At 62.4% G+C, this 54,882-nt stretch carries 58 protein-coding genes (2 of these 58 running past the window's edge); 30 read left to right on the top strand and 28 right to left on the bottom strand.

All coding sequences use genetic code 11. The annotated features are described in order from the left end of the window. Positions 1-1,053, bottom strand: the 5' portion of a protein-coding gene (gene prlC, locus Q8O96_RS18185) for an oligopeptidase A (RefSeq protein ID WP_180988544.1). It extends 1,026 nt beyond the left edge of the window; the window shows 1,053 of its 2,079 coding nt (coding positions 1-1,053); it begins with the start codon at positions 1,051-1,053; its stop codon lies off the left edge, out of view. A gap of 87 nt (positions 1,054-1,140) precedes the next feature. On the opposite strand from prlC, the gene Q8O96_RS18180 reads away from it, so the two are divergent. Continuing rightward, positions 1,141-1,686, top strand: a complete 546-nt coding sequence (locus Q8O96_RS18180; protein WP_047306753.1) for a gamma carbonic anhydrase family protein — start codon at positions 1,141-1,143, stop codon at positions 1,684-1,686. A gap of 27 nt (positions 1,687-1,713) precedes the next feature. Further along, the gene (locus Q8O96_RS18175; protein ID WP_102862466.1) at positions 1,714-2,364 is read left to right on the top strand and encodes an HAD family hydrolase; all 651 of its coding nucleotides are present in this window, start codon (positions 1,714-1,716) and stop codon (positions 2,362-2,364) included. 27 nt (positions 2,365-2,391) lie between these two features. Here Q8O96_RS18175 and Q8O96_RS18170 read toward each other — a convergent pair whose 3' ends face one another. After that, on the bottom strand, positions 2,392-3,501 hold the full coding sequence (locus Q8O96_RS18170; RefSeq protein WP_207814916.1) for an aminopeptidase: 1,110 nt from the start codon (positions 3,499-3,501) through the stop codon (positions 2,392-2,394). Positions 3,502-3,560: 59 nt separating this feature from the next. Between Q8O96_RS18170 and Q8O96_RS18165 the strand changes: the two genes are divergently transcribed. After that, positions 3,561-3,704 carry a hypothetical protein gene (locus tag Q8O96_RS18165; RefSeq protein ID WP_305949197.1) on the top strand — a complete coding sequence of 48 codons (144 nt, stop codon included), beginning with the start codon at positions 3,561-3,563 and terminating at the stop codon, positions 3,702-3,704. Positions 3,705-3,769: 65 nt separating this feature from the next. Further along, entirely contained in the window at positions 3,770-4,189 is a 420-nt protein-coding gene (locus Q8O96_RS18160; RefSeq protein ID WP_250329679.1) for a hypothetical protein, read from the top strand. 6 nt (positions 4,190-4,195) lie between these two features. Here the strand turns inward: Q8O96_RS18160 and Q8O96_RS18155 are convergent, their stop codons facing one another. After that, the gene (locus tag Q8O96_RS18155; protein ID WP_102862463.1) at positions 4,196-4,429 is read right to left on the bottom strand and encodes a DUF1161 domain-containing protein; all 234 of its coding nucleotides are present in this window, start codon (positions 4,427-4,429) and stop codon (positions 4,196-4,198) included. Positions 4,430-4,580: 151 nt separating this feature from the next. Continuing rightward, positions 4,581-5,012: an OsmC family protein gene (locus tag Q8O96_RS18150; protein WP_102862462.1), complete on the bottom strand. Its 432-nt coding sequence runs from the start codon at positions 5,010-5,012 to the stop codon at positions 4,581-4,583. Between the two features lie 240 nt (positions 5,013-5,252). On the opposite strand from Q8O96_RS18150, the gene Q8O96_RS18145 reads away from it, so the two are divergent. Further along, complete coding sequence (locus tag Q8O96_RS18145; RefSeq protein WP_102862461.1) at positions 5,253-6,254, top strand: LLM class flavin-dependent oxidoreductase; 1,002 nt, start codon at positions 5,253-5,255, stop codon at positions 6,252-6,254. A gap of 66 nt (positions 6,255-6,320) precedes the next feature. Here Q8O96_RS18145 and Q8O96_RS18140 read toward each other — a convergent pair whose 3' ends face one another. Together Q8O96_RS18140 and Q8O96_RS18135 are read right to left on the bottom strand one after the other, a co-directional pair. After that, the gene (locus tag Q8O96_RS18140; RefSeq protein ID WP_102862460.1) at positions 6,321-6,545 is read right to left on the bottom strand and encodes a DUF1161 domain-containing protein; all 225 of its coding nucleotides are present in this window, start codon (positions 6,543-6,545) and stop codon (positions 6,321-6,323) included. A gap of 134 nt (positions 6,546-6,679) precedes the next feature. Next, a complete protein-coding gene (locus tag Q8O96_RS18135) occupies positions 6,680-6,895 on the bottom strand; it encodes a dodecin (RefSeq protein ID WP_016965134.1) in 216 nt (71 codons plus the stop codon). A gap of 158 nt (positions 6,896-7,053) precedes the next feature. Here Q8O96_RS18135 and Q8O96_RS18130 point away from each other — a divergent pair, with 158 nt between their 5' ends. Next, positions 7,054-7,380: a YqjD family protein gene (locus tag Q8O96_RS18130; protein WP_102862459.1), complete on the top strand. Its 327-nt coding sequence runs from the start codon at positions 7,054-7,056 to the stop codon at positions 7,378-7,380. Here the strand turns inward: Q8O96_RS18130 and Q8O96_RS18125 are convergent. Beyond that, positions 7,377-8,270 (bottom strand): LysR family transcriptional regulator, encoded by an 894-nt coding sequence (locus Q8O96_RS18125; protein ID WP_102881425.1) that lies wholly within the window; start codon positions 8,268-8,270, stop codon positions 7,377-7,379. The genes Q8O96_RS18130 and Q8O96_RS18125 overlap by 4 nt on opposite strands. A gap of 130 nt (positions 8,271-8,400) precedes the next feature. Between Q8O96_RS18125 and trpB the strand changes: the two genes are divergently transcribed. Beyond that, positions 8,401-9,621 carry a tryptophan synthase subunit beta gene (gene trpB / locus Q8O96_RS18120; protein WP_102862457.1) on the top strand — a complete coding sequence of 407 codons (1,221 nt, stop codon included), beginning with the start codon at positions 8,401-8,403 and terminating at the stop codon, positions 9,619-9,621. After that, the gene (trpA, locus tag Q8O96_RS18115) at positions 9,621-10,433 is read left to right on the top strand and encodes a tryptophan synthase subunit alpha (RefSeq protein WP_102862456.1); all 813 of its coding nucleotides are present in this window, start codon (positions 9,621-9,623) and stop codon (positions 10,431-10,433) included. The genes trpB and trpA overlap by 1 nt, the downstream gene beginning before the upstream one ends. Positions 10,434-10,522: 89 nt before the next feature. Here trpA and Q8O96_RS18110 read toward each other — a convergent pair whose 3' ends face one another. Beyond that, positions 10,523-10,849, bottom strand: coding sequence for a DOPA 4,5-dioxygenase family protein (locus Q8O96_RS18110; protein WP_102862455.1), 327 nt, complete (start codon positions 10,847-10,849; stop codon positions 10,523-10,525). Between the two features lie 105 nt (positions 10,850-10,954). Beyond that, positions 10,955-11,953 (bottom strand): LysR family transcriptional regulator, encoded by a 999-nt coding sequence (locus Q8O96_RS18105; RefSeq protein WP_305949181.1) that lies wholly within the window; start codon positions 11,951-11,953, stop codon positions 10,955-10,957. A gap of 232 nt (positions 11,954-12,185) precedes the next feature. Between Q8O96_RS18105 and ubiA the strand changes: the two genes are divergently transcribed. Together ubiA and Q8O96_RS18095 are read left to right on the top strand one after the other, a co-directional pair. Next, positions 12,186-13,094 carry a 4-hydroxybenzoate octaprenyltransferase gene (ubiA, locus tag Q8O96_RS18100; RefSeq protein WP_305949180.1) on the top strand — a complete coding sequence of 303 codons (909 nt, stop codon included), beginning with the start codon at positions 12,186-12,188 and terminating at the stop codon, positions 13,092-13,094. A 53-nt stretch (positions 13,095-13,147) separates the two neighbouring features. Continuing rightward, on the top strand, positions 13,148-13,609 hold the full coding sequence (locus Q8O96_RS18095; RefSeq protein ID WP_102862452.1) for a DoxX family protein: 462 nt from the start codon (positions 13,148-13,150) through the stop codon (positions 13,607-13,609). Here the strand turns inward: Q8O96_RS18095 and Q8O96_RS18090 are convergent. Next, on the bottom strand, positions 13,575-14,525 hold the full coding sequence (locus Q8O96_RS18090) for a LysR family transcriptional regulator (RefSeq protein ID WP_102881420.1): 951 nt from the start codon (positions 14,523-14,525) through the stop codon (positions 13,575-13,577). The two genes, Q8O96_RS18095 and Q8O96_RS18090, sit on opposite strands and share 35 nt — an antisense overlap. 114 nt (positions 14,526-14,639) lie before the next feature. Between Q8O96_RS18090 and betC the strand changes: the two genes are divergently transcribed. The 3 genes from betC (at position 14,640) to Q8O96_RS18075 (ending at position 18,784) form a co-directional block, all read left to right on the top strand. Next, positions 14,640-16,154: a choline-sulfatase gene (gene betC, locus Q8O96_RS18085; protein ID WP_115581295.1), complete on the top strand. Its 1,515-nt coding sequence runs from the start codon at positions 14,640-14,642 to the stop codon at positions 16,152-16,154. A gap of 15 nt (positions 16,155-16,169) precedes the next feature. Next, entirely contained in the window at positions 16,170-17,087 is a 918-nt protein-coding gene (gene choX / locus Q8O96_RS18080) for a choline ABC transporter substrate-binding protein (protein WP_207166825.1), read from the top strand. 128 nt (positions 17,088-17,215) lie between these two features. Further along, positions 17,216-18,784 (top strand): SulP family inorganic anion transporter, encoded by a 1,569-nt coding sequence (locus Q8O96_RS18075; protein WP_305949179.1) that lies wholly within the window; start codon positions 17,216-17,218, stop codon positions 18,782-18,784. A 174-nt stretch (positions 18,785-18,958) separates the two neighbouring features. Here Q8O96_RS18075 and aroE read toward each other — a convergent pair whose 3' ends face one another. Together aroE and hemF are read right to left on the bottom strand one after the other, a co-directional pair. Beyond that, on the bottom strand, positions 18,959-19,780 hold the full coding sequence (gene aroE, locus Q8O96_RS18070) for a shikimate dehydrogenase (protein WP_305949178.1): 822 nt from the start codon (positions 19,778-19,780) through the stop codon (positions 18,959-18,961). 93 nt (positions 19,781-19,873) lie between these two features. Then, positions 19,874-20,791: an oxygen-dependent coproporphyrinogen oxidase gene (gene hemF, locus Q8O96_RS18065; RefSeq protein WP_207166822.1), complete on the bottom strand. Its 918-nt coding sequence runs from the start codon at positions 20,789-20,791 to the stop codon at positions 19,874-19,876. A 168-nt stretch (positions 20,792-20,959) separates the two neighbouring features. Here hemF and Q8O96_RS18060 point away from each other — a divergent pair, with 168 nt between their 5' ends. Next, on the top strand, positions 20,960-21,937 hold the full coding sequence (locus Q8O96_RS18060) for an NADPH:quinone reductase (protein WP_102862445.1): 978 nt from the start codon (positions 20,960-20,962) through the stop codon (positions 21,935-21,937). 64 nt (positions 21,938-22,001) lie between these two features. Here the strand turns inward: Q8O96_RS18060 and Q8O96_RS18055 are convergent, their stop codons facing one another. After that, positions 22,002-22,559, bottom strand: coding sequence for an L-threonylcarbamoyladenylate synthase (locus Q8O96_RS18055; RefSeq protein ID WP_102862444.1), 558 nt, complete (start codon positions 22,557-22,559; stop codon positions 22,002-22,004). A 54-nt stretch (positions 22,560-22,613) separates the two neighbouring features. Next, entirely contained in the window at positions 22,614-23,720 is a 1,107-nt protein-coding gene (dprA, locus tag Q8O96_RS18050; protein WP_305949177.1) for a DNA-processing protein DprA, read from the bottom strand. A 399-nt stretch (positions 23,721-24,119) separates the two neighbouring features. On the opposite strand from dprA, the gene def reads away from it, so the two are divergent. The 5 genes from def (at position 24,120) to Q8O96_RS18025 (ending at position 28,797) form a co-directional block, all read left to right on the top strand. After that, a complete protein-coding gene (gene def / locus Q8O96_RS18045; protein ID WP_102862442.1) occupies positions 24,120-24,626 on the top strand; it encodes a peptide deformylase in 507 nt (168 codons plus the stop codon). Positions 24,627-24,695: 69 nt separating this feature from the next. Further along, positions 24,696-25,655: a methionyl-tRNA formyltransferase gene (gene fmt, locus Q8O96_RS18040; protein ID WP_115581291.1), complete on the top strand. Its 960-nt coding sequence runs from the start codon at positions 24,696-24,698 to the stop codon at positions 25,653-25,655. Then, entirely contained in the window at positions 25,652-26,977 is a 1,326-nt protein-coding gene (gene rsmB / locus Q8O96_RS18035) for a 16S rRNA (cytosine(967)-C(5))-methyltransferase RsmB (protein WP_305949176.1), read from the top strand. Before fmt ends, rsmB begins: the two co-directional genes overlap by 4 nt. A 22-nt stretch (positions 26,978-26,999) precedes the next feature. Further along, the gene (gene trkA / locus Q8O96_RS18030) at positions 27,000-28,373 is read left to right on the top strand and encodes a Trk system potassium transporter TrkA (protein WP_102862439.1); all 1,374 of its coding nucleotides are present in this window, start codon (positions 27,000-27,002) and stop codon (positions 28,371-28,373) included. A gap of 106 nt (positions 28,374-28,479) precedes the next feature. Next, entirely contained in the window at positions 28,480-28,797 is a 318-nt protein-coding gene (locus Q8O96_RS18025; RefSeq protein ID WP_102862438.1) for a tetratricopeptide repeat protein, read from the top strand. Positions 28,798-28,949: 152 nt separating this feature from the next. On the opposite strand, the gene Q8O96_RS18020 is transcribed toward Q8O96_RS18025, so the two are convergent. The 3 genes from Q8O96_RS18020 to Q8O96_RS18010 form a co-directional block, all read right to left on the bottom strand. Further along, positions 28,950-29,189: a PilZ domain-containing protein gene (locus Q8O96_RS18020; RefSeq protein WP_092318073.1), complete on the bottom strand. Its 240-nt coding sequence runs from the start codon at positions 29,187-29,189 to the stop codon at positions 28,950-28,952. Positions 29,190-29,261: 72 nt separating this feature from the next. Beyond that, positions 29,262-30,149, bottom strand: coding sequence for a lysophospholipid acyltransferase (locus Q8O96_RS18015; RefSeq protein ID WP_102862437.1), 888 nt, complete (start codon positions 30,147-30,149; stop codon positions 29,262-29,264). A 43-nt stretch (positions 30,150-30,192) separates the two neighbouring features. Then, positions 30,193-30,756, bottom strand: coding sequence for a DNA-3-methyladenine glycosylase I (locus Q8O96_RS18010; RefSeq protein WP_115581289.1), 564 nt, complete (start codon positions 30,754-30,756; stop codon positions 30,193-30,195). Between the two features lie 81 nt (positions 30,757-30,837). Between Q8O96_RS18010 and glyQ the strand changes: the two genes are divergently transcribed. The 4 genes from glyQ to Q8O96_RS17990 all read left to right on the top strand — a co-directional run bounded on the left by glyQ (position 30,838) and on the right by Q8O96_RS17990 (position 35,246). Further along, positions 30,838-31,791: a glycine--tRNA ligase subunit alpha gene (gene glyQ, locus Q8O96_RS18005; protein ID WP_003177094.1), complete on the top strand. Its 954-nt coding sequence runs from the start codon at positions 30,838-30,840 to the stop codon at positions 31,789-31,791. After that, complete coding sequence (glyS, locus tag Q8O96_RS18000) at positions 31,788-33,842, top strand: glycine--tRNA ligase subunit beta (protein WP_102862435.1); 2,055 nt, start codon at positions 31,788-31,790, stop codon at positions 33,840-33,842. The genes glyQ and glyS overlap by 4 nt, the downstream gene beginning before the upstream one ends. A gap of 17 nt (positions 33,843-33,859) precedes the next feature. Continuing rightward, the gene (gmhB, locus tag Q8O96_RS17995) at positions 33,860-34,393 is read left to right on the top strand and encodes a D-glycero-beta-D-manno-heptose 1,7-bisphosphate 7-phosphatase (protein ID WP_092318060.1); all 534 of its coding nucleotides are present in this window, start codon (positions 33,860-33,862) and stop codon (positions 34,391-34,393) included. A gap of 82 nt (positions 34,394-34,475) precedes the next feature. Then, positions 34,476-35,246 carry a 1-acyl-sn-glycerol-3-phosphate acyltransferase gene (locus Q8O96_RS17990; RefSeq protein ID WP_102862434.1) on the top strand — a complete coding sequence of 257 codons (771 nt, stop codon included), beginning with the start codon at positions 34,476-34,478 and terminating at the stop codon, positions 35,244-35,246. Positions 35,247-35,427: 181 nt separating this feature from the next. Here the strand turns inward: Q8O96_RS17990 and Q8O96_RS17985 are convergent, their stop codons facing one another. From Q8O96_RS17985 to Q8O96_RS17975, 3 genes are all read right to left on the bottom strand, one after another. Next, positions 35,428-37,746, bottom strand: coding sequence for a CHASE2 domain-containing protein (locus Q8O96_RS17985; RefSeq protein WP_305949175.1), 2,319 nt, complete (start codon positions 37,744-37,746; stop codon positions 35,428-35,430). Positions 37,747-37,764: 18 nt separating this feature from the next. Then, a complete protein-coding gene (locus Q8O96_RS17980; protein WP_207166819.1) occupies positions 37,765-38,763 on the bottom strand; it encodes a FecR domain-containing protein in 999 nt (332 codons plus the stop codon). 401 nt (positions 38,764-39,164) lie between these two features. Next, positions 39,165-39,455, bottom strand: a complete 291-nt coding sequence (locus Q8O96_RS17975) for a hypothetical protein (RefSeq protein WP_102862431.1) — start codon at positions 39,453-39,455, stop codon at positions 39,165-39,167. A gap of 230 nt (positions 39,456-39,685) precedes the next feature. On the opposite strand from Q8O96_RS17975, the gene Q8O96_RS17970 reads away from it, so the two are divergent. Further along, the gene (locus tag Q8O96_RS17970; RefSeq protein WP_102862430.1) at positions 39,686-40,414 is read left to right on the top strand and encodes a response regulator transcription factor; all 729 of its coding nucleotides are present in this window, start codon (positions 39,686-39,688) and stop codon (positions 40,412-40,414) included. Between the two features lie 39 nt (positions 40,415-40,453). Here Q8O96_RS17970 and Q8O96_RS17965 read toward each other — a convergent pair whose 3' ends face one another. From Q8O96_RS17965 to dnaA, 7 genes are all read right to left on the bottom strand, one after another. Further along, entirely contained in the window at positions 40,454-40,762 is a 309-nt protein-coding gene (locus Q8O96_RS17965; RefSeq protein WP_305949174.1) for a hypothetical protein, read from the bottom strand. Beyond that, a complete protein-coding gene (locus Q8O96_RS17960; RefSeq protein WP_102862428.1) occupies positions 40,759-41,244 on the bottom strand; it encodes a DUF4265 domain-containing protein in 486 nt (161 codons plus the stop codon). The genes Q8O96_RS17965 and Q8O96_RS17960 overlap by 4 nt, the downstream gene beginning before the upstream one ends. A 343-nt stretch (positions 41,245-41,587) precedes the next feature. Then, positions 41,588-41,992, bottom strand: coding sequence for an Imm1 family immunity protein (locus tag Q8O96_RS17955; RefSeq protein ID WP_102862426.1), 405 nt, complete (start codon positions 41,990-41,992; stop codon positions 41,588-41,590). Between the two features lie 121 nt (positions 41,993-42,113). Next, positions 42,114-44,531 carry a DNA topoisomerase (ATP-hydrolyzing) subunit B gene (gyrB, locus tag Q8O96_RS17950; RefSeq protein WP_102862425.1) on the bottom strand — a complete coding sequence of 806 codons (2,418 nt, stop codon included), beginning with the start codon at positions 44,529-44,531 and terminating at the stop codon, positions 42,114-42,116. A 4-nt stretch (positions 44,532-44,535) separates the two neighbouring features. Further along, positions 44,536-45,639, bottom strand: a complete 1,104-nt coding sequence (gene recF, locus Q8O96_RS17945) for a DNA replication/repair protein RecF (RefSeq protein ID WP_102862424.1) — start codon at positions 45,637-45,639, stop codon at positions 44,536-44,538. 20 nt (positions 45,640-45,659) lie between these two features. After that, the gene (gene dnaN, locus Q8O96_RS17940; RefSeq protein ID WP_011058392.1) at positions 45,660-46,763 is read right to left on the bottom strand and encodes a DNA polymerase III subunit beta; all 1,104 of its coding nucleotides are present in this window, start codon (positions 46,761-46,763) and stop codon (positions 45,660-45,662) included. Positions 46,764-46,801: 38 nt separating this feature from the next. Beyond that, positions 46,802-48,343 (bottom strand): chromosomal replication initiator protein DnaA, encoded by a 1,542-nt coding sequence (gene dnaA / locus Q8O96_RS17935; protein WP_060842037.1) that lies wholly within the window; start codon positions 48,341-48,343, stop codon positions 46,802-46,804. Positions 48,344-48,909: 566 nt separating this feature from the next. Here dnaA and rpmH point away from each other — a divergent pair. From rpmH to mnmE, 5 genes are all read left to right on the top strand, one after another. Next, positions 48,910-49,044 carry a 50S ribosomal protein L34 gene (gene rpmH, locus Q8O96_RS17930; protein WP_003213577.1) on the top strand — a complete coding sequence of 45 codons (135 nt, stop codon included), beginning with the start codon at positions 48,910-48,912 and terminating at the stop codon, positions 49,042-49,044. Between the two features lie 16 nt (positions 49,045-49,060). Further along, complete coding sequence (gene rnpA / locus Q8O96_RS17925) at positions 49,061-49,462, top strand: ribonuclease P protein component (RefSeq protein ID WP_197662869.1); 402 nt, start codon at positions 49,061-49,063, stop codon at positions 49,460-49,462. Continuing rightward, positions 49,455-49,700, top strand: coding sequence for a membrane protein insertion efficiency factor YidD (gene yidD, locus Q8O96_RS17920; protein WP_003213574.1), 246 nt, complete (start codon positions 49,455-49,457; stop codon positions 49,698-49,700). The genes rnpA and yidD overlap by 8 nt, the downstream gene beginning before the upstream one ends. Before the next feature lie 2 nt (positions 49,701-49,702). Next, positions 49,703-51,403, top strand: coding sequence for a membrane protein insertase YidC (gene yidC / locus Q8O96_RS17915; protein ID WP_102862422.1), 1,701 nt, complete (start codon positions 49,703-49,705; stop codon positions 51,401-51,403). Between the two features lie 79 nt (positions 51,404-51,482). Continuing rightward, on the top strand, positions 51,483-52,853 hold the full coding sequence (gene mnmE, locus Q8O96_RS17910) for a tRNA uridine-5-carboxymethylaminomethyl(34) synthesis GTPase MnmE (protein ID WP_305949173.1): 1,371 nt from the start codon (positions 51,483-51,485) through the stop codon (positions 52,851-52,853). 60 nt (positions 52,854-52,913) lie between these two features. Here the strand turns inward: mnmE and Q8O96_RS17905 are convergent, their stop codons facing one another. Beyond that, the gene (locus Q8O96_RS17905) at positions 52,914-53,747 is read right to left on the bottom strand and encodes a GyrI-like domain-containing protein (protein WP_102862420.1); all 834 of its coding nucleotides are present in this window, start codon (positions 53,745-53,747) and stop codon (positions 52,914-52,916) included. A 345-nt stretch (positions 53,748-54,092) separates the two neighbouring features. On the opposite strand from Q8O96_RS17905, the gene Q8O96_RS17900 reads away from it, so the two are divergent. Further along, a protein-coding gene (locus Q8O96_RS17900) for an amino acid permease (protein WP_115581266.1) crosses the window boundary here: on the top strand, positions 54,093-54,882 show its 5' portion. The gene runs 599 nt beyond the window's last position; 790 of the gene's 1,389 nt are visible here — the first part of the coding sequence; it begins with the start codon at positions 54,093-54,095; its stop codon lies off the right edge, out of view.

Genomic DNA, 54,882 nt, shown 5'->3' with positions numbered 1-54,882 from the left:
CTTCTCGCCATAGAAACCGCTGTCCCAGCTTTGCAGGTCGGGGCAGCCCTGTTCGGCGGCATAGGCCTTGAGCTGCTCCAGGTCCTGAGCGGCAAAGGGTTTGCTGCGCTTGGCCAGGTCCCGCAGGAAGCTCAGCACCTGATCGCTGGACTCGGCCATCTTGGTGGCCAGGCTCAGCTCGGAAAAGCTGGCAAAGCCCAGGAGCTTGGCCAGTTCCTGACGCAGGTCGAGGATCTCTTCCATCACCGGGCCGTTGTCGTTCTGACCGGCATTAGGGCCTTGGTCCGACGCCCGGGTGCAGTAGGCGGCATAGACCTCTTCACGCAGGGCACGGTCCTGGGCGTAGGTCATCACCGCGTAGTAGCTGGGGAATTCCAGGGTGATCAGCCAGCCGTCCAGGCCCTTGGCCTGGGCCGCGGCGGCCATTTGCGCCTTGGCCGAGTCGGTCAGGCCGGCCAGGGCCGCTTCGTCGGTGATGTGCTTGGTCCAGGCCTGGGTGGCGTCCAGCAACTGGTTGGAGAAACGGCTGGCCAGCTCCGAGAGCCGGCTTTGTACCTCTGCGTAGCGCTGTTGCTGCTCGGGCGGCAAGTCGATACCCGACAGGCGGAAGTCCCGCAGGGAGTGCTCGAGGATGGTTTTCTGCGCCACGTCGAAACCGGCGGCTTCGGGGCTCTTGGCCAGGGCGTCGAAAGCCTGGAACAGCTCGCGGTTCTGGCCCATTTCCGTGGAGTAGGCGCTCAAGGCCGGCAGACAGGCCTCGTAGGCTTCACGCAGTTCGGCGCTGTTGCACACCGCGTTGAGGTGGCTGACCGGGCTCCAGGCCGCACTCAGGCGGTCATTGAGCTCGTCCATGGCCAACACCAGACCGGCCCAGGTGGGCTGGGTGGCTTGGGTCTTGAGGATTTCAGCGATGGCGGCGCGGTTGTCAGCCAGGATCTGTTCGATGGCCGGTTGCACATGCTCGGCGCGGATCGCCGAGAACGGCGGCAGGTCGTAGGGCTGCAGAAGAGGGTTGTTCACACTCACGGTGGGCACCTTGGCTGGAAGAAACATGCAGGGAAACGTAGCACCATCTTAATTACAATGAGCGGCCACCGCAGCTATAGCCCCCATTAATAAATCTCAGAGAGGCATTCGCACTTGGCCATTCGCAGCTATCAGAACCACACCCCGAGCCTGGGCGAACGGGCCTTTGTCGACCACTCGGCCGTGGTCATCGGCGACGTCGAGATCGGCGCCGACAGCTCGGTCTGGCCCCTGACGGTGATCCGCGGCGACATGCACCGCATCCGCATCGGCGCGCGCACCAGCGTGCAGGACGCCAGCGTGCTGCACATCACCCACGCCGGCCCCTTCAACCCTGACGGCTTCCCGCTGCTGATCGGCGACGACGTGACCATCGCCCACAAAGTCATGCTCCACGGTTGCCGCATCGGCAGCCGGGTGCTGATCGGCATGGGCAGCATCGTCATGGACGGCGCGGTGGTGGAAGACGACGTGATCGTCGGCGCCGGCAGCCTGGTGCCACCGGGCAAGCGCCTGGAAAGTGGCTTTCTCTACGTCGGCAGCCCGGTGAAGCAGGCGCGCCCGCTGACCGACAAGGAGCGCGCCTTCTTCACCTACAGCGCCGCCAACTACGTGAAGCTCAAGGACCTGCACCTGGCCGAAGGCTACGACCGTCCCTGATCTGCTACTGACTGCCGAGGAACTGCCATGCATTACCAAACCGTCCTGTTCGACCTCGACGGCACCCTGACCGATCCCCGCGAAGGCATTACCCGCTCGATCCAGTTCGCCCTGGGCAAGCTGGGGATCGACGAGCCGGACCTGACCCGGCTGGAGCACTTCATCGGCCCGCCGCTGTTACAGGCTTTCATGCAGTTCTACGGTTTCGACGAAGCCCGGGCCTGGGAGGCGGTGAACTTCTATCGCGAACGCTTCAAGGTCACCGGCCTGTATGAGAACCGGGTCTTCGACGGGGTCGCGCCGCTGCTGGAAACACTCGGCGGGCAAGGGCGCCAGCTGTACATCGCCACCTCCAAGCCCTGGGTGTTTGCCCGGGAAATCGCCCGCCACTTCGACTTCGCCCGGCACTTCAAGGTGATCTACGGCAGCGAACTGGACGGTACCCGCACCGACAAAGTGGAGCTGATCGCTCATTTGCTGGAGCAGGAACAGCTGGACCCGGCCAGCACCCTGATGATCGGCGATCGCAAGCACGACCTGATCGGCGCCAAGCGCAATGGCCTGGACGCGGCGGCGGTGGGGTATGGATTCGGCAGCCGTGAGGAGCTGAGTGCCGAAGCTCCGGCCTATCACTTCGAGACGCTGGCCGAGTTGCATCAGGCGTTTTTGCGGCGTTAGAACCGCTGTTCGCCGGCAAGCCGGCGCCTACCGGTCAGGGGTGGGAGCCGGCTTGGTGGATAAGGCGCTCTGCAGCCTGAGCAAATCAGCCTTGCGCTGCTCGGCCGGCAGGCGCCCCAGTTTCTCCACTGCAAGGAAGAACGCCGGCCAGTCGCCATTGACCTCCTTGAACAGCGCGGCAAACGCCGGCACCCATTGGTCGTACAGACCGAAGGGCAGCAGCCGGGCGTTGTTCAACGGTGCGTTGATCCAGGCGTCATAGCGCTTGGAACCGGCCCACTCGCGGTCCCGCAGCTGCCGATAATCCCGGCGCAGCACTTCGAACTCCTGGGCCTTGCGCTGGCGCATCTGCTCGGCGGACAAGGGTTGGGCATACAACTGCTCCAGGCGTTTGCGAGCATCCAGCAACAGCTGGATGAACTGATCCCGTTGACGGACATCAGCGTTGTCCTGAGGCGGCAACCCACGATAGGCCCGCCACTGGCGGGTGCCTTCCTGCTCGACGAAAGTGGCGAAGGACTCATTGAACTCGGTGTCGTCCTTCACATAGAAGCGCTGGTGCGCCAGCTCGTGGAAGATCAGGGTCGCCAGACGCTCATCGCCCCAATGCATCATCGAACTGATGATCGGGTCATCGAACCAGCCCAGGGTCGAATAGGCCTCCACCCCGCCGATCGCCACGTCCATGCCTTTTTGCCGCTGCAGTGCCGCCTCGCCCCGGGCGGCGCCCTGGCTGTAGTAGCCGCGGTAGGCCACGCAACCGGCAATGGGGAAGCAATGGGTCTGCGGGCTCAGGGAAAACTCCGGGGTCGCGAACACGTTCCACACCACATAGGGCCGGCCGATGTCGACGTACAGCCGGTAGCTGTTGTTATCCGGCAGGTGCAGATGCTGGCTGGCAAAGGTACGGGCCCGTTGCGACTGGGCCAGATGGGCCCGCAGGGTCGGGTCGCGGGTGGGGTCGGCGACCACCTGGGCCACCGGCGTGCGAGCCCGCAACAGGTGCATCTGGCCGCTGGCCAACTGGCTGTAGTACGCAACGCTGCTGCAACCGTTGAGCAGCAAAAGCGTCAGGGCCGCAAACAAAAAGCGCAAAAGAGGATCAAGTAACCCATGGCTTGAACGCGGCCTATTCAATTGGAATCATCCACAGAGAGTCTGCCCGCAAGACTATCTCGCCAGCCTGGAGTTTCGCCATGTGCGTGTTACTGCCGACGGCCGCACTCTTGTCTTTCGCCGGCGGCGCCGGACTGCCCGAACCGGCCCCGGCGCAAGCCTGGATCGACCTCGAGCCCCCCGGGACCGCCACCTGCTGGCTGATGAGCAACACACCCTGCTAGCGGCGGGCTGCCAGCGCAATTGATCGGCGCTATGCTGAGGGCCTTTCGCTTATTCGGCCTCCGTCATGCGCCCACTTCTGTTGATCCTTGCCCTTGCCACCCTCAGTGCCTGCAGCACACCCCTGCCCAGGGTCGATCCGCAACAGGCCTGGATCGACCTAGCCACACCGACGCCGGGGGGCAAGCTGGTCATGGCCGAACGCCTGGACAACCAGCGCCTGCGGGACGGGCGTTTCTTCCAGGTCAGCCCCGGCAGCCACGAGCTGATGGTGCGTTTCGACTTCGAGGTGTTCGGCGGCGGCATGGGGATGACCACCGATCCCCAGGAGCGACTGTGCTACCTGAGCCTGCGCTACGACCATTTTGAGGCCGGCCAGCGCTATCGCCTGGAGGCACGCAACCTGGCCTTCACTCCCAGCGCCCGGCTGTACAACGCCAAGCGCGAGATCGTCGCCGAGGAGCGCCTGATCAACTGCGTGCCGTGAGCCGGCTCAGCGATCGTTCTTCTGATAGATGATCTTCTTCGTGCCGTTCTCACAGCTGCCGACCACCATGTTGTTGTCGTGGACCTCGTCGTTGGTGACGATTTCCAGCGTGTAGGAGGCAACGCCCTGGGCCTGGATCTTGGCTTCGATCTCAGCCTTGAGTTCCTCGCAGGGCTTGGGGGCGGCGAAGGCCGATGTGGCCAGCGCACAGCAAACAACCGCCAAGGCAAAACGTTTCATGATCTCAAGCTCCCTTGCTACGGCGCGCACGAGCGTGCGCTGAAGCCGCAGTCGCGTATTCGACCACAGGTTCTTGTCCGCCGCACAGACGCATTCACCGGCATGCCGGCTCCTAGCAACCGAAGCAGGAGCTGGCTTGCCGACGCAACGCTCAACCCAGCAGCGTCGCTTCCAGGCTGATCTTGGCATTGAGCACCTTGGACACCGGACACCCTTCCTTGGCCTTGTTGCTCAGTTCCGTGAACTGCTGCTGGCTGGCGCCGGGGATCTTCGCCTTGAGGATCAGGTGCACCGCCGTGATGGCGAAGCCGCCGTCCACCTGATCCAGGGTCACTTCCGCCTGGGTATCGATGCTGTCAGCCTTGAGCCCGGCATCACCGAGAATCATCGAAAACGCCATGGAGAAGCAGCCCGCATGGGCCGCACCGATCAACTCTTCCGGATTGGTGCCCTTGCCACCTTCAAAACGTGCCTTGAAGCCATAGGGCGCCTCACGCAACACCCCGGTTTCGGTCGAGATCGAGCCGATGCCGGTTTTCAGATCACCTTCCCAATGAGCCGAAGCCTTCTTTTTGATACTCATCACTTTCTCCTCAAGAACCGGGTGCGAAGGGTCGCACCGCACTTGTTTCTGTTGCCTAAGGGTTCTGAGGATAGATCCGGCGGCAAAGTTCAGCCGGTGTGCGCGACGTCTATTTACCCGACAAATTCACTCTGACTATTGAAACTCGGGTATATGCCCACATTGCATGAGTCTGACTTACAAATTTCGGCAGGTTTTGGCTCATGACAAAGGCCTGCACCCCTATGGAGAAGCAGGCCTATGAAACCGCTGTCCGCTGTTAAATTCTCGACCCTCGATCTGGTGCCCGTGCGTGAAGACGGCAGCCCGGCGCAATCCCTGCGCAATTCCCTGGACCTGGCCCAGCACGTGGAAAAGTTCGGCTACACCCGCTTCTGGGTCGCCGAACACCACAACATGGATGGCATCGCCAGTTCCGCCACTTCGGTGTTGCTGGGTTATCTGGCCGGTGGGACATCGAGCATTCGCGTCGGCTCCGGCGGGGTCATGCTGCCCAACCACGCACCGCTGGTGATCGCCGAACAGTTCGGCACCCTGGAAAGCCTGTACCCGGGACGCATTGACCTGGGCCTGGGCCGCGCCCCGGGTTCCGACCAGATGACCGCCCGCGCCCTGCGCCGGGAACGCTCCGGCAGCGCCGACGATTTCCCCGAGGACGTGGCGGAACTGATGGCCTACCTCGGCCCGCGTACTCCGGAACAACGGGTGATCGCAGTACCGGGCACCGGCACCAACGTACCGGTGTGGCTGCTGGGCTCCAGCCTGTTCAGTGCGCAATTGGCCGGGGAACGGGGTTTGCCTTACGCCTTCGCCTCGCATTTCGCACCGCGCTACATGCATGAGGCGATTCGCGTCTATCGCAATCACTTCAAGCCTTCCGCGGTGCTCGACAAACCTTACGTGATGCTGGGCGTGCCTCTGGTAGCCGCGGATACCGATGAACACGCGGATTACCTGGCCACCTCGGTGTACCAGCGGATTCTCGCCCTGATGCGCGGCCAGAGCCTGGTCCAGCGCAAGCCGGTCAACAGCATGGACGGCCTGTGGCTGCCCCATGAGAAGGAGGCGGTGTCGAGTTTCCTGGGGTTGGCGATGATCGGCAGCCCGGCGAAGATCCGCGCCAAGCTGGAGGTGCTGATCGAGCAGACCGGCGCCGACGAACTGATCTTTACCTGCGACCTGTACGAACACGCCGATCGCCTGCACTCCTATGAGTTGCTGGCCCAGGTGATGAAGGGCTAAGGCTGCTTTCGGGCACAAAAAAGCCGACGCTGATGCGTCGGCTTTTCAATGGGCTTCTACAAAGGCTCAACCGCGCTTGTAGACAATCTCCTTGGTGCCGGCTTCGCAGGAGCCAACCACTTTGCCGTCAGCCGCCGCGCCTTTGTCGACCACTTCCAGCGAATAGTGGGTGGCGCCTTTGGCATCGATCTTCGCGGCGATCTCGCTTTTCAGCTCTTCGCACGGCTTGCCGGCGGCAAGGGCAGTTCCCGCAAGACTCAACAAAGCAGCAGCTAATACTAGTTTTTTCATCGGTCACATTCCCTGGTCGGATCAAAAGAGGCGGCGTTGCAGCCAGCCTGACAGAGGCTCAAGACAGTTGTAGCGCTTTGCCACTTCCTATGGCACTCGGCCAGCGCACAAGTTCCAGAGCCTAGCCCAAGCTTTCAACTATTGGCAATCCGGAAGCCTACCTTGAGGGTGACCTGGAAATGCGCCGCTTTACCGTCCTTGATATGACCCCGGGTTTCGGTCACTTCGAACCACTCCAGGTGCTTGATGCTCTTGTGCGCCTCGGCCAGCGCGTTGTTGATTGCCTCTTCGATGCTGTTCGGCGACGAACCCACCAGTTCGACTTTCTTGTAGGTGTGATGATCGGTCATGGCGCTCTCCTTTTTTGCTGTGAAATACAGCCTAGCAGTGATTTTTCTTATTACTTGGGGCGCCAGTGCCAAGGGGTAAGTTCAGATTTTCTGCACTTTCCCAACAGGCCGCAGTCGGAACCTACACAGCCTATTCATCACCCCGCAGGAGAGCCGACATGGCCAACACCTCGTTACGCAAAGCCTCACTGGAAAGTATGGAAGCCGAGATCGAAAGCCTGCTCAAATCCCTGGAAAGCCTCAAGGACGATGCGACTGACGAATCGCGCAAGACCCTCAAGGCCCTCAAGAGCAATGCCGAGAATGCGCTCAAGCATTCCCGCAGCCTGATCAGCGATGCCTATGAAGAAGTCAAAGTCAAAACCCGCGAAACCGGGATCGCCACTCGCGACTACGCCCAGGAACACCCCTGGACCACCGCGGGTGTGGCGGTAGGCGCCATTGGTCTGCTGGCCGCCTACCTGCTGTGCAAGCGCGGTAACTAAAGCGCCTGGCGCAGTTCGTTTTTCAACCACTGCGCCAATTGCCGGGCGCGCCCATCGGCGGCGCGCTTGGGTAACCACAGCGCCAGTTGCCCCGGGGTGTCGGAAAACCCCCACGGGGCAACCAGCCTGCCCGCCAGCAAGTCCTCGGCCACCAGCGGCTCTGGAGCGATTGCCACGCCCAGCCCGGCCACGGCCGCTTCCAGCAAGTAATACAAATGCTCGAAACCCTGCCCGTACTTCAGCGCCTCGGCGCTGATGCCGTTGTGCCGTGCCCAACTGGGCCAGGCCTGGGGACGCGAGGTGGTGTGCAGCAGCGATTCTGCCGCCAGGGCCGCCGCTGGCGCTTCGCGCAAATGCGAGTAACCGGCATAGCGCGGGCTGAGCACCGGCCCGATTCGCTCGCTGGCCAGCTCATAGACCTGCATGTCCGCCGGCCAGGGGGGCTCGGCAAACACCAGCAAGGCATCCAGCCCCGGGCGCCGGGGGTCCAGATCGCCTTCACCGGCGGAAAGGTGCAGGCGCAGGTCCGGCAAGTCGGCATTCAGGCGCCCCAGGCGCGGAATCAGCCAACGCGCCAGCAGGCTGCCGGAGCAGCCGAGCACGAAGGGCGCATCGGCACTGCCCCGGGTCAGTTCGCCACAGACGTCCCGCAGACGCTCGAAAGCCTCGCTGCTGGCATCGCGCAGGCGAACCCCGGCATCTGTGAGTTTAATGCCACGGCCATCCTTGACGAAAAGACTCAGGCCCAGGTGTTCTTCCAGCACCTTCAACTGCCGGCTGACTGCGCCGTGGGTCACGTGCAGTTGTTCGGCAGCCTGGCTGACGCTGTTGAGCCGGGCAGTGGCTTCGAAGGCCCGCAGGGCGTTCAGGGGGGGCAGGTCGCGGCTCATGGGATAGGTGAGTTTTCCTGACAGGTTGCGGCGATCTTATCGGTTTTCAGGCTCCAGTGTCAGGGGTAGAGTGGACTCCATTGTCCTTCCACGAATCTGTCATTCCACACACTTCCCCGGGAGCGCTCCAATGACCCAGTCCCAATTGCGTAATGGTCCTGACGACAACGGCCTGTTTGGCGCGTTCGGCGGCCGTTATGTGGCAGAAACCCTGATGCCGCTGATCCTCGACCTGGCCCGTGAATACGAAAAGGCCAAGGAAGATCCCGAGTTTCTCAAGGAGCTGGCCTACTTCCAGCGCGACTACGTCGGCCGTCCCAGCCCGCTGTACTTCGCCGAACGCCTGACCGAACACTGCGGCGGCGCGAAGATCTACCTCAAACGCGAAGAGCTGAACCACACCGGCGCGCACAAGATCAACAACTGCATCGGCCAGATCCTCCTGGCCCGACGCATGGGCAAGAAACGCATCATCGCCGAGACCGGCGCCGGCATGCACGGCGTGGCCACCGCCACCGTGGCCGCGCGTTTTGGCCTGGATTGCGTGATCTACATGGGCACCACCGACATCGAGCGCCAACAGGCCAACGTGTTCCGCATGAAGCTGCTGGGCGCCGAAGTGATCCCGGTCGTCGCCGGCACCGGCACCCTGAAAGACGCGATGAACGAAGCCCTGCGTGACTGGGTAACCAACGTCGACAGCACCTTCTACCTGATCGGCACCGTGGCCGGCCCGCACCCGTACCCGGCCATGGTCCGCGACTTCCAGGCCGTGATCGGCAAGGAAACCCGCGAGCAGATGCAAGCCCAGGAAGGCCGCCTGCCGGACAGCCTGGTGGCGTGCATCGGCGGCGGCTCCAACGCCATGGGCCTGTTCCACCCGTTCCTCGACGACAAAAGCGTGCAGATCATTGGCGTTGAAGCCGCCGGCTACGGCATCGAGACCGGCAAGCACGCCGCCAGCCTGAACGGCGGCGTACCGGGCGTGCTGCACGGCAACCGCACCTTCCTGCTGCAGGACGACGACGGCCAGATCATCGACGCCCACTCGATTTCCGCCGGCCTCGACTACCCCGGCATCGGCCCGGAACACGCCTGGTTGCACGACATCGGCCGCGTCGAATACACCTCGGTGACCGACGACGAAGCCCTGGCCGCGTTCCACCAGTGCTGTCGCCTGGAAGGCATCATCCCGGCCCTGGAAAGCGCCCACGCCCTGGCCGAAGTCTTCAAGCGCGCACCGACCCTGCCCAAGGATCACCTGATGGTGGTCAACCTCTCGGGCCGCGGCGACAAAGACATGCAAACCGTCATGCACCACATGCAACAGTCCCAGCAGGAGAAACACTGATGAGCCGCCTGCACACCCGCTTTGCCAAGCTCAAGGAACAGAACCGCGCCGCCCTGGTGACCTTCGTCACCGCCGGCGACCCGAACTACGACACTTCCCTGGCGATCCTCAAGGGCCTGCCCGCAGCGGGTGCCGACGTGATCGAACTGGGCATGCCCTTCACCGATCCGATGGCCGACGGCCCGGCGATCCAGCTGGCCAACATCCGCGCCCTGGGGGCCAAGCAAAACCTGGCGAAAACCCTGCAGATGGTCCGCGAGTTCCGCGAAGGCAACCACGAAACGCCGCTGGTGCTGATGGGCTACTACAACCCGATCCACCATTACGGCGTGGCGCGCTTCATTGCCGACGCCAAGGCATCTGGTGTGGATGGCCTGATCGTGGTGGACATGCCGCCGGAACATAACAGCGAGCTGTGCGACCCGGCCCAGGCCGCCGGCATCGACTTCATCCGCCTCACCACCCCAACCACCGACGACGCGCGCCTGCCCAAGGTGCTCGACGGCAGTTCCGGCTTTGTCTACTACGTTTCGGTAGCCGGGGTGACCGGTGCCGGCGCCGCCACCCTGGAACATGTGGAAGAGGCCGTGACCCGCCTGCGGCGCCACACCGACCTGCCCATCAGCATCGGTTTCGGCATCCGCACCCCGGAGCAGGCCGCCGCCATCGCCCGTCTGGCAGACGGCGTGGTCGTGGGCTCGGCACTGATCGACCACATCGCCAACGCCGAGTCTTCCGAGCAAGCGGTGGATGGCGTCCTGAGCCTGTGCGCAGCCCTTTCCGAAGGCGTACGCAAGGCTCGGGTCAGCTGAAGGTAAAGACCAGACCGCAAGATCAGGGGGGCGCAACCAAAGGTTGCGCCCCCCTTTTTGCATGGTGTGCACGAGCAACCACCGGCTCCTTAGAATCCCGTCAGATCCAGCGGCCGCATGGCCCCCATCCAGATCGCATGATCGGTGTGATCGAGCAAATCGTCCCCGGTATCCGGGTGCAGGAACACCACCAGCCCCCGGCGATTGAGGGCCAGCCACGGCACTACCTGGGCAAACACCTCAGGGGCGAACGCCAGCTGGCAACTCCAGTCCGGATGGGGCCCCACCGGCCGCTCGTGGACCCGCCCCATTTTCAGGTCAAACAGCTGCGCGGCCTGCTCGCACAAGGCCCGGGCCTGGTCGATGGTACTGGCGTCGAAGTAGACGTGGGCGTGATAGCCCTTGATCCGTTGCATGCAAACCCTCGCGATAAAAGACCAAGCCTCAAGGCTCGTCACAGAGGCTGAGCACCCTCTGTGGAAAAAACACCGGCCCCATGAAAACACCGAAAGCCGAGCAGCTCAAAGCGGTTGCGCCAGCGCGCCTGACACCTCCAGCAACTGCTGGCGCAACCAGAGATGGGCCGGGTCTGCCGTGTTGCGTCCATGCCAGATCGCCAACAGCGACGACGCTTCAACCGCCAGTGGCAGCGCCCGCTGACACAGGCCAAAGCGCTGTTCGAAAGCCCGGGCCAGCGGCCCCGGCACAATCGCCACCAGCCGCGACTGTTCCAGCAACTGCGGCAGCACCAGGGCATGGGGCAGGGTGACCTTGTACTGGGGACTGCGGCCAATCGCCGCCAGCGCCTGCTCCAGGCGCTGGCGATCGAACATCTCCGACTGCCGGGCAATACCGCGCTCAAGAATGTAGCCGTTGACCGCGCCTTCCTCCTGCCCGCCTACCGACAGTGTGATCAATGGCTGGTCCGCCAGGGCCTCAAGGGTCAACTCGGGCAGGTCGAGCAAGGGATGCTCGGGACACATCAGCAACACATCCTGCTGCTGCCAGAGACGGGCGCTGTGCACTCGCTGCGGCAGCTCGGCAAACACCCCCACGGCCAGGTCGATGCGCCCGACGTCGATCTGCTCGGCCAGATCCAGGCGGGTCGCCGGGCGCACCACCAGGTCCACCCCCGGAGCTTCCTGGGCCAGGCGCCGCAATAGCGGTGCCAGCAGCACCGAACTCAGATAGTCATTGGCGGCAAGGGTGAAGGTCCGCGTTGCGCTGGCGGGGTCGAACGCCTCCACGCCCACGGTGCGCTGAATGGTCAGCAGTGCTTCGCGCAGCGGGCCGGCAATGGCTTCGGCACGGGCCGACGGCTGCATGCCCTTGGCGGTGCGAATAAACAACTCGTCCTGCAGGGACTCACGCAACCGGGTCAAGGCATGGCTGACCGCCGACTGGCTCAGATGCAGGCGCTTGCTGGCCAGCAGGATGCTGCGGTCCTCATAGACGGCATCGAAAACCCGTAGCAGGTTGAGGTCTATACGCGGGACGCGGGGCACTTCATCACGGAGCATATTGCATATCCTGCAGGAGGCTATTGCGGATTGTTCCCTTGCCCCAAGGGGCGGGCGCGGGCAACTTTAGCGCATCCGACAAGCGAGCAGATGGCACTGAAAATCAAACCGTGCGATCACGGCCACGGCTTGCCCGAAGTTCAGTGAACGCAACTGACCTGAGTGTTTTTCGACCCCTTTAAACCTCGTCCTCAGTTGCGATCAAGACCGTGCTCAAGTTCAGGGAACGAAGATGCCCGCAAGCCCCGACCTCAATGACATTCGCGCCCACGATTGGGTCGCCACCCGGCTGCCTCGCTCCTGGCAGGCCTACGCCCGCCTGATGCGCCTGGACCGGCCCATCGGCACCTGGCTGACCCTGCTGCCGGCCCTGGCCGCGTTGATCCTCTGCGCCGGACGTATTCCGCAGGTCGGCACCGTGCTGGTGTTCGCCCTCGGCGCCCTGCTGATGCGCAGTGCCGGCTGCTGCATCAACGACATCCTCGACCGACGCTTCGACGCCCAGGTCAACCGCACCCGCCAGCGGCCCCTGGCCAAGGGCTCACTGAGCCTGAATCAGGCCCTGGCTTGCCTGGTCGTACTCTTGCTGCTGGCGGCCGCATTACTGCCCTTGCTGCAACCACTGACGGTGCTGCTGGCCCTGGGCTGCGTGCCGCTGACCCTGGTCTACCCGCTGTTCAAACGCTTCACCCACTGGCCCCAGGCGTTTCTCGGCGCGGTGTTCAACTGGGGCGTGCTCATGGCCAGCGTGGAAACCACCGGCAGCCTGCAACCCAGTGCGCTGGCGCTGTGGCTGGGCTGCCTGTTCTGGCAGTTGGGATACGACACGCTCTATGCCTACAGCGACCGTGAGGACGACCTGAACATGGGCCTGCGCTCCACCGCGACGCTGTTCGCCGAACGGGGCAAGACCTGGATCGCCGGGTTCTACGCCATGACCCTGCTGTGCTGGTGCGGCGCAGGCCTGCTGGCCGGTGCCAACCCGGGCTTTTTCATCCTGCTGCTGCCGATTGCCTTGTCCCTGGCCTACCAGCTCAGCCTGTTCAGTCCGGACCACCCGGAGCCCTGCAACGACCTGTTTCGCAGCAACTTCCACGTCGGCGTGCTGCTACTGGCCGGCGCCTCGGTGGCCATCGTTTAACCGCTGAACACTCAGCAATCGGCAACATTCCCAACCACACAAGGACTTGTCATATGCCTGCCCGCTCAATCGCATCACCACTCTCGGCACCGGAACAATGGGCCGCTCTGTTCCTGCGCCTGGCCCTGGGCGCCATGTACATCGCCCATGCGCTGTTCAAAGTCCTGGTCCTGGGTTGGCCGGGCACCCTCAAGCTGTTCGGCGCCACCGGCATGCCCGAGTGGCTGACCTACCCGGCGGTGTGCGCCGAGCTGGTGGGGGGCTTGTTGCTGATACTCGGGGTCGGCGTGCGCTGGATCGCCCTGGGGCTGCTGCCGATGCTGCTGGGGGCGATTGTCTTCGTCCACGGCGCCCACGGCTGGATCTACACCAGCCCGGGGGGCGGCTGGGAATACCTGGCCTTCCTGGCGGTGGTGTCGGTGTCGCTGGTGTGCCTGGGCAACGGCGCACTGTCCCTGTTGAGCCTGTTCAAGGCGCCGCCTACAGGGCAATGGACGGCAACGACAGCCCCTTGAGGGATTGAGCGCTGCCGGCTTGCTCGGCCATCAGCCAGTCGACGAAGCGCTGGATCAATGGGCCACGGCGCTTGCGTGGCGGCAGCACCACGTAGTAGCCGTAGCCGGACAGCGCACTCTGGGCGATCGGCCGGCACAACAGCCCCTGTGCCAGCAGATCGTCCACCAGATGACGCCAGCCGATGGCCACGCCCTGGCCGCCGATGGCCGCCTGGATCAGCAAGGTGTAGTTGTCGAAACGCAATTGCCCGGGGGGCGGGGCGCCAGCCAGGCCCAGTTCGCGGAACACCCCGCTCCAGTCGAACCAGTGGCTGGCGTTTTCACCCCGCAGGTGCAGCAGCGGCATCTCCAGCAGGGCATGGGCGGGCAGGGGAGCCAGACGCTCCTTGAGCAGCAGCGGGCTGCACACCGGAAATACTTCCTCGCTGAACAGCCAGCGACTTTCGCCATGCTTGAAACGCCCGTCGCCGAACAGCACCGCCACGTCGATATCGCTGCGCAGCATGCTGTGGCTGCGTTCACTGGTCACCAGGCTGACGTCCACCTGGGGATTGGCCTCATGAAAGCGATGCAGGCGCGGCATCAGCCAATAGGCGGCGAAGGCGAAGTCCGTGGCCACCTGCAGCACCTCGTGCTGATGCTGCTGGCTCAGGGCACTGAGACCAGCATCGATGCTCTGCAAGCCAATCTGCACCTGTTCCAGTAACAAGGCGCCGGATTCGGTCAGTTCGATACCGCGGTAGATCCGGTCGAACAGGCGCACGTTCAACCGCTCCTCCAACCGTTTGATCTGCTGGCTGATGGCCGGCTGGGTGGTCCCCAGTTCCACCGCCGCGGCGGTGAAGCTGCGCAAACGGGCCGCTGCTTCAAACACCCGGAGCAGGTCCAGGGACAGGTCGCCAAGGGCTTCATACATAAGCTGTGCTTATCCTAGTCATTGCCGTGCATGGGCTTTACCGCCAAAGACATGGAATCCATGCTCGATCGCAGCACTTTCGCATAACCATCGACTATGGAATGCCGCGAATCCATGAAGCGCAAGAACATTCTTTTCATCATGGCCGACCAGATGGCCGCGCCCTTGCTGCCGTTCTACGGTTCATCGCCGATCAAGCTGCCGCACCTGAGCCGCCTGGCCGCCCAGGGCGTGGTATTCGATGCCGCCTACTGCAACAGCCCACTGTGCGCGCCGTCGCGCTTTACCCTGGTCAGCGGGCAGTTGCCGAGCAGAATCGGCGCCTACGACAACGCTGCGGACTTTCCCGCCGACGTGCCCACCTACGCTCACTACCTGCGGCGCCTGGGCTACCGCACCGCGCTGTCGGGCAAGATGCACTTCTGCGGCCCGGATCAGTTGCACGGCTATGAAGAGCGCCTGACCACCGACATCTACCCCGCCGACTACGGCTGGGCGGTGAACTGGGATGAACCCGAAGTGCGTCCCAGCTGGTACCACAACATGTCCTCGGTGCTGCAGGCTGGGCCCTGCGTGCGCACCAACCAGCTGGATTTCGATGAAGAGGTGGTGTTCAAGGCCCAGCAGTACCTGTTCGACCATGTCCGCGAAGCCGCCGACCAGCCGTTCTGCCTGACGGTGTCCATGACCCACCCCCACGATCCCTACACCATTCCCAAGGCCTTCTGGGACCTGTACCGCGACGACGAAATCCCACTGCCCCAGACCCCGCCGCAGAGCGAACTGGACCCGCATTCCCAGCGCCTGCTCAAGGTCTACGACCTGTGGGACAAGCCGCTGCCTGTGGATAAGATCCGCGATGCACGACGGGCCTACTTCGGCGCCTGCAGCTACATCGACAGCAACGTCGGCAAGCTGCTGCAGACCCTGGAAGACACCGGGTTGGCAGACGACACCCTGATCGTGTTTTCCGGCGACCACGGCGACATGCTCGGCGAGCGCGGCCTCTGGTACAAAATGCACTGGTTCGAAATGGCCGCCCGGGTGCCGCTGTTGATCTGCGCGCCGGGGCAGTTCGCCGCCGGGCGAGTCAGCGCGGCAGTCTCCACCGCCGACCTGCTGCCGACCCTGGTGGAACTGGCCGGCGGCCGGGTGGAAGCGGACCTGCCCCTGGACGGCCGCTCCCTGGTCCCCCACCTGCTGGGGCAGGGCGGCCACGATGAGGTCTTCGGCGAATACATGGCCGAAGGCACCATCAGCCCGCTGATGATGATTCGTCGGGGCGCCTACAAATTCATCTACAGCGAAGACGACCCCTGCCTACTCTTCGATGTAGCCAACGACCCTCAGGAACACCGCGACCTCAGCCAGTCGGCCGAGCATCGAGCGCTGTTCGACGCCTTCCTCGCCGAAGCCCGGGCCAAGTGGGACATCCCCACCCTTCACCAACAGGTCCTGGCCAGCCAGCGCCGTCGCCGCCTGGTGGCCGACGCCCTGGGCCGGGGCACACGCAAGAGCTGGGATCACCAGCCACTGGTAGACGCCAGTGCGCAATACATGCGCAACCACATCGACCTCGACGATCTGGAGCGCAAGGCGCGTTACCCACAACCCTGCCAACACCAATAATCCAAGGGGAAGAGCATGCAAAAGTTATCCACAGCGCTGGCCGTCGGGTTCCTGGCTCTGGGCAGCACAACCGCCTGGGCCGACTCGTGCGCAACCGTGAAGATGGCCGATCCGGGCTGGAGCGACATCGCCGCCACCAACGCCATCGCCAGCTTTCTACTGGACGGCATGGGCTACAAGGCCAAGATCGACACCCTGGCGGTGCCGATCACCTACGGCGGCCTCAAGGACGGCCAGGTGGATGTGTTCCTGGGCAACTGGATGCCGGCGCAACAGGGCTTCTACGACAAGTTCGTGGCCAATGGCGAGGTGATCCAGCTGGCGAAGAACCTGGAAGGCACCGAGTTCACCCTGGCAGTTCCAGACTACGTGTGGGACGCCGGGGTGCACGACTTTGCCGACCTGAGCAAGTTCGCCGACAAGTTTGACCAGAAGATCTACGGCATCGGCTCCGGTGCCCCGGCCAACCTGTCGCTGCAGGAAATCATCAAGAACAACGAGTTCAGCCTCGGCCAGTGGAAGCTGATCGAGTCCAGCGAGCAGGCGATGCTCGCCGAAGTGTCCCGGGCCACGAAAAAACAGCGCTTCGTGACCTTCCTCGGCTGGACCCCGCACCCGATGAACGTGCAGCTGAACATGCATTACCTGACCGGGGGCGAGAAGTACTTCGGCGCCAGCGGCAGTGTCTACACCCTGACGCGCAAAGGTTATGCACAGGCCTGCCCGAACGTCGGCAAGCTCCTGACCAATCTGCGGTTCACCCAGGACATGGAGAACGCCATCATGGCCGAGGTGGTGAACAAGAAGGTCAGCAACGCCGACGCCGCCAAGGCCTGGATCAAGGCCAACCCGGCGGTGCTGGAGCAATGGCTGGAAGGGGTCCGGACCCTTGATGACAAAGAGGCCCTGGCGGCGGTGAAGGCCAAGTTGTAGCCCGAGGTGCGCCGGCCATTTGCCGGCAAGCCGGCTCCTGGGGGATCAGGGGCCGGCCTCGGCACATGCCCAAGACCGGACAATGCTTTACCCTGGCCCCCCCTGAATCTACCCACCCGTGAGGAACCATGGCCTGGCCCAACCGCCATTCACTCCTGCCTTTCCTCGGCTGGCTGCCACAGCAGACCCGGGCCAGCGTTGGCCGGGATCTGCTGGTGGGCCTGAGCGGCGCGATCCTTGCCCTGCCGCAATCGATCGCCTATGCGCTGATCGCCGGCCTGCCGCCGGAGTACGGCCTGTACGCGGCCATAGTCCCGGTGCTGATCGCCTGCCTCTGGGGTTCGTCCTGGCACCTGATCTGCGGGCCCACGGCAGCGATCTCCATTGTTCTGTATGCCAGCGTCAGCCCTCTGGCCGTGCCGGCATCCGAGGACTACATCACCCTGATCCTGCTGCTGACCCTGCTGGCCGGGGTCTTTCAGTGGCTGCTGGGGCTGCTGCGCTTCGGCGCCCTGGTGAACTTCGTCTCGCATTCGGTGGTGCTGGGTTTCACCCTCGGTGCCGCGGTGGTGATCGCCCTGGGGCAATTGCCCAACCTCCTGGGCCTGGACCTGCCGAACCAGGCCACCGCCCTCAATAGCCTGAGCTTGCTGCTGGAACACCTGGACGCTGTGGACAAGCCTTCGCTGTTGCTGGGGCTGGGCACCCTGATCGTCGGCCTCGGCCTGAAGCTGCTGGCGCCGCGCTGGCCCAGCCTGTTGCTCAGCCTGGTCCTCAGTGCGCTGGTGGTCTGGCTGCTGCCGGGGGTGTTCGGGCACGTCAAATTGGTCAGCGCCTTCGTGGGCCGGCTACCGCCCTTGAGCCCGTTGCCACTGGACCTGGATCTGGTCCTGCGGCTGCTGCCCAGTGCCGTGGCGGTGGGGATGCTGGGGCTGGTCACCAGCCTGTCGATTGCCCGCTCACTGTCGGCACGTTCGGAACAACTGCTCGACGCCAACCAGGAAGTCCACGCCCAGGGCTTGTCGAACATGGTGGGGGCGTTTTTCTCCGGCTACCTGTCCTCCGGCTCCTTCACCCGCTCGGGCTTGAGTTATGAAGCCGGTGCCCGCTCGCCCCTGGCCGGGGTGTTCTCGGCGCTGTGGGTGGCACTGTTCGCGGTGGCCGGCGCCGGGCTGATCGCCCATATCCCGATTCCGGCCATGGCCGGGAGCATTCTGCTGATCTGCTGGGGCCTGGTGGATCATCGGGGCATCCGCGCGCTGTTCCGGGTCAGCCGCGCCGAATTTGTGGTGATGAGCCTGACCTGCATCGCCACCTTGCTCCTGGAGTTGCAGACGGCGATCTATGCCGGGGTCCTGGCGTCGCTGTTCTTCTACCTCAAGCGCACCTCCCAGCCACGGGTGCAGCACTCCAGCGAGGGCGATGCAGACATCCTGCGGGTGGGTGGCTCGATCTTCTTTGGCGCCAGTCATTACCTGCAAGTGCGCATGCAACGCTGCCACGCACCGAAACTGGTGATCGACGCCCGGCAGATCAACTTCATCGACTATTCAGGGGTGGCGATGCTGCACCAGGAGGCGCGCCGGCTGAAACGCCAGGACCGCAGCCTGACCCTGCGCCGGGCACGGCAGACGGTGAAAGAGGAATTGATCAAGCTCGAAGGACCGGAGCACTGCCCGATCCGCTTCGAAGACTGACCCCAAGGTTTGAGGGAGACACCACCTGTGGCGGGCGAGCTTGTTCACGCTGGCTTGCGCAGCAAGCCCAAGGCCGGCTTCCCGGTTTTGCCTGTTGCTGCGCGATAGCCGGTTTACGACCGCTGCGCGCCCGAGCGGGAGCAAGCTCCCTCGCCACACATAATCTTCAGGGGTTTACAGGGCCAACTGGCGGCGCAGTTCGGCCAGCACCGGGGTGCTGTCCGGGCGCACGCCGCGCCACAGGTAGAAGGCTTCCGCCGCCTGTTCGGCCAGCATGCCCAAACCATCCAGCACCAGCGCCGCGCCATGTTCACTGGCCCAACGGCAGAACGGCGTCGGCTCCTTGGCGTACATCATGTCGTAGCACACCGTTTTGCCCGGCTCGATCAGGCTGCTGGCAATCGGCGGCAGTTCACCCGACAGGCTGGCGGAAGTGGCATTGATGATCAGGTCCACCGACTCCTGCAACCAGTCGAAGCCGCTGGCCGACACCGGCCCCAAGTCGGTGAACAGTTCGGCCAGCAACTCGGCTTTTTCCACGGTGCGATTGGCGATCACCACCGACGCCGGCCGCTGCGCCAGCAACGGCTCCAGGGCCCCGCGCACGGCGCCCCCGGCGCCCAAAAGGAGGATGCGCTTGCCCTTGAGGCTGACCCCGGCGTTGACCGTCAGGTCGCGCACCAGTCCGGCGCCGTCGGTGTTGTCTCCCAGCAGAGTGCCGTCCGCTTGCTTGCTCAGGGTGTTCACCGCACCGGCCCGCTGGGCGCGCTCGGTCAGGCTGTCGCACAGGCGATAGGCGTCTTCCTTGAACGGCACGGTGACGTTGGCACCGCGGCCCTGGGCGAAGAAATCGCGGGCGGCACCGGCGAAATCGTCCAGAGGCGCCAGCAGGGTGTTGTATTCCAGTTGCTGGCCGGTCTGCTGGGCGAACAGCCGATGGATCAAGGGTGATTTGCTGTGGCCGATCGGATTACCAAAGACAACGTACTGATCCATCTCTCATCCCATTTGCTCAACACACTGGCAGGAACCGCGTCCGCCTTGAAGGCCTCTTCACCGGCAAGCCGGCTCCTGCGCAGTGGGTGCGGTTTAGTTGCTGGCGGCCAGCCAGTCGCGGTCTTGCAGGAAGTATTCGGTCAGGCGCGCTTCTTCGCTGCCCGGCTCGGCCTTCCAGTCGTAGCCCCAGCGCACTTGCGGCGGCAGCGACATGAGGATCGACTCGGTGCGACCACCCGATTGCAGGCCGAACAGGGTGCCACGGTCGTAGACCAGGTTGAACTCCACATAGCGACCGCGACGGAACTCCTGGAACTCGCGCTGCTGCTCGGTATAGGCGTCAGCCTTGCGGCGCTGGACGATGGGCAGATAGGCCTCGATGTAGGCATCGCCGATGGCGCGCATGAAGGCGAAGCTGGTGTCGAAGTCCCATTCGTTGAGGTCGTCGAAGAACAGGCCACCGATGCCCCGCGGTTCGTTGCGGTGCTTGATGTGGAAATAGCTGTCGCACCAGGCCTTGTAGCGCGGGTAGACGTCGGCACCGAAAGGCGCACAGGCGCGCTCGGCAACCCGGTGCCAATGCACGCAGTCTTCCTCATTGCCGTAGTAGGGGGTCAGGTCGAAGCCGCCGCCGAACCACCAGACCGGCTCTTCACCTTCCTTCTCGGCAATGAAGAAACGCACGTTGGCGTGGGACGTCGGCACATGAGGGTTGTGTGGGTGAATCACCAGGGACACGCCCAGGGCCTCGAAACCCCGGCCGGCCAGTTCCGGTCGGTGGGCACTGGCCGAGGGTGGCAGGCCGCTGCCGAACACATGGGAAAAGTTGACCCCTCCCTTTTCGATCACTGCGCCGTCGCCGATCACCCGGGTGCGACCGCCACCGCCGGCAGGGCGGGTCCAGGCGTCCTCGATAAAGCGTGCGCCACCGTCTTCGGTTTCCAGTGCAGCGCAAATGCGGTCTTGCAGGTCGAGCAGGTAGGCTTTTACGGCCTCGGTGCGGGTAGTCATGGCATCACCTTGAATCGGGCAAAGCTACGCGGCGCTAGGGATGGAGCAGGGGACGCGCGCAAATGGGCGCGTAGCATAACACCGCGTCGGGGCGCTCCGCAGTTGACGAAGGTCAAGCACAGGAGTCCGATAGAGCACTTTCACGACACGACCAAGGAGAGAGTGCAGATGGCCAAACGTATCCAGTTCCGTGCCCATGGCGGCCCCGAAGTACTCGAGTATGTGGATTACCAGCCCGCCGAACCTGGACCACAGCAGGTTCGCGTCAGCAACAAGGCCATCGGCCTGAACTTCATCGACACCTATTTCCGCAGTGGCCTGTATGCCCCACCAGCATTGCCATCCGGCCTCGGCGCCGAAGGCGCCGGGGTGGTGGAAGCGGTGGGCAGCGCTGTGACGCGCTTCAAGGTAGGTGATCGTGTGGCCTATGGCAGCGGCCCACTGGGCGCCTACAGCGATGTGCATGTACTGCCGGAAGCCAATCTGGTGCATCTGCCAGAGGCCATCAGCTTCGAGCAAGCCGCCGGGGTGATGCTCAAGGGCCTGACCGTGCAGTACCTGCTGCGTCAGACTTATGAACTCAAGGGTGGCGAAACCGTACTGTTTCACGCCGCAGCGGGGGGCGTCGGTTCCCTGGCCTGCCAATGGGCCAAGGCCCTTGGGGTCAAACTGATCGGTACCGTCAGCTCGCCGGAAAAGGCCGCCATTGCCAAAGCCCTCGGCGCCTGGGAAACCATCGACTACAGCCATGAAGACGTCGCCAAGCGCGTGCTGGAACTAACGGATGGCAAGAAGTGCCCGGTGGTGTATGACGGTGTCGGCAAAGACACCTGGCTGACCTCCCTGGATTGCCTGGCACCGCGCGGGCTGATGGTCAGCTTCGGCAATGCCTCGGGAGCGGTGGACGGGGTGAACCTGGGGATTCTCTCGGCCAAGGGCTCGCTGTACGTGACCCGGCCGACCCTGGCCAGCTACGCCAACAATGCCGAGAACCTGCAGCTCATGGCCGACGACCTGTTCGGCATGATTGTCAGCGGCAAGCTGAAGATCGAGATTGGCCAGCGCTTCGCTCTGGCGGACGCGGCCAAGGCCCATATCGAGTTGTCGGCCCGGCGTACTACCGGCTCGACCGTGTTGTTGCCTTAAGCGCTTTCGCCGGCAAGCCGGCTCCTACGGATGTTCATAGGAGACGGCTTGCCGGCGAAGCGGTTCAGGAAGGCCGCACCACCTTGCCGGTGGCCAGATCCCGAATCAGGCTCGGGTTCTTGCGCCCGCCCAGGCTGCCGGTGAGCACCAGGTCCAGTTGTCCACGGAAGTACTGCTCGATGCGCAACCGCGTACGCGCTGCCGGCCGCCCCTGGGGATTGGCCGAAGTGGAAATCAACGGCCCCACCAAGGCACAGAGTTCACGGACCAGCGGATGGTCGCTGACCCGCAACGCCACCGTGTCATGCACCCCGGTCACCCACTCCGGCAGCAGGTTCTGATGGGGCACCAGCCAGGTATTGGGCCCCGGCCAGGTACTGGACATGCGCTCGATCCAGGTATCCGGGAAATCCTCGAAGAGGAAGTCGAACTGGTGGATGTTATCGGCGATCAGGATCAGGCCCTTGTCCACCGACCGTGACTTGATTGCCAGCAGGCGATCCACCGCCTCTTCATTCCACGGATCGCACCCCAGGCCCCAGACCGCTTCGGTTGGATAGGCAATCACCGCCCCTGCGCGAATCTCTCGTGCGGCTTGCTGCACACGCCAACTGCTGACCATTGCCGAATCTCCAGATAAAAGCTGTGCGCAGTTTACCGATCCTGCCTATAAAACCTAGCTCAGACGCGCAAACCAGCGGCCGTTTTCGTTGACGGCCCGCGCCTCGATTTCCAGCTCGGTCAGTGCCGCCAGCACCCGGGGCAGGGACCAGCCGCTGGCAAGCGCCAGGGCCTCGCTGCTGTGGGGGGCCGCCTGAAGCAGCGCCAGCAGCGGATGCTCGCTGGCCTCCAGCGGCGCTGCGGCAGGCGGCGGCAGGTGTTGCCAACCTCTCAGGGTTTCCAGGATGTGCTGCACACTTTCCACCAGCACCGCGCCGTCACGGATCAGTTGATGACAACCCCGGGCACCAGGGTGATGAATCGAACCGGGGATCGCGTATACCTCGCGGCCTTGCTCGGCCGCCAGGCGGGCGGTGATCAGCGAGCCGCTGGCGACACTGGCTTCCACTACCAGCACCCCCAGGGACAAGCCACTGATGATCCGGTTGCGCCGGGGGAAGTGCTCCGGACGTGGGCCAGTGTCCAGGGGGAATTCGGAAATCACTGCGCTGCCCTGCTCGATCATCGCCCTGGCCAAGGCCCGATGCCGCTGTGGATAACATTTTTCCAGGCCCGTGCCCAACCCCCCCACGGTACGCCCACCCACGTCCAGGGCCGCCTGGTGCGCAGCGCCATCGATGCCCAGGGCCAGGCCGCTGGTGATCACGAATCCGGCGGCGGCCAGACTCCGGGAAAACGCCGCGGCCGTGTCCAGTCCCGGACGCGAAGCCCGACGGCTGCCCACCAGCGCCAGCTGCGGCCGTTGCAGAATCGACGGATCGCCGGCCACGAACAACAGCGGTGGGGCATCCTCCAGTTGCGCCAGCAGCGGGGGATAGTCGGGCTGGTCCCACATCAGCAAATGCTGGGCCTGGTTGTCTATCCAGGCCAGTGCGCGGCGGGCGCCTTCCCGGACTTCGACACTGCGCCGGGCATCGGTACAGGCCGTCGGCAGACCCAGGGAGTGCCAGGCGCGGGCCGGGGCACTGAGGGCCTTGGAGGCTGAACCGAAGGCCTGGAGCAAACGCCCAAAGCGCATGGCGCCCAGGGCGGGCAGGCCATGCAAACGTAAACGGGCTTCCAGTTCCGCGGGGGAAATGGCAGCACTGATCGAGTGCGACATGGATCATCCTTGATCGTCATCGGTCCGGCGAAAGCCGGAACAAGCTGTGGATAAGTCTGTTGGTAACTTGTTGAGGAAAGGTTTCCTGCTGCGCCAGGGAGATGCCCTGCCGAGGTCGGCCATGCGCTGCCCAACCACCCGTGCAGCCAACCGCAAGCACGCCAATCAGGCCTGACGCAGCCGCTTGCAGGTCCGACCGATGGCGGTCCAGCCCAGTAGCAGCAGGGCGAACAGACATTTCCTCAGGGGCTGAATCCCTTTATTATGTGCGTTCGCGTAAAACGCCAGAGCCTGCGCGGCTCGCTCCTTTGCAGAGCACGTTTTGCATCGGCGGCCCAGGTCCAGGACCTGCCAGGACGCCGACTCCGCCCTTACTTCACACGTGTAGCAATTACGCTTATGGCCATTTTAAACATCCTCGAATTCCCCGATTCGCGCCTGCGCACTATCGCCAAACCCGTGGCCGTAGTGGACGACGAAGTGCGTCAGTTGGTCGATGACATGTTTGAAACAATGTATGAGGCCCCAGGCATTGGTCTGGCGGCGACCCAGGTCAACGTGCACAAACGCGTCGTGGTCATGGACCTGTCCGAAGATCGCAGCGAGCCCCGGGTGTTCATCAACCCCGAGTTCGAAGCCCTGACCGACGAGATGGACCAGTATCAGGAAGGCTGCCTTTCGGTGCCGGGTTTCTACGAGAACGTCGACCGTCCGCAGCGCGTCAAGATCAAGGCCCTGGACCGCGACGGCCAGCCCTATGAGCTGATCGCCGAAGGTTTGCTGGCGGTGTGCATCCAGCACGAATGCGACCACCTCAACGGCAAGCTGTTCGTCGACTACCTGTCCACGCTCAAGCGTGACCGGATCAAGAAGAAGCTGGAAAAGCAGCATCGCCAGCAGGCTTGATGACCGTCTTGCAAAGGCTTGCCACGGCAAGCCTTTTTCTTTTCCGCATGTTTAACATCGAGAATTCCCATGACTGAGCCACTGCGCATCGTCTTTGCCGGCACCCCCGAATTCGCCGCCGAACACCTCAAGGCCCTGCTCGACAGCCCTCACCAGATTGTCGCGGTCTACACCCAGCCGGACCGTCCGGCGGGGCGCGGGCAGAAGCTGATGCCAAGCCCGGTCAAACAGCTGGCCCTGGAGCACCAGATCCCGGTGCTGCAACCACCCACCCTGCGCAATGCCGAGGCCCAGGCCGAACTGGCGGCGCTCAAGCCGGACCTGATGGTGGTGGTGGCCTACGGCCTGATCCTGCCTCAGGTGGTACTGGATATTCCGCGCCTGGGCTGCATCAACAGCCACGCCTCCCTGCTGCCGCGCTGGCGCGGTGCCGCGCCGATCCAGCGCGCCGTAGAAGCCGGCGACGAGGCCAGCGGCGTGACCGTGATGCGCATGGAAGCCGGCCTGGACACCGGGCCGATGCTGCTCAAGGTCAGCACCCCGATCAGCGCCCAGGACACCGGCGGCAGTCTGCACGACCGCCTGGCCGAGCTGGGCCCGCCGGCAGTGCTGCAAGCCATCGAAGGCCTCGCCGCCGGCACCCTGGAAGGCGAAATCCAGGACGACAGCCTGGCCACCTACGCCCACAAGTTGAACAAGGATGAAGCGCGCATCGACTGGAATCGCCCGGCCGTGGAGCTGGAGCGCCTGGTCCGGGCCTTCAATCCCTGGCCGATCTGCCACAGCACCCTCAATGGCGAAGCCCTGAAAGTCCTGGCAGCCACCCTGGCCGAAGGCCGTGGCGCCCCGGGCGAGATCCTCGGCGCCAGCAAGGATGGCCTGGTCGTCGCCTGCGGTGAGCAGGCGCTGTGCCTGACCCGCCTGCAACTGCCCGGGGGCAAGGCGCTGAACTTCAGCGACCTGTTCAACAGCCGCCGCGAGAAATTCGCCATCGGCACCGTCCTCGGCCAGACGGCGGACGCCCAATGAACCCGCGCCTGGCCGCCGCCAAGGCCCTGACCGCGGTCCTCAACGGCAAGGCCTCGCTCAACAGCTCGCTGCCGGTCCAGCTGGACAAGGTCGAGGTCCGGGACCGCGGCTTCACCCAGGACCTGGCGTTCGGCACCGCGCGCTGGCAGCCGCGGCTGTCGGCGCTGGCGGCCAAGCTGCTGCAGAAGCCGTTCAAGGCCGCCGATGCCGATGTCGAGGCGCTGCTGCTGGTGGGTCTCTATCAGTTGCTCTACACCCGGGTGCCGGCCCACGCCGCCATCGGCGAAACCGTGGGCTGCGCCGACAAGTTGAAAAAGCCCTGGGCCAAGGCTCTGCTCAACGCCGTGCTGCGCCGCGCCCAGCGTGAAAGCGAGGCCCTGTTGGCCGAGCTGGAACATGATCCGGTGGTGCGCACCGCCCACCCACGCTGGCTGCAGAAGTCCCTCAAGGCCTTCTGGCCCGAGCAATGGGAAGCCATCTGCGCCGCCAACAACGCTCACCCGCCGATGATCCTGCGGGTCAATCGCCGGCATCATTCGCGGGACGCCTACCTGCAGCTGCTGAGCGAAGCGGGTGTGGCGGCCAGGGCCTGCGTCTACAGCCAGGACGGTATCGTCCTCGACGAAGCCGGCGATGTGCGCAGCCTGCCGGGCTTTGCCGAAGGCTGGGTCAGCGTCCAGGACGAAGCCGCACAACTGGCTGCCGATCTGCTGGAACTGGCCCCGGGGCAACGGGTGCTGGATGCCTGCTGCGCCCCGGGCGGCAAGACCTGCCACATCCTCGAAGTGCAGCCGCAATTGGCTGGCGTGGTGGCAGTGGACCTGGAAGCCAAGCGCCTGGTGCGAGTGCGAGAAAACCTCGACCGCCTGGGGCTCGATGCCCAGCTGATTGCCGCCGACGGCCGGGATACCCAGGCCTGGTGGGACGGCCAGCCGTTCCAGCGCATCCTGCTGGACGCTCCCTGCTCGGCCACCGGGGTGATTCGTCGCCACCCGGATATCAAACTCACTCGCCAAGCCGAAGACATCGCCGCCCTGGCGCAGCTGCAAGGCGAATTGCTGGACGCCCTGTGGCAGACCCTGGAAGTGGGCGGCATCCTGCTCTACGCCACCTGCTCGACCCTGCCCACCGAGAACACCGAAGTGATCGAGGCCTTCCTGTCCCGCACCCCGGGAGCTCGTGAGTTGGACATCGGCGGCCAACTGGGGCAGCCTGCGGCCGGCATCAAGCAGCCCCACGGACGCCAGTTGCTGGCACAAGAGGGCGGCCACGACGGCTTCTATTACGCCAAACTGATCAAGATCGCCGCAGCTCGCGGCTAAACGGTTTTAAGGGAGTGACTGGATGAAGATCATCATCCTCGGCGCCGGGCAAGTGGGCGGCACGCTGGCGGAACACCTGGCCAGCGAAGCCAACGACATCACCGTGGTCGACACCGACGGCGAACGCCTGCGCGACCTCGGCGACCGCCTGGACATCCGCACCGTGCAGGGCCGCGCCTCGTTCCCGACGGTGCTGCGCCAGGCCGGCGCCGACGACGCCGACATGCTGGTGGCGGTGACCAACAGCGACGAAACCAACATGGTTGCCTGCCAGGTCGCCCACACCCTGTTCCACACCCCGACCAAGATCGCCCGGGTGCGCGAAGCCGCCTACCTGACCCGCGCCGGGCTGTTCGACAACGACGCGATCCCGGTGGACGTGCTGATCAGCCCCGAGCAGGTGGTGACCAACTACATCAAGCGTTTGATCGAACACCCCGGCGCCCTGCAAGTGATCGACTTCGCCGAAGGCAAGGCACAACTGGTGGCGGTCAAGGCCTATTACGGCGGTCCGCTGGTGGGCCAGCAGCTGCGTCAGTTGCGCGAGCACATGCCCAATGTCGATACCCGGGTGGCGGCGATCTTCCGCCGCGACCGGCCGATCATGCCCAAGGGCGATACGGTGATCGAGGCCGACGACGAGGTGTTCTTCATCGCCGCCAAGGCCCACATCCGCGCGGTGATGAGCGAAATGCGCCGCCTGGAGGAATCCTACAAGCGCATCGTCATCGCCGGTGGCGGGCAGATCGGCGAGCGCCTGGCCGAGGCCATCGAAAGCCGCTACCAGGTGAAGATCATCGAGATGAACCCGGCCCGCTGCCGCTACCTGTCCGACACCCTGGACAGCACCGTGGTGCTGCAGGGCAGCGCCTCGGACCGCGATCTGCTGCTGGAAGAGAACATCGCCGACGCCGACATCTTCCTGGCCCTGACCAACGACGACGAGGCCAACATCATGTCCTCGCTGCTGGCCAAGCGCCTGGGGGCGAAGAAGGTCATGACCATCATCAACAACCCGGCCTATGTCGACCTGATCCAGGGCGGCGATATCGACATTGCCATCAGCCCGCAACTGGCCACCATCGGCACCCTGCTGGCCCACGTGCGCCGCGGCGATATCGTCAGCGTGCACTCCCTGCGCCGTGGCGCGGCGGAAGCCATCGAGGCCATCGCCCACGGCGACGCCAAGTCGAGCAAGGTGATCGGCCGCGCCATCGAGAGCATCGGCTTGCCGCCGGGCACTACCATCGGCGCGATCATTCGCGACGAGGAAGTGCTGATCGCCCACGACGACACGGTGATCGAAGCCGGCGACCACGTGATCCTGTTCCTTGTGGATAAAAAGCACATTCGCGACGTGGAAAAACTGTTCCACGTCGGCCTGAGCTTCTTCTGATCAACCACTGTGTAGCCGCTGCCGCAGACTGCGATCGACTGCACCGCAGGCGCTGCCCTTGCACAGCCTGCGGCAGCGGCTACATGAGCCCACAGGAGTGACAACGATGCTTGAATCGCTGGAAAAAATGCTCGCCAAGGGTGTGGATAACGCCTTGCTGCGCTTTGGCCTGGGCAAGGGCTATCTGGACCAGGGCGATTTCGCCAGGGCCGCCGAGCACCTGCAGCACTGCGTGAGTTTCGATCCCAAGTATTCAGCGGCCTGGAAGCTGCTGGGCAAGGCTTGCCAGGGACAGGGCGACCTGGCGGCGGCGCGTCAGGCCTGGGAACAGGGCCTGGAAGCGGCCCGGGGGCATGGCGACAAACAGGCAGAAAAGGAAATGACCGTGTTCCTGAAAAAACTCGACCGCCAGTCTCAAGGCTGACCTCTATCCCCTGTAGCCGCTGCCGAAGGCTGCGAACGGCCCGCAGGGACGCAAAGACCTTGAGACGACACAGGTTCGGCTGGAGATCGCCAAGCAAGGCCCTTCGGTCCTTTTCCCAGCCTCGCGGGCTCGGCAGCGGCTACAGGACGATTTCACAGGTAGCGCAGGGCGATCCCTTCCGCGTCCGCCTGGACCACTTCCATGCGCACCCTGGGCGCCGCCGCCGGCAAGCCCTGCACCTGGCCATAGACCACCGCGCCCTTGGGCAATTGCGCCAGGACCGGGCTTTGCACATAGACGCCACTGGCAGACAGGTTGCGAGTCTGCCCCAGGCATTCGCCAATGCTCTCGTGGGAAATCTTGATGCGAAACGACTTGCGGTGCTCGGACATCTTCTGCGCCCTTGTTGTGTGTGCTGTGGATAACGCCCTACGCGAAGTTATCCACAGATCGTGCCAGCTCGGTCAGTACCAGCGTGCCTCACCCGGCGGGCGCTTCTTGAAGCGTTTCATGCTCCACATGTACTGGCTCGGATACGCCCCGACATAGCGCTCGACCACCTTGCTCATGGCCGCACAGGAGGTTTCGGTATCGGTGCTGTACATCTCTTGCGGCGCCGCTTCGAGGATCACCTTGTAGCCCGAGCCATCGGGCAGGCGCAGGGCATGGAGGAACACGCCCACGGCCTTGCCGCCGGCCAGCATGTTCGGCACGAACTTGCTGGTCAGCGCCTGGGTGGCGAAGAAGGGCACGAAGATCCCGGCGGATTCGGCCGGTTCCGGGTCGGCGGGAATGCCCACCGCACCGCCTTTGCGCACTTCCTTGATGACGCTGAGGATGCCTTCCTTGGTGGAGGCCGCCACGCGGTTGCCCAGTTGCACCCGCTGCTTGCGCAGCAGTTCGTCCACGGCCTTGAGCTTGGGCGGACGGTAGAAAATGATCGGTTTGCACTGGCTGCAATAGAAGTGGTTGAGCACTTCCCAGTTGCCCAGGTGGCTGGTGATGCCGACCACGCCCTTGCCCGAGGCCAGGGCGTCCTTGAGTACGTCCAGGCCCTCGACCTCTCGCACCAGAGCAATGGAGCGCTCCGCTGGCCAGATCCAGGCGCAAGCGCTTTCGGTCAGGGACTTGCCGATGTCTTTCAGGCTCTGTCCCACCAGACGCTCGCGCTCGGCGGGGTCCATCTGTGGAAAACATTTGGCCAGGTTGATGCGCACCACGTCGCGGGAGCGATTGGGGGTCTTCCACATGATCCAGCCGATGGCCGCGCCGACCGCCTGCACCGCGCGCCAGGGCAGCAGGGCAAACAACCGCAGAGCGCCCACCAGCAGGGCGCCTTTGAACTTATCCACAAATGACTCCTGATCTGTCGGTCTGAAGCGTGTCGCGAGCCGGCTATTCTAACCGCGCGTTGGTGAGGATGGCGTAACGATCACAGTCGCGGGTGTGATCCATGACCATGCCCGAAGCCTGCATCAGCGCGTAGCAGATGGTCGGGCCGACGAAGGTGAAACCGGCTTTCTGCAGGCCGCGGCTCATGGCTTCGGCCTCCGGGGTCACCGCCGGCACTTCGCTGCGGTCCCGGAAATGATTGATCTTGGGCACACCACCGACGAAGGACCAGAGAAAGGCCACCGGGTCTTCCAGCTCCAGCCAGGCCTGGGCATTGCGCCGGGCGGCGTTGAGCTTGAGGCGGTTGCGGATGATGCCGGGGTCCTGCATCAGGTCCTCGATCTCGGCGTCGCTCATCTGCGCCACGCGCTGCACATCGAAGCCGAACAGCACCTGGCGATAGCGCTCGCGCTTCTTCAGCACGGTGATCCAGGACAGCCCGGCCTGGAACCCTTCGAGCAATAACAACTCGAACAGACGCTGCGCATCGCGCAGCGGCACGCCCCACTCCTGATCGTGATAAGCCATGTACAGCGGATCGTCGGAACACCAAAAGCAGCGTGGCATAAGGCTCCAGGGGGCGTGCGCAGGACTGAATCGGGTATACTCCCGCTCCTTAAATCGCAGCCCAAGTAACAGGTGAATTTCGTGAGCCAGCCTACGCCAGCCGTGCGTACCTTCCAAGACTTGATCCTCGCCCTCCAGCAGTACTGGGCCGAGCAAGGTTGTGTGGTACTTCAGCCCTACGATATGGAAGTAGGCGCCGGCACTTTCCACACCGCTACATTCCTGCGGGCCATCGGCCCGGAAACCTGGAACGCCGCTTATGTGCAGCCCAGTCGTCGCCCGACTGACGGCCGCTACGGCGAAAACCCCAACCGCCTGCAGCACTACTATCAGTTCCAGGTGGTCTTGAAGCCCAACCCGGAGAATTTCCAGGAGCTGTACCTGGGTTCCCTGAAGCACGTGGGCCTGGACCCGCTGGTGCACGACATCCGTTTCGTCGAGGACAACTGGGAATCGCCGACCCTGGGCGCCTGGGGCCTGGGCTGGGAAGTCTGGCTCAACGGGATGGAAGTGACTCAGTTCACCTACTTCCAGCAGGCCGGTGGCATCGAGTGCTACCCGGTGACCGGCGAGATCACCTACGGCCTGGAACGCCTGGCCATGTACCTGCAGGGCGTGGACTCGGTGTACGACCTGGTCTGGGCCGACGGCCCGTTCGGCAAGGTCACCTATGGCGATGTGTTCCACCAGAACGAAGTGGAGCAGTCGACCTACAACTTCGAACACGCCAACGTCGAGAAGCTGTTCGAACTGTTCGATTTCTACGAAAGCGAGGCCAAGCGCCTGATCGAGCTGGATCAGCCGCTGCCGCTGCCGAGCTATGAAATGGTCCTCAAGGCCTCGCACACCTTCAACCTGCTGGATGCACGCCGGGCGATCTCGGTGACTGCGCGTCAGCAGTACATCCTGCGTGTGCGCACCCTGGCGCGTTCCGTGGCGCAAGCCTACCTGCTGGCTCGCGCCAAGCTGGGCTTCCCCATGGCGACCCCGGACCTGCGTGATGAAGTGTTGGCTAAGTTGGAGGCGGCACAATGAGTGCGCAAGATTTTCTGGTTGAACTGGGCACTGAAGAACTGCCACCCAAAGCCCTGAACACCCTGGCCGAAGCCTTCCTGGCCGGCATCGAGAAAGGCCTGCAGAGCGCCGGCCTGAGCTTTCAGGCCAAGCACGTGTACGCCGCGCCACGGCGCCTGGCGGTACTGATCACTCAGCTGGACACCCAGCAGCCGGATCGCAGCATCAACCTCGACGGCCCACCACGCCAGGCGGCCTTCGACGCTGAAGGCAACCCGACCCAGGCGGCCCTGGGTTTTGCCAAGAAGTGCGGCGTCGAACTCAGCGAGATCGATCAGAGCGGCCCGAAACTGCGCTACAGCCAGAGCATCAAGGGCAAGCCGACCGCCAGCCTGCTGCCGACCATCGTCGAAGACTCGCTGAACGACCTGCCGATTCCCAAGCGCATGCGCTGGGCCGCGCGCAAGGAAGAGTTCGTGCGTCCGACCCAATGGCTGGTGATGCTGCTGGGTGACGACGTTATCGACTGCACCATCCTGGCCCAGAAGGCCGGCCGCGATTCCCGTGGCCATCGCTTCCATCATCCGCAAAGCGTGCGCATCACCTCGCCGGCCAACTACCTGGCCGACCTGCGTGCCGCCTACGTACTGGCCGACGCCAACGAGCGTCGCGAGCTGATCAGCAAGCGCACCGCGGAACTGGCGACCCTGCAGGAAGGCACGGCGATCGTCCCGGCGGACCTGCTGGACGAAGTGACCGCCCTGGTGGAATGGCCAGTGCCACTGGTGTGCTCGTTCGAGGAGCGGTTCCTTGAAGTGCCCCAGGAAGCCCTGATCACCACCATGCAGGACAACCAGAAGTACTTCTGCCTGCTGGACGTGGACGGCAAGTTGCTGCCGCGTTTCATCACCGTGGCCAACATCGAGAGCAAGGACCCGCGCCAGATCATCGAGGGCAACGAGAAAGTCGTGCGCCCACGCCTGACCGACGCCGAGTTCTTCTTCAAGCAGGACAAGAAGCAGAAGCTCGAAGACTTCAACCTGCGCCTGCAGAACGTGGTCTTCCAGGAAAAACTCGGCAGCGTCTACGACAAGGCCGAGCGGGTGTCCAAGCTGGCCGCCTTCATTGCCCCGCGTATCGGCGGCGACGCCCAGCGCGCCGCCCGTGCCGGCCTGCTGTCCAAGTGCGACCTGGCCACCGAAATGGTCGGCGAGTTCCCGGAGATGCAAGGCATCGCCGGCTACTACTACGCCCTCAATGACGGCGAGCCGGAAGATGTGGCCCTGGCCCTGAACGAGCAGTACATGCCTCGTGGCGCCGGCGCCGAGCTGCCAAGCACCGTGACCGGTGCCGCCGTGGCCATCGCCGACAAGCTGGACACCCTGGTGGGGATCTTCGGCATCGGCATGCTGCCCACCGGCAGCAAGGACCCCTACGCCCTGCGTCGCGCGGCCCTGGGCGTGCTGCGTATCCTCATCGAGAAGAAGTTCGACCTCGACCTGAACGACGCCGTGGCCTTTGCCGTCAGCGCCTTCGGCAGCAAGGTCAAGGCCGCCGGCCTGGCCGACCAGGTGCTGGAGTTCATCTTCGACCGTCTGCGTGCCCGTTACGAAGACGAAGGCGTGGATGTGGCCACCTACCTGTCGGTACGTGCCCTGAAGCCGGGCTCGGCTCTGGACTTCGACCAGCGCGTGCAAGCCGTGCAGGCCTTCCGCAAGTTGCCGGAAGCCGCCGCCCTGGCCGCGGTGAACAAGCGCGTGTCGAACCTGCTGAGCAAGATCGAAGGCAATGTGCCGACCACCGTCGAAGCCAAGTACTTCGACAACGCCAACGAGTTCTCCCTGTACTCGGCGATCCAGCAGGCGGACCAGGCCGTCCAGCCGATGGCCGCAGCGCGTCAGTACAGCGAGACCCTGGCCCGCCTGGCCGCCCTGCGCGAGCCGGTGGACGCCTTCTTCGAGGCGGTGATGGTCAATGCCGAGGACGCCAAGGTGCGGGCCAACCGCTATGCGCTGCTGGCGCGTCTGCGGGGCCTGTTCCTGGGTGTGGCGGACATTTCGGTACTGAGCTGATCAGGTAAGGAACTGCTGTGAAACTGCTGATACTCGACCGTGACGGCGTGATCAATCACGACTCCGATGCCTACATCAAATCGGTGCAGGAGTGGATTCCAATCCCCGGCTCGATCGAAGCCATTGCGCAGTTGAGCAAGGCCGGCTGGACGGTGGCGGTCGCCACCAACCAGTCCGGCATCGCTCGCGGCTACTACGACCTGGCCACCCTCGACGCCATGCATGCGCGCCTGCGCGAGCTCGTGGCGGAGCAGGGCGGCGAGGTCGGGCTGATCGTCTATTGTCCCCACGGCCCCGACGAAGGGTGCGCCTGTCGCAAACCGAAACCGGGCATGCTGCGGACCATTGCCGAGCATTACCAGGCAGAACTGACAGGTCTATGGTTTGTCGGTGACAGTCTCGGTGACCTGGAGGCCGCAAAAGCCGTCGACTCTCAGCCAGTATTGGTAAAGACCGGGAAAGGCGAAAAGACCCTGGGGAAAACCCTGCCGGTAGGCACCTTGATTTTTGACGACCTGGCGGCCGTTGCCGCTGAACTTATCCACAATTAGGCCCCTTCTGGCATCCTGACCAAGGACTGTTCGGGAGAGCGCTTTTTAACAGGCGGGCATGCCCGCAATGGTAAATGCCGCTATGTCGATCCTGCAGGCCATCAGAACCTTCTTCTTTTACCTGCTGTTGGGCACCAGTTCCTTGCTGTGGTGCTCCCTGAGCTTTTTTATCGCGCCGTTCCTGCCCTTCAAGGCGCGCTACCGCTTTATCAACGTCTACTGGTGTCGCTGCGCGCTGTGGCTGACCAAGGTATTTCTGAACATTCGCGTGGAAGTGAAGGGCGCGGAAAACGTCCCCGAGCGGCCCTGCGTGATCGTCTCCAATCACCAGAGCACCTGGGAGACCTTCTTCCTCTCGGCCTATTTCGAGCCTTTGAGCCAGGTCCTCAAGCGTGAGTTGCTGTATGTGCCGTTCTTCGGCTGGGCCATGGCCATGCTGCGCCCCATCGCCATCGACCGCGACAACCCCAAGGCCGCGCTCAAGCAGGTGGCGAGCAAGGGCGACGAACTGCTCAAGGACAATGTCTGGGTGCTGATCTTCCCGGAAGGCACTCGCGTGCCCTATGGCACCGTCGGCAAGTTCTCCCGCAGTGGCAGTGCCCTGGCGGTAAACGCCGACCTGCCGGTGCTGCCAGTGGCCCACAACGCCGGCAAGTTCTGGCCGAAGACCGGTTGGGCCAAGCGGCCCGGTACCATCACCGTGACCATCGGCGCGCCCATGTACGCCGAAGGCAGCGGCCCACGCGCCATCGCCGAGCTCAACGACCGGGTGGCGGCCTGGAATGAACAAGCCCAGCGAGATATGGGCTCATTGCCACCATTGGCGACTTCCACGGATAAGATTGCTGTATGAGCTTCTGTGGATAACCTGTGTACGACTATTCGTACAACGACTGAAATCGACGCATAAATCACTGATTTATATGTATATTTCCCAAGCTCATAAAATGTGGAAAAACGTGCATAAGTTTTATCGCAGCCAAAAAAACCGGCCTTGATGCCGGTTTTTTTTCGCCTGGAATATCCCCGCGCCCTTATTCCTCCAGCAAGGGCAGCTCAAGGATGAAACAGGAACCCTGGCCCACCTCGCTGCGGCAGCTGATCCGCCCTTGATGCCGGTCCACCACCGCCTTGACCATGGACAGTCCCAGGCCCAGGCCATCGATGCCCTTGGCCGAGGCAAACCGCTGGTACTGACCAAACAACAGGGGCAGTTCCTGGGCCGCAATGCCCCGGCCCTGGTCGATGATTTCGCAACGCAGCCAGCCCTCGGCACAGCTCACCCGAACATTGACGGTGGAATTCGCCGGGCTGTACTTGATGGCGTTTTCCAGCAGATTGAACAGGGCCCGGGTCAGCAGCGGCTGATCTGCCAGGACCATGCTCTCGCCTTCCTCGTCCAGATCGTGCACCAGGTGGATATGCTTCAACTGGGCCAGGGTCGTGGCCTGGTCGAAGGCGTCCAGGACCAGCATGGCAAACATGCTCGGCGCGAACTGATAGGCCTCCGACTCGGCCTTGGCCAATTGCACGAATGCCTCGGTCAGCCCCAGGGCTCGACGCACCTGCTGCTCGATCTGGCTGTAGACCTGCCTGGGTGGCGATGGCTGGCGGCTCTGCACGTCCAGCAGCGCGAGGATCGCCGAATGGGGCGCGCGCAGATCATGGGAAAGAAAACGCAGCAGTACGCCCCGTTGCTGTTCGGCGTCCCGCTCGACGCTGAGGTCGGTGAGGCTCAACAACCAACCGATGGCGTTGTCACTGTCCACCGGCAGCAACGGCGCCAGTTCCATGCGCAGACTGCGTTGCTGAATGTCGCGAAACTCCAGCGCCGTCAGTTGCTCAAGCCTGGGATAGTGCGCAGGTTCCGTCAGGCCCGGATAGCCCAGGGCGGCCAATTGAGCGATCAAGGGCTGCCCGACCAGTGAGTGGGCGAATACTTCCCGGGCATTGCGATTGGCCAGCAGAATCTTGCCGTCCGGGTCGCTGATCAGGGTCGCCACCGGCAGGTACTCCAAGCCGTCGGCGATAAAGCGCCGGGTATCCCGGGTCCGGCTCAGGGCCTGTTCCAGGGCGACGATCTGCCCTTGCAGCACATCACCGGCGGGGGTCTGGCTACGACGGCGCTCCGGCAACACCTTGGGCTCGTTGTCCAAGCGCTCCAGTTCCCAAGCGAAATAGGCCAGGATCACGCTGAGCCGACGCCAGTTCCAGATCAGGTACGCCAGCAGCATGCCCAGCAGGCTGGCCACCGGCGACCACCAGTAGCCCAGGCGCAACATCAGCACCGATCCCAAGAGCGCCAGGCCCATGCAACCCAGGGTTATCCACAAGGCGTGACGCGGTCGCCAGAGCAACAACCCGAGCAAGGCTGCGGTCAGGGCCATGGACCACAGCATCCCCGACCACTGGCCCAGGTCGACGATGCTGCGATGCTGCAACAGGCCATTGAGCAGGTTGGCCTGGATCTCCACCCCCGGGGTGGTGCCCTGGCTGCCGGATTGCGGGGTGACATAACGGTCGCCCAGCCCCGGGGCGGTGGAACCGACCAGGATCAGCCGGTCACGCAGCAACTCGGCGGGCACCTCGCCACGCAGCACGCTGACATAGGGCACGCTGGGAAAGCCCGCCGCCTTGTCGATAAAGGCAATACGTACCGGGTTGGCTCGCAGCCAACCCCTGCTGATCTGTGGAGTCGCGGGGCCCGGCATCAGCGGCGACAGCGGGTCGGCTTCGGTGAGCTGGTAGAGCAACCAGGTCAGCTGCGCCCGCGGTGCCTGCTGCGGACCTTCGCGCAGGTAGACGCTGCGCACGGTGCCGTCGGCATCCGCTTGCGCATTGATATGCCCCAGGCCCCGGGCGCAGTGGCGCAGCACCGGCACCGGTGGGATCTCCTCCAGGTCCTGGCCATAGCGAGCAACCCCCTCGCGCAGCACCGGCAGGAACACCGTGCCGGCGCGGCACAGGGCGGCGGCCAACCGGGTGTCGTTTTCCACAGAGCTGCCGGGCTCGCTGAGGATCACATCGAACAGCACGCCTTTGACCTTGGCGTCCGTCAGCCGGTCTAGCAGCTGTCCATGCATCGTCCGGGGCCAGGGCCAGCGTCCCAGTTGCTGCAGGCTGTAGTCGTCGATGGTCACCAACAGAATGCGCGGATCGACCGGCAGCGGGGTAAAGCGTCGCAGGTTGTCATAGAACAGGTTGTTCAACGCCAGGCCCTGGCTCAGGGACAGCAAGGCCGTCAGGGGCAGCAGTATCAGGCCAACCCACAACCATTCACGTACCAGGCGGCGAAACAGACGCTGGGCCTGGGTCGGTTCACGGCCGTTGGCCCTTTGCTTCCAGAGGCTCATCGACGGTCTGCCGACGGCTTATTGAACACGAGTGGTCCTGGGGTAGTAGAAGATGTCATAGACCCCGGTTTCTCCTTCCAGGCCATGCTCATCGAACGCCGAGAGCCGTACATGATAGAAAAACGCCTTCAGGCCAGTGAAGTTCACTTCCGGGGTGCTGGAGAACTGTTCCTGCTTGATGTTGAGGAAATCCTTGTCGGTGGCCACCTGGGCCCGATAGCGACGGGCACCCGGCAACGGTTGCAGGATCAACTGCCAGACGGGCAGGGCGCCGGTTTGTCCGGCCTGCCCCAGCAGTCGGGGCGCGGCCAGCAGTTCCACCGGTTTGAGCTCGCCCTGCTTCTGAATGCGCAAACCCTGGCGCGCCATGACCTGAACTTCCCCTGGCCGCGGACCTGCAGGTTTATCCACAACGCGCTTGCCGGAACGTCGAGCAGCCTTGCTCGGCGGCTCGTCTTCGCGGCTCACCGCCACCTGGCCGTTGAGCACCTCCACCAGGGATTGCTGATCGTCATTACGCACCCGGAAGTGAGTCCCTCGTACCCCCAACACGCCCACGGGGGTCACGATCTGGAAGCGGTCGTGGTCACTATTGCGCTTGATCACATAGGACTCGATCTGCCCCTGTTCCAGGACCACCTGAGGAATGCTGTATTGCGTATTGAGTTGCAGGGTGACCTGGGAACTGGAGGGCAACACCACTCGCGAACCATCCCCAAGGGACAGGCTGACGAAAGCCGATGGCGAGGTTTTCACCCCTTCTTTCTCATCGATGCTCATGCCTTCTTCCAGGGCCACCTCGCGGCCCTTGGCATCCAGTTTCCAGGCATCACCCGTCAGATGCTCGACGGTAGCCGGCAAGGGCTGGCCACGGCATTGCTGGTTGTCATCTATATAGGGAAGGCGTTGCGGGGCAGCCTGCACGGCGCACGATGGCAGGATCAGACCCGCTAGCAGCAATGCGGCGCACGCCACCTGCAACCGGCCAACGGACGGAGAAGGGCAGAGGTCATTCATGAATATGCTTTGAGCCTTTGGGAAAACCACGGCGAAATCCTACGCACCATACCTGAGGCAGCGCGTGGGCAGAAAGCCGGACGCTGCGCGGCGTCGCCCAGAGGAGAGAGGACGGGTCGGAACCGGGAGGGAAGCGCACAGGGAGCGAAGAAAGTGACACGTCCCTGTGTCGGAACCGAGGCGACAGGTCGCCCGGCCCAAAGTCCTGAGGAGGCACTCCCTGTATTCCCCTTCAACGACGCACGCAAGCGCGCGTTGTGCCGCCAGCCTGGCGGTTGACACTCCCTGTGTCGGAGCACTTCCAGGTGCCCCCGTGTGCCACTCAGCGAGGAGCAATGTAACGCTGGCCGAGAGGCTGCGACGGATTTGCAATATTTGTTCAGAATCATCGCCGCGTCCTCTTAGAAGACCCACCGCGGCGCGGGTTGCTGCTGAGTCGAAGGCAGGGCTATCCGCCCTATCACCGGTTCGGCGTCCAGGGTCAGGGTCGAGTCACGGCTGACGGGCAAGACCGCCGTCGGCTGGTAGCCATCGACGCTTGTTGCCTGATAGCGGGGGCAGGTCAACGCAGGCAATGCACTGGCACTTATCCCCAGATAAGCAGCCAGCATCAAGCTGAAGAGGCGCACCGGGTCGTCGCCGCTGAATATTCTGACCAGCGCGACCTGGCCTTTCCTTAGCATGTTCCCCATGGTTCTTTTCCTTGCTTGTGCGAGCCGGTATCGTGCTGCTGCAGTAGCCCGCAGGCCCCCGTGCTCCGGGGGCCTTACCGGCTATTTGATATCAGCGTACCGAGGGACCGGGGGCTCAAGAGCAATTCGCCACAATTGTTCAGAATCAGCCAAGACACCTAAACTTCCCCCAGCCCCCAGCGCACAAGCGGCTGCCTCGGGCACTCTCGAACCAGAAGGAACGGCCTTGCATGCGTGTCGCAATACTGGATGACGAACCCGCAGAACTGGCACGGGTGGAACAGACACTGCGAGAAATGCCCGGCCCGGGCGAACAGTCCTGGACCCTGCACCGTTTCGAACGGGGAGAGGACCTGTTACGCCAACTGCGGCGGGAAACCTTCGACCTGCTGATTCTCGACTGGCAAGTGCCAGACCTCAGCGGCCTGTCGTTGCTGCGCTGGACCCGCGAGCACATGGACTCGCCTCCGGCGGCCATCATGCTCACCAGCCGTGATGCCGAGAGCGATATCGTCCAGGCCCTGAACACCGGCGCCGATGACTACCTGAGCAAGCCTTTTCGTCCCAACGAACTCAAGGCCCGGGTTAATGCGGTGCTGCGCCGCCACGGCCTGCAGCGCAGCAGCAGCGAGGAGGTCCTGACCTTCAATGACTTGAGTTTCGATGACGCCGAACTGACCGTCACCCGCGCCGGTGCCCCCATCAGCCTGACCGAGCGCGAGTACCGCCTGGCCCGCTGCCTGTTCGCCAACCTGGGCCGGCCGCTGTCCCGGGAGTACCTGTACGAGCGTTTCTGGACCCACGAAGAAATGGTTTCCTCACGGCCCCTGGATACCCACATCTACCGTCTGCGCAACAAGCTCGGACTGACCGCGGACCGTGGCTGGCAGTTGCTGACGATCTACGGCTACGGCTACCGGCTGGAAAGTGTCACGTCACCTGACGAGCAGGGCAACTGACTGCTTGCCGTCAAAAGCGGCTTGAAATCACTGCGGGTCCTACCAGACATCTTCATAGCCGGCGCGGTCGATGATGAAACGCGTCCCGCTCGGCAGATACAGGTAATCGATCACCTCTGGCAACAGCTCGGGCAGGTGCTCGGCGCACAGGGGCTGGTAGAAATCCACGGCTGTGGAATGTTCGCCGCAGTGGATAAACCAACTGATCGTGCCGTTCTCCGGCAACTCGACCCGGGTGCCATAGATGGGCGACTGCGCCAGGGAACCGGTGGCCAGTGCAATCATCGGCTCCGGTGCCTGGGGGGCGAGGTCGTAGCGTTCACAGATAAGCTGCTGTCTTTCGTTCATTGCTCCAGCCACCAATTGAGCAAGGTCTCGTCATCGGTGTCATCGAGGTTTTTATAGATGTTGGCGTAGTACCACTCGATGCCCGTGGTCTCGCGGAAGCGGTTGAAGAACCGGGCGATGTTGTCCATGCCGTTTCGCGCCGGCACCGACAATGTCAGATTGCCCTTGTAGCGCCCGTCGAGCATGCCGCCCAATTCGCTCGCCACATCCGCCGCCAGGGCAACGATATGTTCTTCAGGAATGTGATCCGCATAAATGTGGATGCAGAAGTTGCCGCCTCGCTTGAGCACCACGGCGGGGGCCTGGGGGTCCTTGATCGAAATGATGTCGCCCTTGGCCAGGTTCAGCGTCAGCCCCGGTGAGTAGAGAATCTCGTAACTGTCCTCATCGAGCCGCCGTACATGCAGCGGCTCATAGACCGGGCCGTGGCTGTTCTGCCCCGCAACAACCCGGATCGATATTTCCTGGTTTTCATCATCCATAACAAATTTCCGAGCAATTGCTGTTTTAAAAAAAGGGTGAAAAGAGCCTGGCCGGGCCCAGCTGCCGCTCGAAGAACAATGACGACTCACCGCGCTGGGCAAAATCCAGCGTATTTTTTCATGGCATTGAAACAGGCTGGGCAGCCCAGTGATCAGACTGGGCACTGGAATGAACCGGTCCCACGGCACCTGTGACTCTGCCTGATCAAACAGTACAACGCGCTGTTTATCGTCAGCACTCAGACCACAATCTGCGGCATTGAAACGCCAGGCTATGGGGAAGCGTGCTTCATCGCATAGGTGGCTGCTTGTACCTGCCAAGGTCAACGTCCTTATTGTCCAGTTAGCCTTCCACTTCCCAGGCCAGATCGGGATCAGCCGAGCCATAGGCCGAGAAATAAGCCAGGGCCTGTCTCGCTCGCTCTTTAACCACACACTGATACCGAGGGTAACTGCCGGACTGGCCGCCGGCGAACAACTCAACCTGCTGATCGTCAGGACTGTCTGCGCTGAGCAGGGTCTGCAACGATTGATCGACGTCCTGGGCGATAAAGACCACATACTGATCGGCCGCACCGCCCCCGATATGCATCAGGGTCTGGTCGCTGAAGAAAAAAACCGTCGAGCTGAAAGCCTTTCCGTCCAGGCGGTTGAACGCGGACAGCACCTGCGTCGAGTCGGGATTCAACCACTCATGGGTGTGACAACGATTACCGGCATATTCATCTTCAATGATTTTCTTGAGCATTTGCCATGACTGCCTTGTCCGGATAAAAACGCAAATCGTTATGGATGAGGGATTGAACAATCTGCCAATAAAAAAGGCCAACGCAAGCGTCGGCCTTTTTATTGTCAGCTGTGTCGCTGGATCAGAAGTCCAGGTTGGACACCGCCAGGGCGTTGCTTTCAATGAAGTCGCGACGAGGCTCGACCGCATCACCCATCAGGGTGTTGAAGATCTGGTCGGCGCCGATGGCGTCTTCGATGGTCACCTTGAGCATGCGGCGCATGCTTGGGTCCATGGTGGTTTCCCACAGCTGGTCAGGGTTCATCTCGCCCAGACCTTTGTATCGCTGGATGGTGTGGCGCTTGGTGCTTTCCGCCATCAGCCAGTCCAGGGCTTCCTTGAACTCGGTGACGGCTTTCTTGCGTTCGCCGCGCTGAACATACGCGCCTTCGTCCAGCAGGGTGCTCAGTTGAGCGCCGAGGGAGACGACGGTCTTGTAGTCGTTGCTGCCGAAGAAGTCGCGGTTGAAGGTGACGTAGTTGGACAGGCCGTGGGAGATCAGCTCGACCTCTGGCAGCCACACATTACGCTCACGGTCTTCGCGCAGGCTGGCCTTGTAGACCAGGCCCGACTTCTCGGAGGTGCGCAGGCGGGCGTCGTACTTGGCCAGCCAATCCTGCATGGCGGCGTGATCGGACAGTTGCTCCATGGTCACGGCCGGCAGGTAGATGAAGTGCTCGGTCAGTTCCTGCGGGTACAGGCGCGACAGGCGCTTGAGGGTCTTCATCACCATGCGGAAATCGTTGACCAGGCGCTCCAGCGCCTCGCCGGAGATTCCCGGAGCTTCATCGTTCAGGTGCAGGCTGGCATCTTCCAGAGCCGACTGGGTCATGTAGTCTTCCATGGCCTCGTCGTCTTTGATGTACTGCTCTTGCTTGCCTTTCTTGACCTTGTACAGCGGCGGCTGGGCGATGTAGATGTAGCCGCGCTCGATCAGCTCCGGCAACTGACGGAAGAAGAAGGTCAGCAGCAGGGTACGGATGTGCGAACCGTCAACGTCAGCATCGGTCATGATGATGATGTTGTGATAACGCAGCTTGTCGATGTTGTACTCTTCGCGGCCGATGCCGCAGCCCAGCGCGGTGATCAAGGTGCCGACCTCTTGCGAGGAGATCATCTTGTCAAAGCGCGCCTTCTCGACGTTGAGGATCTTGCCCTTGAGCGGCAGGATCGCCTGGGTCTTGCGGTTGCGTCCCTGCTTGGCGGAACCGCCAGCAGAGTCACCTTCCACCAGGTAGAGTTCGGACAGGGCAGGGTCCTTTTCCTGGCAGTCCGCCAGTTTGCCCGGCAGGCCGGCGATATCCAGCGCGCCTTTACGACGGGTCATTTCACGGGCTTTTCGCGCCGCTTCACGAGCACGAGCAGCGTCGATCATCTTGCCCACCACCAACTTGGCTTCGTTGGGGTTTTCCAGCAGGAAGTCGGAGAAGTACTTGCCCATTTCCTGTTCGACAGCGGTCTTCACTTCGGAAGACACCAGCTTGTCCTTGGTCTGGGAGCTGAACTTAGGGTCCGGCACCTTCACCGAGATGATCGCGGTCAGGCCTTCACGAGCGTCGTCACCGGTGGTGGCAACCTTGTGCTTCTTGGCCAGGCCTTCGGCTTCGATGTAGGTATTCAGGTTACGCGTCAGAGCAGAACGGAAGCCCACCAAGTGGGTGCCGCCATCGCGCTGTGGAATGTTGTTGGTGAAGCACAACAGGTTCTCGTTGAAGCTGTCGTTCCACTGCAGGGCGATTTCCACGCCGATGCCGTCTTCACGCTGGATGTTGAAGTGGAACACCTGGTTGACCGCTGTCTTGTTGGTGTTCAGGTATTCAACGAAGGCACGCAAGCCACCTTCGTACTTGAACAGTTCTTCCTTGCCGCTGCGCTCGTCCTTGAGGACGATGCCGACACCGGAGTTGAGGAAGGACAGTTCACGAATCCGCTTGGCCAGGACGTCCCAGCTGAAGTGGATGTTCTTGAAGGTTTCAGCCGAAGGCTTGAAGTGGATCTGGGTACCGGTGGTTTCGCTGTCGCCAACGATCTTCATCCGCTCTTGCGGAACACCGTGGACATAGGTCTGTTCCCAGATCTTGCCGCTGCGGCGCACAGTGAGGATCAGCTCTTCGGACAGGGCGTTCACTACCGATACACCTACGCCGTGCAGACCGCCGGAGACCTTGTAGGAGTTATCGTCGAACTTACCGCCGGCGTGGAGCACGGTCATGATGACCTCTGCCGCCGAGACGCCTTCTTCTTTATGCACATCCACCGGGATGCCGCGACCGTTGTCGCGAACGGTGATGGATTCGTCCGGGTGGATGATGATGCTGATGTCGTCGCAATGACCGGCCAGCGCTTCGTCGATGGAGTTGTCGACCACCTCGAACACCATGTGGTGCAGACCGCTGCCGTCATCGGTGTCGCCAATGTACATACCGGGACGTTTGCGTACGGCATCCAAACCTTTCAGCACCTTGATGCTGGTCGAGTCGTACGTATTTTCTTCGCTCATGCCTTCACTCCCGATGGTCGTGGGTCTGGGTGATACGGCCTTGTTCCACGTGGAACAAAGCGACTGGCGTTTCCGTCTGCCAGCCTTCCCTCAATAATTCGTGGTCTACACAGGTGATAAACACCTGGCAGCGTAAGTCTTCCAACAAGCGACAAAGTGCGCGGCGATGCTGCTCGTCCAACTCGGACGGCAAGTCATCCACCAGATAAATACACTGACCGCGACGGGCCTGGCTCACCAGGTGCCCCTGGGCAATGCGCAAGGCACAGACCACCAACTTCTGCTGGCCACGGGACAAGATGTCCGCGGCGTTGTGTCCGCCTAAGCGCAGACGCAAATCAGCACGTTGTGGACCGGCCTGGGTATGACCCATTTGCTGATCACGGTGCAGGGCGGCCGCGAGCACTTCACTGAGCTCTCGGTCCTTGTCCCAACCACGGTAATAGCTAAGCGTCAGGCCCTCGAGCTGCAACAACTCGCCCAAGGTCCGCTCAAAGACTGGTTTCAAGGCTTTGATGTATGCGCGGCGGTATTCATCGATTTCAGCGCTGGCCTGACACAGTTCCCGGTCCCAGGCCGCTTGCGAAGCGGCGTCAAGTGTACCATGCCGCAGCCATGAGTTCCGCTGCCGCAGGGCCTTCTGCAAGCGCTGCCAGGTGGACATGAAGCGAGGTTCCACATGGAACACTCCCCAGTCCAGGAACTGTCGGCGGATCTTTGGAGCGCCTTCCAGCAGACGAAAGCTGTCCGGATTGATCAGTTGCAGCGGCAGGATTTCCGCGAGCTGCGCCGCGCTGCGGGCATTCTGACCGTCGATGCGGATCTGGAATTCCCCCTGACGATCCCGGGATATCCCCAGGCTGCTGTGCCCACCCTGGGCCAACTCCACCTGGCCAAAGACCGTACAAGCCAGCTGTTCATACTGGATCACCGGCAGCAGGCGGGCACTGCGAAACGAGCGGGCAAGCCCCAGCAGGTGGATGGCTTCCAGCACGCTGGTCTTGCCACTGCCGTTGGCGCCGTAGAGAAGGTTGATGCGGGGAGAGGGGGAGAAGGTCACCGGGTGCAGATTGCGCACCGCGGTGACCGAGACGCGACTGAGGGACATCTAGCTTCTGCTGAGCATGATTACAGGCGCATCGGCATGACAACGTAAGCCGAGTCATCGTTGTCGGATTCCTGCACCAGCGCACTGCTGTTGGAATCGGACAGGATCAGGCGCACCTGTTCGGTGGTCATCACGCCCAGCACGTCCAGCAGGTAGCTGACGTTGAAGCCGATTTCCAGCGAGCCGCCGTTGTATTCAACACCCACTTCTTCTTCCGCTTCTTCCTGCTCCGGGTTGTTGGCCTGGATCTTCAACTGACCATTGGCCAACTGCAGACGGATACCGCGGTACTTCTCGTTGGACAGGATCGCGGTACGGCTGAAAGCTTCACGCAGGGCCTGACGGTCACCCAGTACCAACTTGTCACCGCCTTTTGGCAGCACGCGCTCGTAGTCAGGGAACTTGCCGTCCACCAGCTTGGAGGTGAAGGTGAACTCGCCGGTAGTGGCGCGAATGTGGTGCTGACCCAGGACGATGCTGACGTTGCCATCGGGCTCGGTGAGCAGACGGGCCAGCTCCAGGATGCCTTTACGCGGCACGATCACCTGGTGACGATCGGGCTGGCCGATATCCGCCTGCATCGAGCACATGGCCAGACGGTGACCGTCGGTGGCCACGGCGCGGATGATCCCGGCGGACACTTCCAGCAGCATGCCGTTGAGGTAGTAGCGCACGTCCTGCTGGGCCATGGCGAAGCTGGTGCGTTCGATCAGGCGACGCAGGCGGCTCTGCTCCAGCTGACAGGTCAGCGAACCCGGGCCTTCTTCCACGGTAGGAAAATCGTTGGCCGGCAGGGTCGACAGAGTGAAGCGGCTACGACCGGCCTTCACCACCAGTTTCTGCTCGTCGACCTTGATGTCGATCAGCGCGTCGTTGGGCAGGCTCTTGCAGATGTCCATCAGCTTGCGCGCGGGAACGGTGATTTCCCCCGGCTCTGCAGGCTCTTCAAGTTGCACACGACCGACCAGCTCGACTTCCAGGTCGGTACCGGTCAGCGACAGTTGCTGGCCTTCGACAACCAGCAGCACGTTGGAAAGTACCGGCAAGGTCTGACGGCGTTCGACGACGCCGGCGACCAGTTGCAGGGGTTTCAACAGGGCTTCGCGTTGAATGGTGAAATGCATGGTCTAGTCCCTTGCCTTAATAAGCTGCGTTGGAGTCATCAAGTGGTCAGAGTACGCAGCAGGTTCTTGTAGTCCTCGCGGATGTCCGCGTCGGATTCCTTAAGTTCATTGATCTTGCGGCAGGCGTGCAGCACCGTAGTGTGGTCGCGGCCACCGAACACATCGCCGATTTCCGGCAGGCTGTGGTTGGTCAGTTCCTTGGACAGGGCCATGGCCACCTGACGGGGGCGGGCTACCGAACGCGAACGTCGCTTGGACAGCAGATCGGAAATCTTGATCTTGTAGTACTCGGCGACGGTGCGCTGGATGTTATCCACAGACACCAGCTTGTCCTGCAGCGCCAGCAGGTCCTTCAACGATTCGCGAATCAGCTCGATGGTGATGTCGCGCCCCATGAAGTGCGAGTGGGCGATGACCCGCTTGAGTGCGCCTTCCAGTTCACGGACGTTGGAACGAATTCGCTGAGCAATGAAGAACGCCGCATCGTGGGGCAGTTCGACTTTGGCCTGGTCGGCCTTCTTCATCAGGATCGCCACCCGGGTTTCCAGTTCCGGCGGTTCGACCGCTACCGTCAGGCCCCAGCCGAAGCGGGACTTGAGGCGTTCTTCCAGGCCTTCGATTTCCTTCGGATAACGGTCGCTGGTGAGAATCACCTGCTGGCCGCCTTCGAGGAGGGCATTGAAGGTGTGGAAGAACTCTTCCTGGGAACGCTCCTTGCGAGCGAAGAACTGGATATCGTCGATCAGCAATGCGTCGACCGAACGATAGAAGCGCTTGAATTCGTTAATGGCGTTGAGCTGCAACGCCTTGACCATGTCGGCAACAAAACGCTCGGAATGCAGGTACACGACCTTGGCATTCGGGTTCTTCTTTAATAAGTGGTTACCCACGGCATGCATCAAGTGGGTCTTACCCAGACCGACGCCGCCATAAAGGAAGAGCGGGTTATAGCCATGCTTGGGGTTGTCCGCCACCTGCCAGGCCGCTGCCCGAGCCAGTTGGTTGGACTTACCCTCGACGAAGTTTTCAAAGGTGAAGGTGCGGTTCAGGTAGCTGGTGTGCTTGAGCGCACCTTCTACCTGGACAGTACGCTGCTCAGCGCGTACCGGTGCCTGCTGCGAGCTGGCGCCCGCCATCGGGTCGAAGCTGTCACGAGAGGGTTCTTCGCTGACCTCGGCACTCTTCTGCGCCGCGGCTTTCTTGGCCGGAGCTGAAGTGGGTGCCGGAGTTGGCGCAGGAGCCGCCGCCGGGGTGGCATTGGCTGCTGCCGCTTGCAGCGCTTGCGAGGCAGCGGCGGCCAGTGGCGCATTAGGTGCAGCGCGAGGCGCCGAACTGCGTTTGCTGCCTATTAATAAGGAAAGAACCGGCGCACTGCCGTTGCCGTGTTCATCCAGCAGCTCGAGCACGCGGCCCAGGTACTTTTCGTTGACCCAATCGAGAACAAAACGATTCGGTGCGTAGACACGCAACTCGTCGCCTTCGGCTTCGACCTGTAGCGGACGGATCCAAGTGTTGAATTGCTGGGCAGGCAGCTCATCACGCAGAAGCTCCACGCACTGCTGCCAAAGTTCCACTGACACGGATATCCCCTAAGTTGAAAGCCGGTGAGGCAAAAACAAGCGGCCATTGTAGCGATCAGCCGTCCACTTATCCACATGTAGCGTGCCCTCAGGACACTAAGAATCAACGCCTTACCCCGAATAAACACGACCAATGGTATGTGCATAAGCTCTGTGGATAACCCCACCTGAGGTCATTGCACAACTCAGGTCAAAACTCTGTGGGTAACTCGCCTGTGGATAACCTCTCGTTCCACACACAGGTTTTCCGATAGCGCAGCACAGGCAGAGCACCGTTTCTCAACCGTGTTGTCATCCTCTGTACAGTACGGACTATAAGGGCTTAAGCCAGTTATCCACAGAAGGTGCCGTCCCTAGCCTTTATAAGCTTTACAGAAAAGCTTTAAATACTTTCCTTCTTTATTTTTATATCTAGCCAAGACTGACTCACAACCCAGGACCCGGACATACATAGATAAAGGAAAAGCTGGTTGGAAATTGACCTAGAGGCTTGCTTTCTCTAGAATCGCCGATCTCTTAAAACGGGGGCCATTCCGGCCCGTTGTGGACGAACCAGGTAACACGACATGAAACGTACTTTCCAACCAAGCACTATCAAACGCGCTCGTACCCACGGTTTCCGTGCTCGCATGGCTACCAAGAACGGTCGTGCCGTCCTGTCGCGTCGTCGCGCCAAAGGTCGTGCGCGTCTGGCAGTTTGATAATCCGGCACTGGAGGTGAGTCAGGACTTCAGTCGGGAAAAGCGTCTGCTTACCCCCCGGCACTTCAAGGCGGTCTTTGACTCCCCTACCGGCAAGGTTCCGGGGAAAAATCTCCTGCTCCTTGCGCGCAACAACGACCTGGATCATCCCCGTCTGGGGCTCGTGATCGGGAAAAAGAGCGTAAAGCTCTCCGTTGAGCGCAATCGCCTCAAGCGTCTGATGCGCGAATCGTTTCGTCTCCACCAGGACTCACTGGTCGGATGGGATATCGTTATCGTCGCGCGCAAAGGTTTGGGCGATGTAGAAAACCCCGAATTGATTCAGCATTTCGGCAAACTCTGGAAACGTCTGGCGCGCAACAAGCCGGAACCAGCAGTCAAATCCGAAACTGTAGGGGTAGACAGTCCCGATGCGTAAACTGGCACTCGTTCCGATCCAGTTTTACCGCTATGCCATTAGTCCTCTGATGGCCAATCACTGTCGTTTCTACCCCAGTTGTTCCTGCTACGCGTTAGAAGCCATCGAAAATCATGGCCTTCTGCGCGGTGGCTGGCTGACCTTTCGTCGTTTAGGTCGCTGTCATCCGTGGAATCCCGGTGGTTATGACCCGGTTCCACCTATCCCTACCTCCCGTTCTTCTTCGATGGCCGAGTAATCATGGATATCAAACGCACGATCCTGATCGTCGCCCTGGCAATCGTGTCCTATGTCATGGTTCTTAAATGGAACCAGGATTATGGCCAGGCTGCCCTGCCGACTCAGAATGTTGCTTCCAGCACGACCGCTCCGGGCTTGCCGGATACGCCAACTGGCACTTCCGCTGCCAACGACGACATTCCACGCGCCGCAAGCGATACCACTGCACCCGCAGAAGCGCCGGTTGCTGCAAGCAAAGATCTCATTCAGATCAAAACGGATGTGCTCGACCTGGCTGTCGATCCACAAGGTGGGGATATCGCGCAACTGCGTTTGCCACTGTATCCACGTCGTCAGGACCACCCGGAAATTCCTTTCCAGCTGTTCGATAACGGCAACGAACGGACTTATCTGGCACAAAGTGGCCTGATTGGCAGCAACGGCCCGGACGCCAACCCGGCCGGTCGCCCGATCTACTCGGCAGAGAAGAAAAGTTATCAACTGGCTGACGGTCAGGACCAATTGGTGGTCGACCTGAAGTTCAGCAAGGACGGCGTCAACTACATCAAACGCTTTACCCTGAAGCGTGGCCTGTACGACATCACCGTTTCCTACCTGATCGATAACGAAAGCGCGCAACCTTGGACCGGTGCGATGTTCGCCCAGCTCAAGCGCGACGCCAGTTCCGATCCATCCTCCAGCACCGCCACCGGCACCGCGACTTACCTGGGCGCCGCCCTGTGGACAAGTTCCGAGCCGTACAAGAAAGTGTCCATGAAAGACATGGACAAGGTGAACGAGGACAAAACCAAGGCGCCCATCACTGAAAATGTTCAGGGTGGCTGGGTAGCCTGGCTGCAGCACTACTTCGTGACCGCCTGGATTCCGCCAAAAGGCGAAAACAACCAGGTTCTGGCGCGCAAAGACAGCAAAGGCAACTACATCATTGGCTACACCGGCCCTTCGATGACCGTTGCTCCAGGCGCCAAGGCCGAAACCAGTGCCATCCTGTACGCCGGTCCGAAAAGCCAGGCGGTGCTGAAAGAGTTGTCCCCAGGTCTGGAACTGACTGTCGACTACGGCTTCCTGTGGTTCATTGCCCAGCCGATCTTCTGGCTGCTGCAACATATCCACAGCCTGGTGGGTAACTGGGGCTGGTCGATCATCTTCCTGACCATGCTGATCAAGGGGATCTTCTTCCCACTGTCGGCTGCCAGCTACAAGTCGATGGCGCGCATGCGTGCCGTGGCTCCTAAACTGGCCGCGCTGAAGGAAAAATTCGGCGACGATCGTCAGAAAATGTCCCAGGCGATGATGGAGCTGTACAAGAAAGAGAAGATCAATCCGCTGGGCGGCTGCTTGCCGATCCTGGTGCAGATGCCGGTCTTCCTGTCCTTGTACTGGGTTCTCCTGGAAAGCGTGGAAATGCGCCAGGCGCCGTTCATGCTGTGGATTACCGACCTGTCGATCAAGGATCCGTTCTTCATCCTGCCGATCATCATGGGCGCCACCATGTTCATCCAGCAGCAGTTGAACCCGACGCCTCCGGATCCGATGCAGGCCAAGGTGATGAAAATGATGCCGATAATCTTCACCTTCTTCTTCCTGTGGTTCCCGGCCGGTCTGGTGCTGTACTGGGTAGTGAACAACTGCCTGTCGATCGCACAACAGTGGTACATCACTCGTAAGATCGAAGCGGCTACCAAGAAAGCGGAAGCCTGACCTACGCTGTGGATAACCACACAAGACGCCCCCTAGTGGGGCGTTTTGCTATCTGTCACTTTTGTCTGGATGTCGGGTTATGAATGTCCCTCGTGAAACCATCGCCGCTGTCGCCACTGCCCAAGGTCGCGGTGGCGTGGGCATCGTACGGATTTCCGGGCCCCTGGCGAGCCTGGCCGCCAAGGCCATCAGCGGCCGCGAATTGAAACCGCGGTTTGCGCATTACGGCCCCTTTCTCAGTGAACAGGGAGAGGTGCTGGATGAAGGTATTGCCCTGTATTTCCCGGGGCCGAACTCCTTCACCGGCGAAGATGTGCTGGAGCTGCAGGGCCATGGCGGCCCCATCGTCCTCGACATGTTGCTGCAGCGCTGCCTGGAGCTGGGCTGCCGGCTGGCCCGACCTGGAGAGTTCAGCGAGCGCGCCTTTCTCAATGACAAGCTCGATCTGGCACAAGCCGAAGCCATTGCCGACCTCATCGAGGCCAGTTCTGCACAGGCCGCGCGCAACGCCTTGCGCTCGCTGCAGGGCGCTTTCTCCCAGCGTGTGCATAACTTGACCGAACAGCTGATTGCCCTGCGGATCTATGTCGAAGCGGCGATTGATTTTCCCGAGGAGGAAATCGACTTCCTCGCCGATGGCCATGTGTTGAGCATGCTCGATGCGGTCCGCGACGAGTTATCCACAGTACTGAGGGAGGCCGGGCAGGGCGCCTTGCTCCGTGACGGCATGACGGTGGTGATCGCTGGCCGTCCGAACGCCGGCAAGTCCAGCCTGCTCAATGCCCTGGCCGGGCGTGAGGCGGCCATCGTCACTGATATCGCCGGCACAACTCGGGACATTCTCAAGGAACATATCCACATCGACGGCATGCCATTGCACGTGGTGGACACCGCCGGCCTCAGGGACACCGAGGATCAAGTGGAAAAAATCGGCGTCGAACGTGCGCTCAAGGCCATCAGTGAAGCCGACCGGGTACTGCTGGTGGTGGACGCTACTGCAGCAGAAGCGGCTGATCCCTTCGCCCTGTGGCCTGAATTTCTTGAGCAGCGTCCGGACCCGACCAAGGTGACCTTGATCCGCAACAAGGCCGATCTGACTGGCGAGCCCATCGCTCTTGAAACCTGTGAGGATGGCCATGTGACCATCAGCCTCAGTGCCATGTCTGCCGGTGCCGGGCTGGATTTGCTACGTGAGCATCTCAAGGCTTGCATGGGTTATGAACAGACGTCGGAAAGCAGCTTCAGTGCCCGCCGCCGGCACCTCGAAGCGTTGCGCTACGCCAGTGCCGCACTGGAGCATGGCCGTGCCCAGCTGACCTTGGCCGGCGCCGGTGAGCTACTGGCCGAGGATCTGCGGCAGGCCCAGCAGTCCCTGGGAGAAATCACCGGGGCCTTCAGTTCCGATGACCTGTTGGGACGGATCTTTTCCAGCTTCTGCATCGGCAAGTAGAGCCGCACCCAGTGAGCTCCGGCAGAGGTTATCCACACCCCTGCCGGTAGCGGACGGCGTTTATTCCACAGACAGGTAGATGCGCGTCTGCAACTGTGCGGGTGGGGTGACGCGTGGATCGTTCACATAGTGTTCGAACATCGGAAAATCCCCTGGTGTCAGCCCACTGTCAGGCAGCCACTCGGAGAACATCCAGGCATAGGCTTTATCCATCTCGTTGTAGGGGCCTACGTAATTCAGGATTGCGTAGCGCCCTGGAGGAATGTCGAACCTTTCCAGCTGTTCGCCCAGGTCTGCATCGGGCGCGACCGCGACTCCGGCTAGCGAGCGCAATTGCTCAGTCGGGACCTGCTCGGGGTCGTTGAAGTAGACACCGAATCCGCTGGTGTCAGAATGCATGAGCCCCCGGCTGGCGGCCAGCATGAAAGCGCGGGTGAACACCGGACCGATTTCCTGGTAGGAGCCCTGATGAGGCAGGGCTGCCAGAACAACGCCGGGGAAGGTTTCGATTGTGATGGGATACATATTTGACACCTCAGGGTCGAAAGGACGGGAACGGGTTGCGCGATAACGCCCAGGCGGCAACCCGAAAACACCAGAGAATGCCCGGTTGAACGCCGCCCCCGACTCGTAGCCGGCACGCAAAGCCACCTCGGCCAGATCCGCGTCAGTGCCTGCCAGCGCTGCGGCTGCCAGGTGCATGCGAATGCGTTGCACCGTGGCGTTCAGCGTTTCTCCCATCATTGCGCGGTAGATGCGATGAAAGTGGTAAGCCGACATACAGGCCAGGTCCGCCAGGTGGTACAGGTCCGGATCGCTGTGTGGATGGCTTGCCAGCCAACGCAGCACCGGCTCCATGCGCTGGCCGTAATGGATTCGGGTTGCAGGTTTCATAAGGCCTCCTTGGTACTCCACTGTAGCGACGGCAGATTTGCAGATTTTGCGATTTTTACCTGCCCCGGGGGACAACGACGTTACCTTTACCCCCTTTCCCGATTCCAGCCGATGAACCTGCGGTCTTGAGTAACAGGTCCATTTCGTAAATGGGCTCAAGTTTCCGCCATTTATCCGCACCATCCGAAGCGTTCGGCACTTTTATCCTTCATTCCCCAAGTGGTACCTGATTTGCATCCTGATAGATGTACAGGTTTGTACACCTGAGGAAATAGTCCGGCTATTGCCCCTGGGTCGGCCGATGGACGCCGACGGGGTCGACAGTCCGGCATTCAAGGAACAGAAATGGCTAGCACGACTGCGTTAAACCGTGGCTTGAGCACCCGGCACATCCGTTTCATTGCGCTGGGTTCAGCCATCGGCACCGGGTTGTTCTACGGTTCGGCGGCCGCCATCAAGCAGGCCGGTCCTTCGGTACTGCTGGCGTACCTGATCGGCGGAGCGGCGATCTACCTGACCATGCGCGCCTTGGGGGAAATGGCTGTCAGAAACCCGGTATCGGGTTCCTTCGGGCATTACGCCAGTTGTTATCTCGGACGCTTTCCGGGGTTTCTCACCGGCTGGAGTTATGCTTTTTCGATGCTCATGGTGTGCTTGGCGGACGTCACCGCCTTTGGTGTCTACATGAGCCTGTGGTTCCCCGATACGCCCCGCTGGATCTGGGTGCTGAGCATCGTGCTGGGGATCGGCGCCTTGAACCTGTGCAATGTGCGGATCTTTGGCGAAATGGAGTTCTGGCTATCACTGCTCAAGGTCGCGGCGATCATCGCAATGATCGGCGGAGGCTTTGCGGTACTGCTCTTCGGTATCCAGCTGGGTGACGGACAGCATTCTGTGGGCCTGAGCAACCTGTGGGCCTATGGTGGTTTTTTCCCCAATGGCCTGGAGGGCATGATCGCCTCGTTCACCATTGTCATGTTCGCCTTTGGCGGGATCGAGGTCATTGGCATCACGGCGGGCGAAGCCAAGGACCCGCAACGCATGATTCCCAAAGCGATCAACTCCGTGCCACTGCGGATTCTGATCTTCTACATCCTGACCCTGCTGGTGTTGCTGATGCTGTTTCCCTGGTCCG

Origin of the sequence: Pseudomonas sp. LPH60 (genome assembly GCF_030718165.1) — a bacterium.
Taxonomy (GTDB): Bacteria; Pseudomonadota; Gammaproteobacteria; order Pseudomonadales; family Pseudomonadaceae; genus Aquipseudomonas; species Aquipseudomonas danubii.
Note: the sequence above shows the minus strand (reverse complement) of the source record. Positions and strands in the feature narration are given on the sequence as shown.

Bases quoted from the DNA above. Each gene is read 5' to 3' on its own strand.
- glyS (WP_102862435.1), top strand. From the start codon at position 31,788: ATGAGTGCGCAAGATTTTCTGGTTGAACTGGGCACTGAAGAACTGCCA.
- trpA (WP_102862456.1), top strand. From the start codon at position 9,621: ATGAGCCGCCTGCACACCCGCTTTGCCAAGCTCAAGGAACAGAACCGC.
- trkA (WP_102862439.1), top strand. From the start codon at position 27,000: ATGAAGATCATCATCCTCGGCGCCGGGCAAGTGGGCGGCACGCTGGCG.
- Q8O96_RS17955 (WP_102862426.1), bottom strand. From the start codon at position 41,992: ATGCTCAAGAAAATCATTGAAGATGAATATGCCGGTAATCGTTGTCAC.
- Q8O96_RS18150 (WP_102862462.1), bottom strand. From the start codon at position 5,012: ATGAGTATCAAAAAGAAGGCTTCGGCTCATTGGGAAGGTGATCTGAAA.
- Q8O96_RS18010 (WP_115581289.1), bottom strand. From the start codon at position 30,756: ATGCCACGCTGCTTTTGGTGTTCCGACGATCCGCTGTACATGGCTTAT.
- betC (WP_115581295.1), top strand. From the start codon at position 14,640: ATGAAGCGCAAGAACATTCTTTTCATCATGGCCGACCAGATGGCCGCG.
- Q8O96_RS18125 (WP_102881425.1), bottom strand. From the start codon at position 8,270: ATGAGCCGCGACCTGCCCCCCCTGAACGCCCTGCGGGCCTTCGAAGCC.
- Q8O96_RS17905 (WP_102862420.1), bottom strand. From the start codon at position 53,747: ATGAAACCTGCAACCCGAATCCATTACGGCCAGCGCATGGAGCCGGTG.
- dprA (WP_305949177.1), bottom strand. From the start codon at position 23,720: ATGTCGCACTCGATCAGTGCTGCCATTTCCCCCGCGGAACTGGAAGCC.
- hemF (WP_207166822.1), bottom strand. From the start codon at position 20,791: ATGACTACCCGCACCGAGGCCGTAAAAGCCTACCTGCTCGACCTGCAA.
- Q8O96_RS18110 (WP_102862455.1), bottom strand. From the start codon at position 10,849: ATGCAACGGATCAAGGGCTATCACGCCCACGTCTACTTCGACGCCAGT.
- Q8O96_RS18055 (WP_102862444.1), bottom strand. From the start codon at position 22,559: ATGGTCAGCAGTTGGCGTGTGCAGCAAGCCGCACGAGAGATTCGCGCA.
- Q8O96_RS17965 (WP_305949174.1), bottom strand. From the start codon at position 40,762: ATGAACGAAAGACAGCAGCTTATCTGTGAACGCTACGACCTCGCCCCC.
- Q8O96_RS18130 (WP_102862459.1), top strand. From the start codon at position 7,054: ATGGCCAACACCTCGTTACGCAAAGCCTCACTGGAAAGTATGGAAGCC.
- Q8O96_RS18020 (WP_092318073.1), bottom strand. From the start codon at position 29,189: ATGTCCGAGCACCGCAAGTCGTTTCGCATCAAGATTTCCCACGAGAGC.
- gyrB (WP_102862425.1), bottom strand. From the start codon at position 44,531: ATGAGCGAAGAAAATACGTACGACTCGACCAGCATCAAGGTGCTGAAA.
- Q8O96_RS18075 (WP_305949179.1), top strand. From the start codon at position 17,216: ATGGCCTGGCCCAACCGCCATTCACTCCTGCCTTTCCTCGGCTGGCTG.
- Q8O96_RS18105 (WP_305949181.1), bottom strand. From the start codon at position 11,953: ATGCTCCGTGATGAAGTGCCCCGCGTCCCGCGTATAGACCTCAACCTG.
- Q8O96_RS18175 (WP_102862466.1), top strand. From the start codon at position 1,714: ATGCATTACCAAACCGTCCTGTTCGACCTCGACGGCACCCTGACCGAT.
- rpmH (WP_003213577.1), top strand. From the start codon at position 48,910: ATGAAACGTACTTTCCAACCAAGCACTATCAAACGCGCTCGTACCCAC.
- yidD (WP_003213574.1), top strand. From the start codon at position 49,455: ATGCGTAAACTGGCACTCGTTCCGATCCAGTTTTACCGCTATGCCATT.
- Q8O96_RS18160 (WP_250329679.1), top strand. From the start codon at position 3,770: ATGCGCCCACTTCTGTTGATCCTTGCCCTTGCCACCCTCAGTGCCTGC.
- Q8O96_RS18145 (WP_102862461.1), top strand. From the start codon at position 5,253: ATGAAACCGCTGTCCGCTGTTAAATTCTCGACCCTCGATCTGGTGCCC.
- Q8O96_RS17980 (WP_207166819.1), bottom strand. From the start codon at position 38,763: ATGAATGACCTCTGCCCTTCTCCGTCCGTTGGCCGGTTGCAGGTGGCG.
- yidC (WP_102862422.1), top strand. From the start codon at position 49,703: ATGGATATCAAACGCACGATCCTGATCGTCGCCCTGGCAATCGTGTCC.
- Q8O96_RS17960 (WP_102862428.1), bottom strand. From the start codon at position 41,244: ATGGATGATGAAAACCAGGAAATATCGATCCGGGTTGTTGCGGGGCAG.
- Q8O96_RS18095 (WP_102862452.1), top strand. From the start codon at position 13,148: ATGCCTGCCCGCTCAATCGCATCACCACTCTCGGCACCGGAACAATGG.
- Q8O96_RS17975 (WP_102862431.1), bottom strand. From the start codon at position 39,455: ATGGGGAACATGCTAAGGAAAGGCCAGGTCGCGCTGGTCAGAATATTC.
- Q8O96_RS18135 (WP_016965134.1), bottom strand. From the start codon at position 6,895: ATGACCGATCATCACACCTACAAGAAAGTCGAACTGGTGGGTTCGTCG.
- Q8O96_RS18025 (WP_102862438.1), top strand. From the start codon at position 28,480: ATGCTTGAATCGCTGGAAAAAATGCTCGCCAAGGGTGTGGATAACGCC.
- Q8O96_RS18165 (WP_305949197.1), top strand. From the start codon at position 3,561: ATGTGCGTGTTACTGCCGACGGCCGCACTCTTGTCTTTCGCCGGCGGC.
- Q8O96_RS18140 (WP_102862460.1), bottom strand. From the start codon at position 6,545: ATGAAAAAACTAGTATTAGCTGCTGCTTTGTTGAGTCTTGCGGGAACT.
- trpB (WP_102862457.1), top strand. From the start codon at position 8,401: ATGACCCAGTCCCAATTGCGTAATGGTCCTGACGACAACGGCCTGTTT.
- fmt (WP_115581291.1), top strand. From the start codon at position 24,696: ATGACTGAGCCACTGCGCATCGTCTTTGCCGGCACCCCCGAATTCGCC.
- Q8O96_RS18060 (WP_102862445.1), top strand. From the start codon at position 20,960: ATGGCCAAACGTATCCAGTTCCGTGCCCATGGCGGCCCCGAAGTACTC.
- dnaN (WP_011058392.1), bottom strand. From the start codon at position 46,763: ATGCATTTCACCATTCAACGCGAAGCCCTGTTGAAACCCCTGCAACTG.
- mnmE (WP_305949173.1), top strand. From the start codon at position 51,483: ATGAATGTCCCTCGTGAAACCATCGCCGCTGTCGCCACTGCCCAAGGT.
- choX (WP_207166825.1), top strand. From the start codon at position 16,170: ATGCAAAAGTTATCCACAGCGCTGGCCGTCGGGTTCCTGGCTCTGGGC.
- aroE (WP_305949178.1), bottom strand. From the start codon at position 19,780: ATGGATCAGTACGTTGTCTTTGGTAATCCGATCGGCCACAGCAAATCA.
- Q8O96_RS17985 (WP_305949175.1), bottom strand. From the start codon at position 37,746: ATGAGCCTCTGGAAGCAAAGGGCCAACGGCCGTGAACCGACCCAGGCC.
- Q8O96_RS17970 (WP_102862430.1), top strand. From the start codon at position 39,686: ATGCGTGTCGCAATACTGGATGACGAACCCGCAGAACTGGCACGGGTG.
- rsmB (WP_305949176.1), top strand. From the start codon at position 25,652: ATGAACCCGCGCCTGGCCGCCGCCAAGGCCCTGACCGCGGTCCTCAAC.
- recF (WP_102862424.1), bottom strand. From the start codon at position 45,639: ATGTCCCTCAGTCGCGTCTCGGTCACCGCGGTGCGCAATCTGCACCCG.
- Q8O96_RS18090 (WP_102881420.1), bottom strand. From the start codon at position 14,525: ATGTATGAAGCCCTTGGCGACCTGTCCCTGGACCTGCTCCGGGTGTTT.
- Q8O96_RS17990 (WP_102862434.1), top strand. From the start codon at position 34,476: ATGTCGATCCTGCAGGCCATCAGAACCTTCTTCTTTTACCTGCTGTTG.
- def (WP_102862442.1), top strand. From the start codon at position 24,120: ATGGCCATTTTAAACATCCTCGAATTCCCCGATTCGCGCCTGCGCACT.
- Q8O96_RS18155 (WP_102862463.1), bottom strand. From the start codon at position 4,429: ATGAAACGTTTTGCCTTGGCGGTTGTTTGCTGTGCGCTGGCCACATCG.
- ubiA (WP_305949180.1), top strand. From the start codon at position 12,186: ATGCCCGCAAGCCCCGACCTCAATGACATTCGCGCCCACGATTGGGTC.